Raw genomic sequence first — 56838 nt, forward strand, 5'->3', positions numbered from 1 at the left:
CCCCGCCGGACCGGCTTGCGTCAAGTCGAAGGCCCCGCCCAGGCGGGGCCTTCGCTGTTTGAAGCGAACGACTCGACACCGCTCCGGGTTCGGTGTGCGATGTTCGGTGTTCGGCAAGCGGGGCGCGATCTGCTCCCTATCTCTCGCCGAGACCTGATTGGCGTCGTCTCTCAGCCGGGCTGTCCAGGGCGCGGGTACGACAAAAATCAGGGTCTCGAGCAAGGATGCGAAGCCGATCACGATCCGGTGCGCGGTCTGCGTGCCGCCCACGCCGATGTCGCACTGCATCAACGCTGCGGGTTTTGCCCTCCGCTGTCCTCGGGTAGGCTGCCCCTTCATCCACAGTGGGAGGTCGTCCGCCATGACCATCCGAACATTCGCGGCATTGCTGGCACTGCTGCTCAGTGCAGCCGTACATGCGAACCCGCTCAGCTGGCAGCAGGACGCCTTGCGCGCAATAGACCAGGTGCCGACACGGCAGCTGGCGGCCCTGGACATCACGCAGCTTGCCGAGGAAGACGCCTTCAACGAGGCCATGGGGCAGCCTCCCCGCTTCGCCATCGCGCATCCGGAACTGCTGAACGTGGCGCACAGCGCCGACTGGGAGCAGTCCGGCGATGCAAGCATCTGGCGGTTGCGCGTCAAGGCTGCCAATGCGGTCTCGGTGAACTTCGGGTTCACCCGGTTCCGGTTGCCGGAAGGCGCGGCGCTGTACCTGTACAGCGCCGATCGCAGTCAGCTCGCCGGGCCGTACACCGCCGCGCACAACAACGTCCACGACGAGCTGTGGACGCCGATCATCGCCGGCGACGAGGTGATCGTGGAACTGAACGTGCCGACCGAGCGGCGCCCCGCGGTCCAGCTGGAGCTGGGCAGCATCAACCAGGGCTACCGCGGCTTCGGCGATGCGGTGAAGGAATACCTGCAGCCCGACCTCGATCTGGATGCCGGCGGCAAGCAGTGCAAGGACGGCGGTGGCCGCTCCGGGGCGTGCAACCAGGACGTCGCCTGCCTGTCCGATGGCGATCCCTGGAACGAGCCGCGTCGTTCGGTGGGCGCCTATTCGCGCAGCGGTACGTTCGCCTGCAGTGGCTCGCTGGTCAACAACACGGCCAACGACCGTCGTCCGCTGTTCATGACCGCCACGCACTGCATCAACGCCGCCCAGGCGCCCAGCATCGTCGTGTACTGGAACTACGAGTGGCCGAGCTGTCGTCGCCCGGGCGCCGCCGGGGGCACATCGACCAATCCGCCGAACCCGGCGACCAGCAGCAGCGGCGGCACCTGGCTGGCGGCGACGGTCAACCCCTTCAGTGGTGGCGGCTGCACGGTCGGAAGCCAGTGCTCGGACATGACCCTGATCGAGCTCAACAACGCGCCCAATCCGGACTGGAACCTGTTCTGGTCGGGTTGGGACCGCCGGCCGCCGCCCACCGCCTGCGCGCAGGGTGCGCCCAACACGACCGATGGCCTGTGCGCCAGCATCCATCACCCGGGCGTCCATGAAAAGCGCATCACCTTCGTCGCCCAGGACATCCAGGTCGGCAACATCGCCGCCGCCACGGGCGTGCACTGGCACCCGTTCTGGCATCCCAACCCGCCCGAGCTGCCGAACATGCCCGGCGGCGCGCCGGCGGTCATCCCACCCGCGGTCACCGAGGGCGGCTCCTCGGGATCGCCGCTGTACACGGCCGCCCAGCGGTTCATCGGCGTGCTCAGCGGCGGACCGGCCGCATGCGGTGCCACCGGCGCCAATCTCTCGGACTTCTACGGGCAGCTGGCCCACGCCTGGGAGGGGTTGGGCACGCCGTCCACGCGCATGCGCGACTACCTGGACCCGATCGGCGGCGCACCCCTGTTCATCGATGGCATCGGCGTCTCGCCGTTCGCGCTGGCCGTCGATCCGGCCACTGTCGCGGCCTGCGCCAGTGCCGGCTCCGTCGCGCTCGACATCGACGTGCTGCAGTCCGAACCGGGCTTCACCGGGACCGTGGCGCTGTCCGCGGCGGGCCAACCGACCGGCAGCACGGTCGCGTTCGCGCCCCCCTCGGTCGTGACGCCGGGCAGTTCGGTGCTTACGGTCGGTGCCCTGGGCGCCGCCACCCCCGGCAACTATGCGCTGGTGGTCACCGGTACCAGCGGCGGCGACGAGGTCAACCGTACCGTGCCCTTCGTGCTCAACGACGTTGCGCCCGGTGCGGTCGGCCTGAGCTCGCCCGCCAACAATGCCGTGGGCGTGTCGTTCCAGCCGACCCTTACCTGGTCGGCCGCCAGCTCCGGCGGCGCCACCAGCTACCTGGTCGAGGTGGCCAGCGATGCCGGCTTCGGGACCCTCGTGTTCAGCCAGACGGTCGACGACCTGACCTCGGTCCAGGTGAGTCCGGCCCTGGCGTCCAACACCTCCTACTGGTGGCGTGTCACTGCCGCCAATGCCTGCGGCACCGCGACGCCCTCGGCCGTGTTCACGTTCAAGACCCAGCCGGCTCCCGGCGACTGCGACGACAGCACCACGCCAGTGGTCATCTTCACCGAGGACTTCACGGGCGGTCTGGGCGGCTTCTCGACGGCGGGCAGCGTGGGCGCGCAGACCTGGGCGGTGTCGAACGTGCGGCCGAGTCCGCTGTCGGGCGGCAATGCGGCGCTGGCGGTCGACATTCCCACCGTGTCGGACCAGCGGCTGACCTCGCCGACCATCGCGTTGCCGGCGGCGGATCTGCCGCTGACGCTGAAGTTCCAGAACTGGCGCAACATCGAGAACAACGGCGCCACGGCGTGCTATGACGGCGGCATCCTCGAGGTGTCGGTGAATGGCGGTGCCTTCACGCAGATCACCGGGGCGGGCCTGCTGAACGACCCGTACCGTGGTCCGATCAGCGCCAGTTTCGCCAATCCGCTGGCGGGCCTGAACGCCTGGTGCGAGCCGGCGCCGGGCCGTCCGTACGACGATACGCTGGTGGACCTGAGCCCGTATGCGGGCAGCAACGTGCAGCTGCGCTGGCGGCTGGGCACGGACAACTCGGTGGCGCGCGAGGGCTGGTACGTGGACGACATCCGCGTGCAGGCCTGTCAGGCCGACAACGACCTGATCTTCGCGGACGGCTTCGAGGCGCCCTGAGTGGGCCAGGCCCTCCGTCGGCGCCGGACACCGGGTCCGGCCAGGCGGCGGAGGGCCCTGCGGCCGGGGCGGTGGACGCTCCGGCCGGCTGCGCCACGGTTGGCAGCGGCAGGCAGGACGGTCACTGCCGCGTCCCGGCCGGACCGGCGCCGCTGTGGCGGCGCCCACAGGACAGGCGGGCGCGGTGCCCGGGGCCGCGCCCCGGCTTGGCATACGGGCTAGACTTCCCGCCCCGTTTCCGCACACGCCATAGCACCTGCAGATGAGTCGACAGCGCGTCCTCACCGGCATCACCACGACCGGCACCCCGCACCTGGGCAACTACGTCGGCGCCATCCGCCCTGCGATCGCCGCAAGCGGCCGGGCGGGCGTCGAGTCCTTCTTCTTCCTGGCCGATTACCACGCCCTGGTGAAGTGCGGCGACGCCGACCGCGTGCGCCGCTCCACCCTGGAGATCGCGGCCAGCTGGCTGGCCTGCGGCCTGGATCCGGAGCGGGTCTGCTTCTACCGGCAGTCGGACATCCCCGAGATCCCGGAGCTGGCCTGGATACTGGCGTGCAGTGCCGGAAAGGGGCTGCTCAACCGCGCCCATGCCTACAAGGCCGCCGTCGACGCCAACCTGCAGGCCGGCGAGGACGCCGATGCTGGCATCACCATGGGCCTTTTCCTCTACCCCGTGCTGATGGCGGCCGATATCCTGGCGTTCAATGCCGATCGGGTCCCGGTCGGTCGCGACCAGATCCAGCACATCGAGATGGCGCGCGACATGGCCGCGCGCTTCAACCACCATTACGGCGAGCACTTCGTGCTGCCCGAGGCGCAGGTCGACGACCAGGTCGCGACCTTGCCGGGTCTCGACGGCCGCAAGATGTCCAAGAGCTACGACAACACCATCCCGCTGTGGCTGCCCGAGCGCGAGCTGAAATCTGCGATCGCCCGCATCGTCACGGACTCCCGGGCGCCCGGTGAGGCGAAGGAGGTGGCGGGGTCGGCCCTGTTCGAGCTGTACCAGGCGTTCGCCAGCGCCGAAGAGAGCGCAGCCATGCGCCAGGCCTATGCCGACGGCATCGCCTGGGGAGAGGCCAAGCAGCGCCTGTTCGAGCGCATCGACTCCGAACTGCGGCCGCTGCGGGAGCGCTACTACCAGCTGGTCGGCCGGCCCGGGGAGATCGAGGAGATCCTGCGCCTGGGCGGCCGTCGCGCGCGCGCGGTCGCGACTTCCCTGGTCGCCGAGGTCCGCATCGCCGCCGGCCTGCAGCCGCTGTTCGGGCTGCGCTGGGAGAAGGAGCGCGGCGCCGACGACGGACGCCAGGAGCAGCCGCGCTTCGTCACCTTCCGCGAGGACCAGTCGTTCCGCTTCAAGCTGCTCGACGGCCACGGCACGGTGGTGATGGAGAGCGTGCCGTTCGCCGATCCCAAGGCCTGCGGTCAGGCCATCGGCGCAATCAAGAAGGCGGCGGTGGCCGGTCGGCCGCTCGACAGCCGGGCTGTGCCTGAGGGATTCGAGGTGCTGGGCGAGGACGGCGCGGTGGTCGCCCGCGGCGCCGACCCGGCGCACCTGGCGCCGGTCATGGAATCGCTCGCCCTGCTGGCGGCCTGACCGCCGCAGGCTGTCCGCCCCGCCTGCGCGCACTGCGGGCGCCGCGGCGCCGCTCCACCATGCCGGCTTCCCTGCGCCCAGCCCGGCGATGATCACCGGTGAGGCAAGCGCCTCCCTCTCCCCCGGCCCCTCCGCCGCAGGCGGGGGAGGGGAGAAGTGGTGAGCGGTCGCACGGGCGGAATACGCCGGGGATGAGGTCGGAGGCAAGCACTTCCCCCCCCGGCCCGTCCCCCGCCGGCCGGTCGCCGCCGGCCGGCCGCTACGACGCCGACTGCAGGTCGTCGAGCAGTGCCTTGAGGAAACGCGAGGCCTCGCCGCCGGTGCAGGCGCGGTGATCGAAGGTGAGCGAGATCGGCATCATCCTGTGCGCCTCGAAGCCGCCAACCACCGGGCGCATCTCGAAGCGCGCCTTGCCCGCGGCGACGATGGCCACGCACGGCGGCACCACGATGGGGGTCGCGTAGCGGCCGGCGAACACGCCGAAATTGCTCAGGCTGATCGTGTAGCCCTTGAGGTCCTCGGGCGGCAGCGAGCGGTCCTCGACCTGGCCGCGCAGGCGGTTGACCGCCTCGCGCACCTGGCCGGCGTCCAGCAGGTCGGCGTTGCGCAGGGCAGGCACGAACAGGCCCTCCGGCGTGTCGACGGCGATGCCGACGTCGACGTGCGGATGCAGGGTGCGGGTCCCGGCGGCGCCGTCGAACCAGGCGTTCAGCGCCGGCTCGGTGCGGCAGGCGACGACGATGGCGCGGATCAGCCGGGCGGTGACATCGGTCCTGGCCGGCCAGGCATGCAGGTCGGCGTCGTCGCACAGGGTCGTGGCCACCACCTCGGCATGCGCCTGCGCCATGATCCGTGCCATGTTGCGGCGGACGCCGCGCAGCGGCTCCGGCTGGCCGGTGCGCGGCGTGTCGCCAGGCGGCGAGGTGCGCACCGGCCGGCCGGCGGCCGACATCGTGGTGCGCTCGCGAGCGCCACCACCGCTGTCGGGCGCAGTGGTTGGTGCGGCAGGCCGCGCGGCGGCGGGCGCAGCGGCCGGGACCGGCGCGCCGGCGCGCGCGCTGCCGTCCGCCGCCGCCTGCTTGACGTCGGCCAGGGTGACCACGCCGCCGCTGCCGGTGGCGCGCACGCGCGCCAGGTCGACGCCCAGCTTCTTCGCCAGCGCCCTGACCGCCGGCATCGCCTTGACGCCGCCGACCGTGGCCACCCGCTCGCTCTGCACGCGGTCGGAACTCTCCATCGCGCCGACCACGGTGCCGGCATCGCCGCCGGCCTTGCCGGCAGGTGCGGGCAGGTCGTCCTCGAGGATCTCGCCACCGACGTCGGAAGCGACCACCGTGGTCGCATCGCCGTCGTCGCGGCTGGCCTCGTTCGGCACCGGACGGCCGGCGCCCTTGTGGCCGGCGGGCCCGGCGTGGTGGTGGCCGGTGTCCTCGGCCTCGGCGCGCTGTGCGGCACCCTCGGCCAGTTCGAAGCCGGCCAGCGGGCTGCCGGTGGCGATCACGTCGCCGGGACCGCCGAACAGCTTGACCACGGTGCCGGTATAGGGCGAGGGCACCTCGACCACCGCCTTGGCGGTCTCCATCGAGACCAGCGGCGCGTCGAGCTTGACGAGGTCGCCCTCTTTGACGTGCCACTCGACGATTTCCGCATCGGGCAGGCCTTCGCCAAGGTCGGGGAGGATGAAGGTCTTCATGGTCACCTGCGAACACGGTTGAGGGAATGCCGCTGCCTGGGCCGGCGCAGGGCTGCGATGGCGACAGTGAGCAGGACGAGCAGTGCAAGCGACCAGGAGGCGACGGCTGGCACCGGCGTGGCGGGGACGCCCCCACCCACGGTCAACTGGAACTGCGCGACGTCGGCGCTGGAGGTGCCGAAAATCACGGTATGGGTGCCGGCGGGCAGGGCCGGCATCGTGAATGGCCAGGCGCGGTAGACGCTGGCGGGCGGACACAGGAAGCCGCAGCCGGGGTCGAAGTGGATCCTCACCACGGTTCCGTCGATGACGATGGTCGGTGCGTTGCCACCGAAGCCCCCGGTGGGGACCGAACTCCATCGCCAGAACGTGGCCTGGAATGGCAGCCCCGCAGGCGGCGGACTGGGCTCGGTAGTCAGGGCCGGGGCCGGGATGCCGCCGGTCTGCGCGGACGCGCCAGCGGGGATCGCCAGCGCCATCAGCGTGCTCAGCAGGGGGGCTGTCCAGGATCTGCCCATCGTGTCGTGCTCCGGTCTGTCGGGCGGTCAGGCCGCCAGGGTCCGCTTGGCCGCCTCGACGATGCGGCCGACCGGCGGCAGGTACTTCATCTCCAGCCGGAACAGCGGAATGTGGGTGTCGTAGCCGGTCACGCGCTCGACCGGCGCCAGCAGGTCGTACATGGCCTGCTCGGCCAGGCGGGCGGCGATCTCGGCACCGACGCCGACGTTCTTCGGCGCCTCGTGGACGATCACGCAGCGGCCGGTCTTGGCCACCGATTCGTGGATGGTGTCGAAGTCCAGCGGCTTGATGGTGGCGACGTCGATGACCTCGGCGCTGATGCCCTCGGCCTCCAGGGCGTCGGCGGCCTCCAGGGTCTCCTTGATGGTCGCGCCCCAGCTCACCAGGGTCACGTCGCGGCCGTCGCGCAGCACGAAGCAGACGTCCAGCGGCAGGGCTTCGCCGTCGTCGGAAACCTCTTCCTTGTACTGCCGGTAGATGCGCTTGGGCTCGAAGAAGATCACCGGGTCGGGATCGCGGATCGCCGCCAGCAGCAGGCCGTAGGCGCGCGCCGGCGAGGACGGGATGACGATGCGCAGGCCGGGCACGTTGGCGAACAGCGCCTCGTTGGCCTCGGAGTGGTGCTCGGGCGCGCGGATGCCGCCGCCCCAGGGCGCGCGCACCACGAGCGGGCAGGTCAGCCGCCCGCGGGTGCGGTTGCGCATGCGCACGGCGTGGCACATCAGGTGTTCGAGCATCGGGTAGATGAAGCCCTCGAACTGCGCCTCGGCGACCGGCTTCAGGCCCTGGCAGGCCATGCCGACGGTCAGGCCGGCGATCGAGGTCTCGCACAGCGGCGTGTCGATCACCCGCCACGGGCCGAACTGTTCCTGCAGACCGACCGTGGCGCGGAACACGCCGCCGTTGACGCCGACATCCTCGCCAAGCACGACCACCGAGGGGTCGTTTCGCATCTCCCAGGCGAGCGCCTGGGTGACGCCTTCGATCAAGGTGATCTCAGCCATGCTTCACCTCGCGGGCCACGGCAAGGGCGCGTTGCTGGGCGATCTCGAGCGGCGTGTCGCCGTACAGATGGTCGAACATCGCCTCGACCGGCTGGGCACGGGTCGACAGGTAGGCGTCGACCTCCTCGTTGACGCGTTCCTCGCACTGCGCCTTCCAGGTGTCCTCGCGGGCGTCGCTCCAGGCGCCCAGCCGGGTCAGGTAGGCGCGCAGGCGGCCGATCGGCTCGCGCTGCCAGGCCGCCTTGACCTCGGCATCGTCGCGGTAGCGGCGGGCGTCGTCGGCGGTGGTGTGATCGTGCAGACGGTAGGTGACCATCTCGATGACGCTGGCGCCGCCGCCGGAGCGGGCGCGGTCCAGGGCCTGGTCCATGGCCTCCCGGCAGGCGATCAGGTCGTTGCCGTCGACCTGCAGGCAGTGCAGGCCGCCGGCGATGCCCTTCTGGGCCAGGGTCTTGGCGCCGGTCTGCTTGCTGCGCGGAACCGAGATCGCCCACTGGTTGTTGACCACCACCAGCACCAGCGGCAGTTCGAAGGCGCCGCCGCAGTTGAGCGCCGCGTAGAAGTCGGCCTTCGAGGAACCGCCGTCGCCGCAGACGCTGACCGCGACCCGCTGCTCGCCGCGGATGCGGAAGGCCAGCGCGCTGCCGGCGGCGTGCAGGCACTGGGTGGCGATCGGCACCGACCAGGCGAAATCGTGGCGCGGGCCGGAAAAATCGTTGCCGCGCTCGTCGCCGCCCCAGTACATGAGCACGTCGCGCGGCTTGACGCCGCGGTAGAACTGCGCCGCGTACTCGCGGTAGGCCGGGGCCAGCACATCTTCCGGCCGCATCGCCGAGCCGATCGCGGCGTGCGCGGCCTCGTGGCCCAGGCAGGAGGCGTAGGTGCCGAGCTTGCCGGTGCGCTGCAGGGCGATCGACTTGGTGTCGAACACGCGGGTGAAGCTCATCAACTGGTACAGCTCGACCAGGTGGTCGAGGTCCCTGGCGATCGCCGGCAGTTGCTTGCCGATCGGATGGCCGTCGGGGTCGAGGTACTGTCGGTACTCGATCTCGAAGGTCGCTGCGGTGGTCACGATGGGTCCTCGTCCCGGTAAGACGCCCTGAATAGCAAGGCCGGCCGGGCAAGGCAAGCCGCGATGCGACAGCCCGGGGCCGCCACGGGGGCGGCACCGGCCAGCGGCTATACTGGCGGGCTTCCACGCCACGGAGAGGGCCATGGCCGGCACCGAGAACCTGCGCGACCTGGAAGCCGGGATCGAGCGCGACCTGCGCGAGAAGCTGGATTACGGCGGCTACCTGCGGCTCGACCAGGTGCTGTCGGCGCAGGCGCCGGTGTCCGATCCGCCGCACCACGACGAACTGCTGTTCATCGTCCAGCACCAGGTCGCCGAGCTGTGGATGAAGCTGGCCATCCACGAGCTCAAGGCGGCGCTCGGCTTCATCCGCGCCGACCGCCTGGACCAGTGCCTGAAGGTGCTGGCGCGGGTCAAGCAGATCCAGCGCCAGCTGTTCGAGCAGTGGGCGGTGCTGGAGACCCTGACGCCCAGCGAGTACCTGCAGTTCCGGCACCTGCTGGGTCCGGCCTCGGGCTTCCAGTCCTTCCAGTACCGGACCATCGAGTTCCTGCTCGGCAACAAGAACGCCGGCATGCTGGCGGTGTTCGACCACGACCCGTCGCGCCAGGCCGCGCTTCGAGAGGTGCTGGAAAGCCCGGGCCTGTACGACGAGTTCCTGCGCTGGCTGGCCCGTCATGGCCATGACGTCCCGGCCTCGTGCGTGGAGCGGGACTGGTCGTTGCCCTATGCCCGCTGCGCCGGCCTGCTGCCGGTGTTCAAGCGCATCTACGAGGATCCGGCCGGCCACTGGGACGCCTACAACGTCGCCGAGAAGCTGGTCGACATCGAGGAGAGCTTCCAGCTCTGGCGCTTCCGGCATATGAAGACGGTCGAGCGCATCATCGGCTTCCGGCGCGGCACCGGCGGTTCCAGCGGCGTCGCCTTCCTGAAGCGGGCCCTGGACCTGACTTTCTTCCCCGAGCTGTTCGAGGTCCGCACCGAGCTGGGCACCGCCGCGGGGTACTGAGCGCGCGCCAGGCAAAAAAAACCGTCCGGGGAGGCCGGACGGTGTGCCCAAGGGGGCGGGAGCGCCCCGATGAAAGGGAGTGTCTGTACCTTCCGACCGGGCCGGCCCGGATCGGTTCATCCCGGTGGCGGTCGTCTTCAGCCGCCAGTCATCGCCGTGTTAACCGGCGCTAACGGACGGGTCGTGGGCCCGGGTTCCGGCGGTCGACGGGTGCGATGCCCGGCCTCGCAGCGCGCGGGCAGCCCGGTCCCGGGTCCGGGCGCCCCGTTTCGGCAGGCGCGCGGGCAGGGCAGCTCGCCACCGCAGGTAGATCGACACCGGGTCGCTGCGGGCATCGCGGCCGGCCGGGTCGCAGCGGCGCGGTAGAATGCCGGGCTGCGCCGTGACGCCTCTGGAACCGCCCATGCTGGACAAGAGCTTCGACCCCGCCGCCATCGAATCGACCTGGTACGAGCGCTGGGAGCGTCTGGGCGTGTTCCGGCCCTCGGGGCAGGGCGAGCCCTACAGCATCCTGCTGCCGCCGCCGAACGTCACCGGCACCTTGCACATGGGCCACGCCTTCCAGCACACGCTGATGGACGCCCTGGTGCGCTGGCAGCGCATGCGCGGCCGCGACGTGCTCTGGCAGGTGGGGACCGACCATGCCGGCATCGCCACGGAGATGGTGGTCAGCCGCCAGCTCGCCGGCGAGAACCTCAGCCGCGACGGGCTCGGCCGCGAGGCTTTCATCGACCGCGTCTGGCAGTGGAAGCAGCAGTCCGGCGACACCATCACCCGGCAGATGCGCCGCCTGGGCGCCTCCGGCGACTGGTCGCGCCAGGTGTTCACCATGGACCCGATGCCCTCGGCGGCGGTGGTCGAGGCCTTCGTGCGCCTGTACGACGAGGGCCTGATCTACCGCGGCCAGAAGCTGGTCAACTGGGATCCGGTGCTGAAGACCGCGATCTCCGACCTCGAGGTGGTCAGCGAGACCGAGCAGGGCTCGTTGTGGTCGATCCGCTATCCGCTGGCCGACGGCAACGGTTTCCTGACGGTCGCCACCACCCGGCCGGAGACGATGCTCGGCGACGTTGCGGTCGCCGTGCACCCGGAGGACGAACGCTACGCCCACCTGGTCGGCAAGATGCTGCGCCTGCCGCTCACCGGCCGCGAGATCCCGGTCATCGCCGACGCCTACGTCGAGCGCGAGTTCGGCACCGGCTGCGTCAAGATCACCCCGGCGCACGACTTCAACGACTACGCGATCGGCCAGCGCCACGGCCTGCCGATGATCAACCTGTTCACCGACGAGGCCCGCCTCAACGACAACGCGCCTCGCGCATACCGTGGCCTGGACCGTTTCGAGGCGCGCCGCGCGGTGCTCGACGACCTCGACGCGCAGGGCCTGCTGGTGGAGGAGAAGCCGCACACCCTGCAGGTGCCGCGCGGCGACCGGACCGGCCAGGTGATCGAGCCCTGGCTGACCTGGCAGTGGTTCGTGCGCATGGACGCGCTGGGCCGGCGCGGGCTCGAACTGGTCGAATCCGGGCAGGTGCGCTTCGTGCCGGGCAACTGGATCAGCACCTACCGGCACTGGCTGGGGAACATCCAGGACTGGTGCATCAGCCGGCAGCTCTGGTGGGGCCACCGGATCCCGGCCTGGTACGGCGACGACGGCAGCATCCACGTCGGCCGCGACCAGGACGAGGCCACGGCGCGCGCGCGCGCCGCCGGGTACGACGGCCCGCTGCGCCGCGAGGACGATGTCCTGGAGACCTGGTTCTCCTCGGCGCTGTGGCCGTTCTCGACGCTGGGCTGGCCGGACCCGGAGCAGATGGCCGGCCGCGGCTACGACCGCTTCCTGCCGTCCTCGGTGCTGGTCACCGGCTTCGACATCATCTTCTTCTGGGTGGCCCGGATGGTGATGATGACCGATCGGCTGACCGGCAAGGTGCCGTTCCACGACGTCTACATCACCGGCCTGGTGCGCGACAAGGACGGCCAGAAGATGTCGAAGTCGAAGGGCAACATCCTGGACCCGATCGACCTGATCGACGGCATCGGCCTGGACGCGCTGGTCGCCAAGCGCACCGCCGGCCTGATGCAGCCGAAGATGGCGAAGGCCATCGAGCAGGCGACCCGCAAGGACTACCCGGACGGCATCCCGGCGTTCGGCGCCGACGCGCTGCGCTTCACCTTCGCCTCGCTGGCCAGCCACGGCCGCGACATCAAGTTCGACCTCGATCGCTGCCAGGGTTACAAGGCTTTCTGCAACAAGCTCTGGAACGCCGCGCGCTTCGTGCTGATGAACACCGAGGACTTCCGCGCCGACGGCGCCGCCGCGCCGGCCGGCGCCGGCGATGCCGAGCGCTGGATCCTGGCGCGGCTGGCGGCGACCGTCGCCGAGGTCGACGCGCAGTTCCAGGCCTACCGTTTCGACCTGGCCGCGCAGGCGCTGTACGGCTTCGTCTGGGACGAGTTCTGCGACTGGTTCGTGGAGCTGGCCAAGCCGGCCCTGCAGGGCAACGACGACGTCGCCCGGCGCAGCGTCCAGCACACCGCCCTGCACGTGCTGGAGGCGGCGCTGCGTGCCCTGCACCCGATCATCCCGTTCGTCACCGAGGCGATCTGGCAGCAGGTGGCGCCGCGCCTGGGCCTGGCCGAGGCCACTGTGTGCCTGCGGCCGTGGCCGCAGACGGCCGCCGGCGATGCCGAGGCGGTGCGCCGGATCGAGTGGCTGAAGTCCGTGGTCTCCGGCGTGCGCGCCTTCAAGAGCCAGATGGGCCTGTCGCCGGGGCGCGAGGTCGAGCTGCTGTTCGCCGGAGGCGATGCCGGCCAGCAGGCGCTGATCGGCCGCTTCGAGGCGCAGCTGCGCTTCCTGACGCGCGCCGGTTCGCTGCGCGCCCTGGCGGCGGGCGAGGCGGAGCCGGCCGGCGCCACCCTGGTCGCCCAGGCCGGCGAGCAGCGGGTCCTGGTTCCGGTCGCCGGGCTGATCGACATCGACGCCGAACTGGGCCGCCTGGACCGCGAGGTCGCGCGGATCGACGCCGAGATCGGCAAGTGCCGGGGCAAGCTCGGCAACGAGCGGTTCGTCGCCAACGCCCCGGCCGAGGTGGTCGACCAGGAGCGCGCCCGCCTGGCCGACTGGCAGGGCCAGCGCGAGGCGCTGCTGGCCCAGCGCGGGCGGCTGGCCGGCGGCTGAGCGGCGCCGCGCGCTTCAGTCCGGCGCCGCGGCCGCTTTCGCCGGCCGCGGCCCGAACAGGGCCGAGCCGATCCGCACCAGGGTGGCGCCTTCGGCGACCGCCAGCGGCCAGTCCTCGCTCATCCCCATCGACAGGGTGTCGGCCTCCGGGTGCCGGGCGCGCAGGTCGGCGAACAGCGCCGCCATCGCCGCGAATGCCGCGCGCCGCCGGGCCGGGTCGGGGTCCGGCCGCGGAATGGCCATCAGGCCCCGCAGGCGCAGGTTCGGGCGCGCCGCCACCGCGTCGGCCAGGGCCGGCACATCCTGCGGCGCGCAGCCGGACTTGCCGGCCTCGCCGTCGATGTTGACCTGCACCAGCACCTGCAGCGGGTCCGAAGCCGCCGGCCGGTGCCGGTCCAGGGGATCGAGCAGGCTGTCGCGGTCCAGGCTGTGCAGCCAGTCGAAGTGGCGGGCCACCTCGCGGGCCTTGTTCGACTGCAGCGGCCCGATGAAGTGCCAGACCAGGTCCAGGTCGGCGCAGCCGGCGATCTTGGCCAGCGCCTCCTGCACGTAGTTCTCACCGAAGTCCCGTTGCCCCGCCGCGGCCAGGACCCGCACCCGGGCCAGCGGCTGCGCCTTGCTGGCGGCGACCAGCAGCACGTGCCGGCCAGGGCCGGCGGCGGCGTCGATGGCCTCGCGGCAGCGTCGCCAGGCGTCGTGAAGCGGGTCGCTCATCGGGGAAAAATGCGGCGCTATACTCGGTCGGGCCGGCCCGGCGGGCCGGCATAGAGCGCCGCGACCGGCCCGCTCGGCCGATCCGGCTCCGGAAAGGATTCTACGCGCGGGGGAGTCAATGGATATCGCCGAGCTTCTGGCGTTCTCGGTCAAGAACAAGGCCTCGGACCTTCACCTGTCTGCGGGCCTGCCGCCGATGATCCGCGTCGATGGCGACGTGCGCAAGATCAACCTGCCGGAGCTGGACCACAAGCAGGTGCATGGCCTGGTCTACGACATCATGTCGGACAAGCAGCGCCGCGATTTCGAGGAGTTCCTCGAGGTCGACTTCTCGTTCGAGATCCCGGGCCTGGCGCGTTTCCGCGTCAACGCCTTCAACCAGAACCGCGGCGCCGGCGCGGTGTTCCGCACGATTCCCTCGCAGGTGCTGTCGCTGGAGGACCTCGGCTGCCCGCCGGTGTTCAAGGAACTGCTCGACCAGCCCCAGGGCCTGATCCTGGTCACCGGGCCGACCGGTTCGGGCAAGTCGACCACCCTGGCGGCGATGATCGACCACATCAACCGCAAGGAATACGCGCACCTGCTGACGATCGAGGACCCCATCGAGTTCGTGCACACCCCGCAGCGCTGCCTGATCAACCAGCGCGAGGTCCACCGCGACACCCATGGCTTCGCCGAGGCGCTGCGCTCGGCGCTGCGCGAGGACCCCGACTACGTGCTGGTCGGCGAGATGCGCGACCTGGAGACCATCCGTCTGGCGCTCACCGCCGCCGAGACCGGCCACCTCGTGTTCGCCACCCTGCACACCTCGAGCGCCGCCAAGACCATCGACCGCGTCATCGACGTGTTCCCGGCCGGCGAGAAGCCGATGGTGCGTTCGATGCTGTCGGAGTCCCTGCGCGCGGTGATCGCCCAGGCCCTGCTCAAGAAGGTCGGTGGTGGGCGCATTGCAGCGCACGAGATCATGGTCGGCATCCCGGCGATCCGCAACCTGATCCGCGAGGACAAGGTCGCGCAGATGTACTCGGCGATCCAGACCGGCCAGCAGCACGGCATGCAGACCCTCGACCAGTGCCTGCAGGACCTGGTGCGGCGTGGCCTGGTCACCAAGCAGACCGCGATCAGCTACGCCAAGCAGAAGGAGATCTTCCGATGAGCGAGGAAGGCATCGAGCTGGTCGGCTTCCTGCGGACCATGGTCGACAAGAAGGCGTCGGACCTGTTCATCACCGCCGGGCGGCAGCCCTGCATCAAGGTGCACGGCAAGCTGCATTCGCTGACCGAGCAGCCGCTGACCCCGCACCAGAGCAAGGAGCTGGTGCTGAACTCGATGAACCCCAGCCAGCGCGAGGCGTTCGAGAAGACCTACGAATGCAACTACGCGATCAGTGTGTCCGGGCTGGGCCGTTTCCGCGTCAGCTGCTTCTACCAGCGCAACGCGGTCGGCATGGTGATCCGCCGCATCGAGATGAAGATCCCGACCATCGAGGAGCTCCAGCTTCCCGCGGTGATCAAGGAACTGGCCATGGTCAAGCGCGGCCTGGTGCTGTTCGTCGGTGCCACCGGCACCGGCAAGAGCACCTCGCTGGCGGCGATGCTGGGCTACCGCAACCGCAACTCGTCAGGCCACATCATCACCATCGAGGACCCGATCGAGTTCGTGCACCGCCACGAGGGCTGCATCATCACCCAGCGCGAGGTCGGCATCGACACCGAGAGCTACGAGGCGGCGCTGAAGAACACTTTGCGACAGGCGCCCGACGTGATCCTGATCGGCGAGATTCGCGCCCGCGAGACCATGGACCACGCGATCGCCTTCGCCGAGACAGGCCACCTGTGCCTTGCGACGCTGCACGCCAACAACGCCAATCAGGCGATCGACCGCATCCTGCACTTCTTCCCGGAGGACCGCCGGCCGCAGACCCTGATGGACCTGTCGCTGAACCTCAAGGGCGTGGTCGCCCAGCAGCTGCTGCCCACCGTCGACGGCAAGGCCCGCCGCGTCGCCATGGAGGTGCTGCTGGGCACACCGCTGGTGCAGGACTACATCCGCAACGGCGACGTGCACAAGCTCAAGGAAGTGATGAAGGAATCCACCAACCTGGGCATGCGCACCTTCGACCAGAGCCTGGTCGAGCTGTACCACGCCGGCGAGATCTCCTACGAGAACGCCCTGCGCTACGCCGACTCCAGCAACGAGGTGCGGCTGTCGATCAAGCTCGCCAAGGGCGGCGACGCCCATTCGCTGTCGAAGGGCCTGGGCGAGGTCGACCTGCTGGAGTGATCGGCCCGTTCGTCGCCGGGGCGCGCGCGTGATCGCGTGCTACTGCCATCACTTCGTGCTGCCGCTGCCGGACGGGCATCCTTTCCCGATGACCAAGTACGCGCGCCTGCACGCACGCATCGCCGACCGCGCGGCCGCCCTGGGCATCGAACTGGTCGAGCCCGCGCCTGCCGCCGTCGACGACCTTCGCCGGGTCCATGACCAAGGCTACGTGCAGCGGGTCCTGGAGGGATCGCTGGCGCCGGGCGAGCTTCGCCGGATCGGCTTTCCCTGGTCGCCGGCCATGGCCGAGCGTGCCCGGCGCTCGGTTGGCGGCACCATCGCCGCCCTGCGCGCGGCACTGGCGGGCGACGGCGTGGGCGTCAATCTGGCCGGCGGCACCCACCATGCCGGCATCGACCGTGGCGGCGGCTACTGCGTGTTCAACGATGCCGCGGTCGCGGCCCGCCACGTGCAGTCGCACGGGCTGGCGCGGCGGCTGCTGGTCATCGACCTCGACGTCCACCATGGCGACGGAACCGCGGCGATCTTTCGCGACGACGCAAGCGTCTACACGTTCTCGATGCACGGGGCACGCAACTACCCGGCCGTGAAGCCGCCCGGCGACCTGGACCTGGCCCTGCCCGACGGCATGGACGACGCCGCCTACCTGGACCTGCTGGCCGAGGCCTTGCCCCGGGCGATCGCGCAATCCAGGGCCGATGCCGCGATCTATCTGGCGGGCGCCGATCCGTTCGCCGGCGACCGCCTGGGCCATCTGGCGCTCAGCAAGCCAGGCCTGCGCGAGCGCGACCGCCTGGTCCTGCGCCGTTGCCGGGAGGCGGGAATGCCGCTGGCGGTGGCGATGGCCGGCGGCTATGCCGAGGAGGTCGAGGACATCGTCGACATCCACGAGGCAACCGTGATCGAGGCCGCGGCCGCCGCGCGGGCATGGCAGACGGTGCCGGCGGCGCGCAGGGCCTGAAGCGCGCGCTGGCCGGGGCGGCCCTCTTCCCCGCCCTCCCCCGGAGGCGGGGGAGGGGAGAAGTGCGGTGCCGTGGCCCGTTCCTGACCCGGGCACCGCGGCGCGGAGCACAATCTGCTCCCCCTCTCCGCAAGCGCTGATCTGTGGGCAAGTGAGGTGCGGCGGCGGCTTCGCAGGAGGGCAGCGACCCTGGAAGCACCGCACCCGGGGCCTGGTCTGCTCCCCAGCAGGCGCGTCGCGCAGTGCAAACCTTCCGGCCACTGCTAGCATCGAACCGGACATGGACGGCAGCGGGGCCCCCGATTTGGCGATGGCGGCGTTCCTCGATGAGGACAGCAGCGACGTGCGGGCGGCGGCGGCGGGCGACGCCGGCGCCTTCGAGCGCCTGTACCGGCGCCATGCCAGCCGCCTGAACGCCGTGCTGTGGCGTCTGGCGGGCGGCGTCGAGGCGCGTGCCGAGGACTGGTTGCAGGAGGCCTTCGTGCGCGCCTGGCAGCAGCTGCCCGGCTTCCGTTTCGAGAGCCGCTTCGGCACCTGGCTGCACCGGCTGGCGGTGAACACTGCCCTGATGCAGCTGCGGTCGCTGGCGGCCCGGCCGGAGGGGTGGATCGATGCCGACGCCGACGACGCGAGCTTGCACGGCGGCGGGGCGGATCGGCCCGATCTTCGCCACGACCTCGAGCGGGCGATCGGGGCGCTCCCGGAGCGTGCCCGCGCGGTCCTGGTCCTGCACGACATCGAAGGCTGGCAGCACCAGGAGATCGCCGAGGCCATGGGTACCGCCGTCGGCACCTCCAAGGCCCAGTTGCATCGCGCCCGCGGCCTGTTGCGGGCCCAGTTGGAGGATCCCTCGTGAGTACCACCTCGAACGAACCACGCGACCCCCTTCTGCAAAGGGCGCTCGAATCCCTGCCGAGGCGGCGCGAACCTGGACGGGACCTCTGGCCGGACATCGCCGGGCGCCTGCCGCCACGCGACCTGCCGGCGTCGCCGGCGGCGACCAGGCGCCGGGGCGTCTGGAAACTGGCGCTGGCCGCCGGCCTGGCAGCCGCGCTGCTGGTCCGGGTCCTGCTCCAGACCCACCCGTTCACGCCAACGCCGGACCCCCAGGCCTTTCTTGCCAACGATCCCGCACAGGCCCTGATCGAGGCCTATGCCGACGTGCTGGCTGCCGAGACCGAGGCGGGATCCGTGGGTGTCGCCCTGTGGGAGGGCGGCGACGCCACCCGTCGCGCTGCGGTCCGCGAACTGGACACGGTCACGGCAGCGCTGGCGGCGGCGTTGCGCAGCGAACCCGATTCCCAACTCCTGCGCCGTCTCCTGCATCAGACACTGCAGCAACGTGCCGCGCTTGCACGGCAGTTCCACCACGTCTGATCCGCAATCCCGACCCCGACCCTGGAACACGACCCGACCATGAACATCCTTTCGATTGCCGCTGCCAGCCTCGTGCTGCTCGCGACCCTGCCCCTGCCGCTGGCCGCCGACACCCCGATCGACGAGCGCCGCCCGGCCAGTGCGACCGTGCAACTGCGCGTCGAGAACGTCGCCGGCCGGGTCGAGGTGGTGGTCGGTGCCGACGATCAGCTGGTCGTCACCGGCGATCTCGGCGAGGGCAGCAAGCCGCTGCGCATCGAGGGTGGCCCCGAACGCATGAGCGTGCGTGTCGAGCCCGAGGAGGGCGGGGGCTGGCGGCAGCGCATGGCGCCGTCCCGCCTGCGCCTGGAGGTGCCGGCACGGACCCGGCTGGAGGTCAGCACGGTGAGCGCCGACATCAGCGTCGATGGCGTATCCGGTGAGCGCCTCGAGCTCGAATCGGTGAGCGGCAGGATCATCTTCGCCGGCGCCCCCGGCCGGGCCACCCTGAAGACCGTCAGCGGCGCCATCGACGGCCGGGGCGACGCGCCGCAATGGACGGTGGGCACGGTCAGCGGTGCGATCGCCCTGGACGGCGTAGGTGGCGAGTTGCGCGTCGATTCGGTGTCGGGCGCGATCAGTCTGTCCGCCGGTGCCGTCAGCCGTGTGCGCGCCGAGACCGTCTCCGGGCGCATCCGCGCCCGGGTGCCGCTGACCGGGGCGGCCACGGTCGCCATGCAGTCGGTCAGCGGCGCCATCGAGTTGCGCCTGCCCGTTCCGGTGGATGCGAGGATCCAGGCCAGCACCTTTTCCGGGCCGGTCGCCAGCGACTTCGGCACCCCGGAGCGCGGCGGCGTCGGCGGTGGGCGGCGACTGGACGTCCGTGAAGGCACCGGGCGTGCCGAGGTCCGCCTGGAGTCCTTCAGCGGCAGCGTGACCATCCTGCGCGACCAGTGAGGCGCACGCCCGGCGCGGGGGCGGCGAAGGCTCGCGTCGGGGGCGCGGCCTGGCGCGCGGAAGGCGCCCAGCCGATCGCCACCAGAGCAGGGGCCGAGGCCCGCTGCGCGCTCAGGCGCAGCAGCGCGCCGGATAGGCCGGCGCGCCGACGAACGGCGTGCGCACGACGATCTCCCAGCCCAGCGTGGTCAGCTCGCGCAGGGCGCGGTCCGACACATCCCCGGCGACCAGCACGGTTCGCGCTCCCTCCGACAGCCGCGGCTGCCGGAAGAAGTCGCGAGCCTCGGTGGTCCAGGACAGATGGTCGACCGGCAGCGGGACCACCTTGACGCCGTCGGCCAGGTCCAGCACCAAAGCGGCCGTGACCGTGTCCAGCCTGGCCCCGGTCGCGGCCGGCCCCAGGAACTCGGCGGCCATATGCAGCGCGTTGGCCAGGAAGCGGGCCTCGACCTCGTGCTCGGCCGACAGCGCCAGGTCGAGCACGTGCTCGCAGCCGGAGGCCGGCTGCAGGCGGTCGATGGCGTCGGCCAGCCGGGTCTGCACGCTGGCCAGGAACGGCCGGTGCCGGGAAAGGCGGCGCAGCTGGAACTCGTCGCCGCACCAGCGCGACAGCAGCTCGCGGTTGCGCGCGCGCAGGTCTTCGGGCGGCAGCTCCCAGACCACCTCGTTGAGCCGCCCGGCCTGCGACAACACCTCGCGACCGGCGGCCGGCAATCCGCCGAGCAGCTGGCCGGCGCCGAACGACCCGGCAGCGGCGGCCCAGGCAAGCCGGTCCAGGCGGGCGTTCAGGGCCGGGTTGCTGGTCGCGGCGTAGGGGTCGATACCGAGTTCCCGGGCCAGCGTCCGCCGTGCCGCGCCGTACTTGGCGTAATCCTTGACCAGGCGGGTGCCCTCGCGCCCGGCGCGCTGCCACCAGCGGCGCTTGCCGCGCGGTTCGGCGCGCTCCTCGCGACCGGCATTCATCGGGCCGACCATGTCGTAGGGATCGCCCTCGTTGCCGGCGCGCTGGCCGATGCGGTCGCGGTGACGGTCGTAGCGGTCGCCCCAGCGGTCGGCCTGGCGCTGGAAATAGCGCAGCACGCCGGCCGGCAGGTCGACCAGGGTCTGCACCGGCCGCCCGACCACGGCCAGCAGCGCCTCGCCGGAATCCTCCAGCGACTCCCATCCAGCCAGCGCGAAGGCCTCGCCGGCACTGACCTGGTCGAGCACGTCGATGGCGGCCATCTCCGCGGCGCGCACCTCGAGCAGCTCGACGCTGTCGGCGACGATCGCGCCGTGCGGGGTCTCCAGGGTGAAGCGGGCCATGAAGCCCAGCACCGGGACCTGCGGCTGCAACTGCCATCCCGGTCCGGACAGCAGGGCCGGCTGCGCGAGATCGATCGCCGACAGCACCGGTTCGGATTCCGTGGACAGGCGCGCCTGCACCGGCGTGGCGACGGCGGCCAGCAGCGACAGCAGCAGGGTCGGGGCGCGGGCGAGGGCGGACATGGACGAATCCAGGACAGGACCGCGGATGATGCCGCAAGCGGCTGAACCGGCGCCTACCGTGGCCGGCTTCGGCGGCGCCGGTTGATCGGCGCCACCACGGCCGCCAGGGGCCGGGCCCGGCCGGGCGAGGGCCGGCGGGGTCGGTTCCGGGAAGCCGCGATCCGACCTTGCGTAGACTTGCGCCCATGCATCCCTTGCCGACCCCCGTCCGCCTGCCCCTGTGGCCGTTGCCGCTGCTGTGCGCGCTGCTGCCCCTGGTCGCCACCTGGATCGCCTTCGCGCTGTCGGTGCAGGGCGGCCATATCGAGGCCTGCAATCCGTTCTGGGACGGTTGCACCTCGATCAGCCGTGCGGCCCGGCATGGTCTGGGCAACGCCGTGTTCCGGGCCATGGTGCTGCCGGCGGCGATGCTGCAGGTGCTGCTTTGGTGGCTGTTGCGGCACTGGCTGCGCGGCCTGGGTCGCGACCCGGGCGCCGCGCTGTCGGCGCTCGGACTGGTCGCCGGGGCGTTCCTGGTCCTGTACGCGACCTTCCTGGGCACCGAGGGCGCGATCTACCAGCTGCTGCGCCGCTACGGCGTCACCGTCTACTTCGCGGCCACCTACCTGGCCCTGCTCCTGGTGCTCCGACACCTGCACCGGCCGGCCGCGGACCGCCTGTACCGGCCGCTGCTGGTCGTCGCCCTGGCGATGCTGGCACTGGGCATCGCCAGCACCGTGGCGTCGGCCACGGTGGTCGGCGAGGCGGCCCGGGACCGCATCGAGAACGTCCTGGAATGGCAGCTCGGCCTGTGGCTGACCGCGATGTTCGCCCTGCTCGCCTGGCGCTTGCGGTCCAGCGCCTTCGTGCTGTCGCCCTGAGCCGAGGCCGCCGTCCGGCTGGCCCCGGCGGTCAGGGACTCAGTCGGGCGACGGCGTCCGCGTCGGCTTGATCGCCTCCGAGGACAGGTCGATGCGCAGCGAGGGCTGGAAATCCTCGGCGTCGACGTCGAGCAGGAACCAGATCTCGAAGGGGCCGATGCCGATCCGGTCGCCGTGTTCCAGACGCCGGGATTGCACCGCCAGGCCGTTCACGCGGGTACCGTTGCTGCTGCCGAGGTCGCGCACGCACCAGCCGCCGGGCATCGCCTCGACCTCCGCGTGCCGGCGCGAAACCTCCGGGTCGGGCAACTGGAACTGGCAGCCCGGGTCGCGGCCGATGTCGATGCGGCCCTGCGGCAGCGCGAACACCAGGTCCGGCCGGTCGGCCTCGTAGGTGGCCAGGATCGCCTTCATCGCCGCTCTCCGTCCCGCCGACTCAGTTCCATGAGCAGACCACCTTGCCGCACTGCCCGGCGGCCATCAGCTCGAAGCCGCGCTCGAAGTCCTCGATCTGGATCTGGTGGGTGAGCACCTTGCCGAGCGGGAAGCCGGTCAGCACCATCTGGGTCATCTTGTACCAGGTCTCGTACATGCGCCGGCCGTAGATGCCGTGCAGGACCAGGCCCTTGAAGATCACCTTGTCCCAGTCGATGCCGGAGCCCTTGGGCAGGATGCCGAGCAGGGCGACCTTGCCGCCGTGGTACATGCAGTCGAGCATGTCGTTGAAGGCGTGCGGGTTGCCGCTCATCTCCATGCCGACGTCGAAGCCCTCCATATGCAGGTCGGCCATCACCTCGCGCAGCGACTGCTTGGAGACGTTGACGACCCGGGTCGCGCCCATGTCGGCGGCCAGCTTGAGCCGGTAGTCGTTGACGTCGGTGACCACCACGTTGCGGGCGCCGACGTGCTTGGCGATGCCGGCGGCGATGATGCCGATCGGACCGGCGCCGGTGATCAGCACGTCCTCGCCGACCAGGTCGAACTCCAGCGCGCAGTGCGCGGCGTTGCCGTAGGGATCGAAGAACGCGGCCAGCTCGGAGGGGATCTGGTCGGGGATCGGCCACAGGTTGCTGGCCGGCACCGCGATGTACTCGGCGAAGGCGCCGGCGCGGTTGACGCCGATGCCGACCGTGTTCGGGCACAGGTGCTGGCGGCCGGCGCGGCAGTTGCGGCAGTGGCCGCAGACGATGTGGCCCTCGGCGGAGACGCGCTGGCCGACCTCGTAACCGCGCACCGCCGAGCCGACCTCGACGATCCGGCCGACGAACTCGTGGCCGATCACCAGGCCCGGCTTGATGGTGCGCTGCGACCACTCGTCCCACTTCCAGATGTGCAGGTCGGTGCCGCAGATCGCGGTCTTGACGACCTTGACCAGGACATCGTTGGGGCCGATCGCCGGCACCGGCACGCGCTCCATCCAGATTCCCGGCGCGGCCTCGCGCTTGACCAGGGCGTTCATCATCTCGGACATGGCGGCACCGGGTTCGCTGCGGGGGCGCAATTATACGGCCAGGCCCGGACCTCGCCGCCGGCGCCGCCTTGGACAGCGCGCGCCGACGGGCCGGCAACGATGCGGATCATGGCCAGCCCCGACCCTCTCCCCCGCCCCTCCCCCGCAGGCGGGGGAGGGGAGAAGTGCGGTGCCGTCGTATCGGCGGTAAGCGCTTGCCGGGAACGGGCGGGCCTGGCTGCGGCCGTCGCTGAGACACGACGCTGATCAGGTCGCCTGGAGGGATAAGGAAAGCTGGTCGCGCTTCGCGCTCCGCACTCCGCTTACTGCTCACCGATCCGCAGCCCCCAGCCCCCGGTCCCCGGTCCCCGGTCCCCAGTCCCCAGTCCCCAGTCCCCAGTCCCCAGTCCCCAGTCCCGAGCCCAGCGAGGACACCACCCTGGTCAATCGAACCCGGTGGCCAGCAACGGGCCGCCCGCCGGCAGCTCGAAGTCGTGGGCGAAGATGATGTCGGGCGGCACGCATTGGGCATGCCAGGGGCTCTGGCCGGTGGCGACGTCCCAGGCCGGGCTGGGCGAGGGCGCCAGGGTGTTCGGACACAGCCTCGACACGCCCGGGGTCAGCATGTGGCCGGTTGGTGGCTCTGGCATCGCGCCGGTCAGTGCGTTGCCGTCGATGCGTAGCACCCGAAGCTGGGTCGAGGCCGAAAGGTCCGGCACGGTGCCGGTCAGGAGGTTGCCGGATACGCGGTACTGGGTGAGTTGCGGCGCCGCGGACAGCGCCGGCAGCGGCCCGCTCAGCTGGTTGCCGACCGCCGAGAAGCTGCGCAGCAGCGTGGCGCCGGCGAGGGCCGGGAGCGGTCCGGTGAACTGGTTGTTGTCCAGGGTCAGGATCTCCAGACGCGATCCGGCCAGCGCCGGAATGGCGCCGGTCAGGGCGTTGCCGGCCACGGCGAGGTTCTGCAGCCGGGGTGCCTGGGCGAGATCGGCCGGCAGGTTGCCGCTGAGCTGGTTGCCCGAGACCAGCAGGAGGGCCAGGTTGGGTGGGCCCGCCAGCGAGGGCAGCGGGCCGCTGAGCTGGTTGCCTGTGGCGTCGAAGCGGATCAGGGCATTGAGGCCGGTCAGCGCCGGCAGGGGTCCGCTGAACTGGTTGCCGTCGACCGCGAACTGGGCCAGGGCGCCCAGGCCGGCGAGGGCGGGCAGGGTGCCGGACAGCTGGTTGTTGCTGACCTCGAAGGTGTTCAGCGCGGCCAGTCCGGTCAGCGCCGGCAAGGCCCCGCTGAACTGGTTGCCGCCGGCCGTGAAGAAGGCCAGTCGCGACATGCCCGTCAGCGCCGGCAACGTTCCGGTCAGCTGGTTTTTGCGGACGTTGAACTGGACCAGTTCGGTGAGCGCGGCGATCGCCGGCACGGTCCCGGCCAGGCCGTTCGCCTGCAGGTTGATCACCACCACCCGGCCGCCATTGCAGGCGACCCCGAACCAGGTGCATTCGCCGCCGGGCGGGCCGTTCCAGCCGCTGGCGTTGCTCCAGCCCGGGCCGTTGCTGGCGTTGTAGAGCGCGAGCAGGACCTGGCGCTCGGTGTCGGGCACCTGGCCGTGGGCCGGCACAGCCGACAGGCAGGTGAGCAGGAGGGCGATCGCGGGACGCATGGACGTCGTTCCAGGCAGGAGTCGTCTGCCTGGCGCAGGAAGGCGCCCGCGTGTGTCAGCAAAGCGCCACGGCTGCCGGCAGCCGGCAAGGCGTTCCGGGGCCGGGCGCGTCGGCGCCGGCCGAAGCGCCGTGCACCGGTGGTCGGCGCACGGCGCGCCCGGTTCGTGTGCTCAGCCGCCCTGGGCGGCAATCCAGCGGTCGATCTTGGCTTCCAGCGTGTCCAGCGGCAGGGCGCCGTCCTCCAGCACCTGGGTGTGGAAGGCACGCACGTCGAAGCGCTCGCCCAGGGCCTGTTCGGCGCGCGTGCGCAGCTCGCGGATCTTCAGTTCGCCGATCTTGTAGGCCAGCGCCTGGCCGGGGATCGCCATGAAGCGCTCGGCCTCGGCGACCATGCGCTCCTCCGGCTCGGGAGAATGCGCCCGCATGTACGCCAGCGTCTGCTCGCGGGTCCAGCCCAGGTGGTGCAGGCCGGTGTCGGCGACCAGGCGGATCGAGCGCCACAGCTCGGCGGCTAGGCGTCCGTACCAGGCGTATGGGTCCTCGTAGGCGTCCAGCTCCTCGCCCAGCGACTCGGCGTACAGACCCCAGCCCTCGCTGTAGGCGGTGTAGCCGCCGAACCGGCGGAACCGCGGCAGCTCGGGCAGCTCCTGCTGCAGGGCGAGCTGGTAATGGTGACCTGGCTCGGCCTCGTGCAGGTACAGGGCCATCATCGCCCAGCTCGGCCGGGCATGCAGGTTGGCGGTGTTGACGTAGAACACGCCCGGCCGGGTGCCGTCCTCGCTGGGCCGCTGGTAGGAGGCGGCGGAGGCCGAGGCGGCCCGGAACGGCTCCACGGCCCGGATCTCGAAGTCGGCCTTGGGCTTGGTGTCGAACAGCCGGTCCAGGCGCGGTCCGATCACCTCGCGCATCGCCTCGTAGCCGGCCAGCAGCTCCGCCTCGGTGTCGAAGAAGAAGCGCGCATCGCTGCCGGTGAACGCGAAGAACTCCTCGCGGCTGCCCGTGAAACCGACCCGCTCGCGGACCTCGTCCATGCGCTCGAGGATCCGCGCGACCTCGTCCAGGCCGATCTGGTGGATCTGCTCGGGGCTCAGGTCGGTGGTGGTGATGTTGCGCACCTGGAAGGCGTACCACGCGCGACCGTCCGGCAGGTCCCACATGCCGACGGTGTCGCGGGCCGCGGGCATGTACTCGTCCTCGATGAAGGCGGCCAGGCGCGCATAGGTGGGGATCACCGCGCCGGCCAGGGTCTCGCGCATCGCCGCGGTCAGCCGCTCGCGCTCGGCGCCTTCGATGGTGGCGGGCATGTTGGCGACCGGCCGCCAGAACACGCTGTCCTCGACGGCGTCGACGACGTGGGCGCGGATCTGCGGCACCGCCTTTTCCATCAGCACGCGCGGCTGCACGACGCCGCTGGCCATGCCTTCGCGCATGTTGGCGATCGCCTGGTCGATCAGCACCGGAAAGCGCTGCAGCCGGGCCAGCCAGTTGTCGTAGTCCTCGACGCTCTGGAACGGCTGCGCGTTGGTGCCCGAGCCCAGCATCGCGAACATCGAGGCCAGGTTGTAGAACTGGTTGACCGGCTGCAGGTGGGAGGGGAAGCGGTGCGACTCGATGTCGCGCTCGCGGGCGCGGACGAACATGTCCAGGCTGAGCCGGTCCTGGCTGGCCAGGGCGTCGGCGTCGATCGCGCGCATGCGCTCAAGCCAGCGCTCGGCGAACGCCTTCTGGGCCTGTCGGTGCTCGGCGCCGAGCACGTTGGGCAGGCGGTCGTTGTAGCGACGGTCGCCAAGCTGGGTCGCCATCAGCGGGTTCAGTTCCAGCGACTCCTCGAAGTACTGTTCGAAAAGGGCGCCGAGTTCGGCCGGGCTGGTTGCCGACGCGGCGGTCGTCGTACCGTTCGCACCGGTGGTCGCGCCGGGGCTGGCGGCGTCGCCGGCGGGGCGGGCGCAGCCCGTGGCGATCGCCAGGACGAGGCAGGCGAGCGGCAGCAGGGAACGAAGGGGCATGGCGTGCTCCGGGGAGAAGGCGGGAGAACCGTCGATCTTGATGCCTTCCACGGCGATCCGGCGCCGTGCCCTGCTCGCCCCGCCGCAGTCCGGCGCCGGCCTGGCGACGATCGGGGCGTCGCGCCGCAGGTCGCGGCGGCCGCCGTGACAGCGCGGCCTGTCTGCAAGCAAACTAGGGCCGACCCGATCGGCCCGGCCGGATGCCGACCGTTGCCGACGGGCGGTTCCCGCGCCGACGGAGGCTGTCATGACCGAACCCGCCACCAGCAGCGTCGACGACCTCCGCCGTGAGGGCCTGCTGGTGCTGCGCGGTCCGGACGGTGCCGCCGAGGTCGACATTCTGCTCGCCCACGTGCTGGGCCACAGCCGCGCCTGGTTGCGCGCGCACGGCGGCGACGCTGTCGACCGCGGGTTGCGCTCGCGCTTCCGCGACTGCCTTGCGCGGCGCCGGGTGGGGATGCCGGTCGCCTACCTGACCGGCAGTCGCGAGTTCTGGTCGCTGCCCCTGCGGGTGACGCCGGATGTCCTGATCCCGCGGGCCGACACCGAGCGCCTGGTCGAGATGGCGCTGGAGCGGCTGCCGGTCGATCGCGCCGGCCGGGTGCTCGACCTGGGCACCGGTTCGGGGGCGATCGCCCTGGCCCTGGCCCGCGAGCGCCCCCGCTGCGCGGTGCTGGCCACCGACTACAGTCCCGAAGCGCTGACGGTGGCCGAGGACAATGCCCGCCGCCTGGGCATGGAGGATCGCATCCGCTTCCTGCGCAGCGACTGGTTCGCGGCACTCAGGCACGAGCGGCCATTCGACCTGGTGGTGAGCAACCCGCCCTACCTGGCCGCCGGCGACCGCCACCTCCGGGAGGGGGATCTCCGCCACGAGCCGGTGCGGGCGCTGATCGCCGGCCGCGACGGCCTCGATGCGATCCGCGACATCGTCGCCGCGGCGCCAAGGCACCTGGAGCCGGACGGCTGGCTGCTGCTCGAGCACGGTATGGAGCAGGGTGCGGCGGTCCGCGCGCTCATGCTGGGCGCCGGCCTGTGCGAGGTGGCCACCGGCCACGACCTGGAAGGCCGCGAGCGGGTCACACACGGCCGCCGCCCGGCGTCCTGGGGACATTGAGCGTCGGTCGCAGGCGCACCGGCCCGGCCGCTTTCCGGGAAAACCAGAGGGTCGTCGCCTGCAGGCCATGCTGCGGCGCCCCCGCACCATCCCCGCCCGGGTTCGTGCCGCTGCTACGACGGCACCGCATTTCTCCCCTCTCGCGCCTGCCTGATTTGCGTCGTGTCTCAGCCCGTTGCCAGGCGGCTTTTCGCCAGTGCGACGACACCGCACTTCGCCCCTCCCCCGCCTGCGGGGGAGGGCGGGGTAGAGGGGAGCACAGCGCGCTGCGCTCACCGGACACCGGGTCCTGGCCGTTGGTCCCCGATCCAGGGCTGAGACACGACGCCAATCAGGTCGCGCCTGATGGGAAGGGGTCCGGAAAGTGGGCCGCCCAGGACAGGGTGCGCCGCTGCACAGGCAACGTCGCACGACATGGCAAGCGCCGGCCCGTTCTGCCGGCCCCTGTCCCGGAGGCAGGGGGAGCGGATCGCGCTCCGCTATTCGACTCCCGAGCCCAGAGCCTGGGGCCCCGAACCGCTCAGCCGGTCGCCGCGCGGCCGACTGCGAGGGACGGCAGCTGCGGCCAGCGCTTGAGCACGGCGGCCTTGATGCCGGCGGCATCAAGACCGCACTCGGACAGCAGTTCCTCGCGTGCCGCGTGCTCAAGGAAAGCATCGGGCAGGCCCAGCACGAGCACCGGCGTGGCGAGGCCTTCGCGTGCCAGCAGCTCGAGTACCGATGCCCCAGCGCCGCCGGCGACGGCGTTGTCCTCGAGCGTGACCAGGGCGGAATGGCTGCGCGCCAGTTCCAGCACCAGGGCCTCGTCCAGCGGCTTGACGAAACGCATGTTGACGACGGTGGCGTCCAGCTCGGCGCCGACCACCAGGGCGGCATCGAGCAGCGCGCCGAAAGCGAACAGGGCGATGCCGTTGCCGTGCCGGCGAAGTTCGGCCTTGCCGATCGGGATCGGCTCCAGGCCGGCGTCGAGGGCGACGCCCGGCCCGGTGCCGCGCGGATAGCGCACCGCCGCCGGTCCGTCGTGCAGGAAGCCGGTGCTCAGCATGCGCCGGCACTCGGCCTCGTCGGCCGGCGCCATCACCACCATCTCGGGGATGCAGCGCAGGTAGCTCAGGTCGAAGCTGCCGGCGTGGGTCGCGCCATCGGGGCCGACCACGCCGGCGCGGTCGATCGCGAACAGCACGTCCAGGCGCTGCAGGGCGACATCGTGGATCAGCTGGTCGTAGGCGCGCTGCAGGAAGGTCGAGTAGATCGCCACCACCGGCTTCATGCCTTCGATCGCCATGCCTGCGGCCAGCGTCACGCTGTGCTGCTCGGCGATGCCGACGTCGAAGTAGCGGTCGGCATGTTCCTGGGAGAAGCGCACCAGGCCGGAGCCCTCCCGCATCGCCGGGGTGATGGCGAGCAGGCGGGGGTCGGCGGCGGCCATGTCGCACAGCCAGTCCCCGAACACCTGGGTGTAGGTCGGTCGCGACGGGCCGGGCTTCTTGACGATGCCGCGGCGCGGATCGAACGGCGACACCGCGTGGTACTCGATCTGGTCGGCCTCGGCCTGGTCGTAGCCCTTGCCCTTGCGGGTGATCACGTGGACCAGCTGCGGACCGCGCAGCTCCTTGACCGTGCGCAGCGTGTTCAACAGTCCGGGCAGGTCGTGACCGTCGACCGGGCCGGTGTAGTGGAAGCCGAACTCCTCGAACAGCGTCGAGGGCACGAACATGCCCTTCCAGTGCTCTTCCCAGCGCCGCAGGAAGCGCCACAACCAGGAGCCGCGGCGCAGCGAGCGCTTGGTGCGCTCGCGCATCTGCACCAGGGTGCGGTTGCTCATCAGCCGCGCCAGGATCTTGGTCAGCGCGCCGACGTTCTCGGAGATCGACATCTGGTTGTCGTTGAGGATCACCAGGACGTCCGGTTCCGGCTCCAGGTCGCCACCGTGGTTGAGCGCCTCGAAGGCCATGCCGGCGGTCATCGCGCCGTCGCCGATCACCGCCACCGTGCGCCGCTGCTCGCCCTTGCGGGCGCTGGCGATCGCCATGCCCAGGGCGGCCGAGATCGAGGTCGAGGAGTGGCCGACGCCGAGGGTGTCGTACTCGCTCTCCTCGCGGTGCGGGAAGGGCGCCAGGCCATCCTTGCGCTTGATGGTGCCGATCCGGTCGCGGCGGCCGGTCAGGATCTTGTGCGGGTAGCACTGGTGGCCGACGTCCCAGACCAGCCGATCCTCGGGGGTGCTGTACAGGTAGTGCAGGGCGACGGTCAGCTCGACCACGCCGAGCCCGGCGCCGAAGTGCCCGCCCGACTGCGACACCGACTCGATCAGGTATGCGCGGAGCTCCCCGGCCAGGGCGACCAGGTCGGTTTCGGGCAGCCGCCGCAGGTCGGCGGGACCGTCGATCCGCGACAGCAGGGGATAGCGGGAGGGGTCGATCATGAGCCGGCCATTGTCGGGCAGCCCACTGGCCGCGGCAAGCGGACCCGGGCCGGGCGGTCGGCCGCGGCTCAGGCGCAGCGCCGGTCGCGCGGCAGGTGGGAGACCAGGAACTCCATCTGGTCGGCCAGGATGTTGCGGTTCGACAGGATCAGGTGCTCGACCCAGCTTGGCCGGTAGGGCACGGCCAGCAGGGGCATGCTGGCCTGGCCGGGCGTTCGTGAGCCCTTCCGGGCGTTGCAGGGCACGCAGGCGCTGACCACGTTCTCCCACAGATCGCGGCCGCCCCGGGACAGCGGCACCACGTGGTCGCGGGTCAGGCCGACGCGCTGGAAGTGGCCGCCGCAGTACAGGCACAGGTGGCGGTCGCGGGCGAACAGCGCGGCGTTGGTGAGGGCCGGCGCGAGCTTGCCGCCGCCGGAACGGGCCTGTCCGCGCCCGGCGACGATGGCGTGCATTTCGATGAGGCTGCGCTGGCCGGTGCGCCGGCTGTGGCCGCCCCGGACCACCAGGCAGGGATCGCCGACGGTCCAGGCCACGGCATCGCGGACGTACAGGCAGACAGCGTCCTGCCAGCTGATCCAGTCGAGTATCCGCCCGCTGGCATCGAGCGAGAGCACCCGTGTCGCGTTGAGGTCGTAAACCGGCATCCCGGCACTCCGATCCGGCGATGCCCGGAGCATAGCCCGTAATTGTGTCGCTTCCCACAGGGGGGGGGCGCCATCGCACGGCCTGCACACGCGGATGCCGACAATCCGCGCATGTCCCAGGTCCGGCACAGCGCGATCTACGAAGGGTGGGTCCGCCATCGGCGCCACGAGGGTCGCGCCCACGCCTTCCGTTACCGGCTGGCGATGCTCTACCTGGACCTGGCCGAGCTGCCGGACCTGTTCTCCGGCACCCGGCTGTGGTCGCTCGGGCGCGGGCGTCCGGCGCAGTTCCGGCGGTCCGATTACCTGTCGCCCGGCGAGCTGCCGCTGGCGGAGGCGGTACGCAACCGGGTCGCGGCGGAACTCGGCGAGCGGCCTGCCGGACCGGTCCGGATGCTCGCCCACGCCCGCTACTTCGGCCTGTGCTTCAACCCGGTGACCTTCTACTACTGCTTCACGGACGACGGCGCAGGCTTGGTCGCCATCGTGGCCGAGATCACCAACACCCCCTGGAACGAGCGCCACGTCGAGGTCCTGGACTGCCGGGGCGCCGCCGGCCAGGGACGAGCCCTGCATTTCCGCTTTCCCAAACGCTTCCATGTCTCGCCCTTCCTGCCGATGGACCGCCGCTACCACTGGTCGTTCGAACCCCCGGGCGACGAATTGCGGGTTCACATGGATGTCCTCCGCGACGACGGCAGGAGCTTCGACGCCACCCTGGTGCTGGAGCGTCGCGAGGCCTCGCCCGGCGCCCTCGACCGCCTGGTCTGGCGGTTTCCGCTGATGACCGCCCGGGTGCTGCTGGCCATCTACTGGCAAGCATTGCGGCTGTGGCTGAAAGGCAACCGCTTCCACCCCCATCCCCGCCACAGCACCCAGGACGGCAATCGATGAGCGCACAGTCGCAGGCGGCGCCTGCCCACGGTCAGCCGCGTCCCCACGTCCTGCGCAGTCGGGTGCTGGCAACCCTCGCCGCGCTCCGCGAGGGCTGCCTGACGCTGGTCGAGGACGGCCATGAGCAGCGCCTGGGCGCCGTCGAGGGCAGCGATCCCCTGCACGTCCGGGTCAGCATCCGCCGGCCGGCCGCGTGGCGCGCCCTCGCGCTGGGCGGCAGCATCGGCGCGGCGGAAAGCTATGCCGACGGCGACTGGGAGTGCGACGACCTGGTCGCACTGGTCCGGCTGCTGGTGCGCAACCGGGACCTGCTCGACCGCATGGACGGCGGCCTGGTCCGGCTGGCCGGATGGCTCTGGGAACGACTGAGTCCCGGCCGACGCAATACCCGGGCCGGCAGCCGCCGCAACATCGCCGCCCACTACGACCTGGGCAACCGTCTGTTCTCGTTGTTCCTGGACGACAGCCTGATGTACTCGTCGGCGGTGTATGCGCGGCCCGACGAAACCCTGGCCGAGGCATCGACTCGCAAGCTGGAGCGAATCTGCGCCAAGCTGGAGCTGGGACCGGACGACCACGTGGTCGAGATCGGCTCCGGCTGGGGCGGATTCGCGATCCATGCCGCCAGTCGACATGGCTGCCGGGTGACCACCACCACAATCTCCCGGGAGCAGTTCGCCCTGGCCAGCGGACGCGTCCGCGAGGCCGGCCTCGCCGACCGCGTCGAGGTCCTGCTCAGCGACTACCGGGACCTGCGGGGGCGCTACGACAAGCTGGTCTCGATCGAGATGATCGAAGCGGTCGGCGCCGATTTCCTCGACACCTACATGGCCAAGGTGTCCTCGCTGCTCGCGCCCGATGGCATGGCCCTGATCCAGGCCATCACCATCGAGGAGCACCGATACCGGAGGGCGTTGCGCACCCTGGACTTCATCAAGAAGCACATCTTCCCCGGCAGCTTCATCCCTGCCCTGACTCCCATCATGCAGGCGGTGACCCGCAGCACCGACCTGAAGCTGTTCAACCTGGAGGACATCGGCCCGAGCTATGCGCTCACCCTGCGCGCCTGGCGCGAGCGCTTCAATGGCAATCTGGCGCAGGCCAGGGCCTTGGGCTACGACGAGCGCTTCTGCCGCATGTGGACCTTCTATCTGGCCTATTGCGAGGGCGGCTTCCTGGAGCGCGCCCTGGGCGATGTGCAACTGTTGCTGACCAAGCCGGGCTGCCGCCGCCTGCAGTTCCTGCCCGACCTGGCGGTCGAGGTCTGACGCCATGCGCCTGTGGCTCAACGCGATCGGCTACCAGGCCACCTGGGTAGCAGCGGTGGCCGGCGCCGGATGGGGCTGGTGGTGGCTGGGGCCCGCCATCTGCCTGCTGTTCATCGCCTGGCACTTCCGCGCCACGCCCTGGCCGATGGCCGATCTGCGGCTGCTCGCCCTGGCGGTGCTGCTGGGCCTGGTGGTGGATACGCTCTGGTTGCAGGGCGGCCTGCTGCGCTTCGCCAGCGCCGTACCGTCGCCGGACTGGGCCCCGGTGTGGATCCTGGCCCTGTGGGCGGCCTTCGCGCTCACGCTCAACCATTGCCTGCGGTCGCTGCAGGGGCGTCCCTGGCTGGCTGCCGCGCTGGGCCTGTTCGGGGCGCCCCTGGCGTACTGGCTGGCAGCCAGGACCTGGGCGGCCGCGGAACTGCTGGCGCCGACCTGGACCGTGCTGGTCAGCATCGGCGTCGCCTGGGCGGTGCTCACGCCGCTGCTGCTGGGCATCGCCGCGCGCTGGCGTGCCGGGCAGACGGCATGAGTCCCTGGCAGGCGGTTGCCTGGGTCTGGCTCGCCTCGGCGCTGGCCATGGTGCTGGCCTGGCTGGTGCAAAGGCGCACCCGCAACGCCACCAGCGTGGACGCGGTATGGGCGGGCAGCCTGGCTCTGGCGGCGCTGTTCTATGGCGCGGTGGCGCCCGGCGACGGTCGGGTCCGGTTGCTGGTTGCGGTGCTTGGCGCGCTTTGGGGCTTCCGGCTGTGCCTGCACGTGCTGGCGCGTGCGCTCCACGAGGCCGAGGACGGCCGGTATGCCTATCTGCGCCGGCACTGGCGCGGCGACCAGCGCCTGTTCTTCGTCTTCTACCAGGGCCAGGCCCTGCTGGTCGCGCTGTTTTCCCTGGCGTTTCTCGCGCCGGCCTGGAATCCGGGGCCGGCGAACTGGCCCTGGCTGGCGGCGGCCGTGGCGATGTGGCTGCTGGCCCTGGTCGGTGAGACGATCGCCGATCGCCAGCTCGTGCGCTGGCGCAGCCGTTCCGAGCATCGCGGCCGGACCCTGCGTACCGGGCTGTGGCGCTATTCCCGGCACCCCAACTACTTCTTCGAATGGCTGCACTGGTTCGCCTATCTGCCGCTGGCGATCGGCTCCCCGCTGTTCTCCCTGGCGCTGCTGGCCCCCGCGCTGATGTTCGTCTCGCTGAACTGGGTCACCGGAATACCGTTCACCGAGGCGCAGGCGGTGCGCAGCCGCGGCGACGACTACCGGCGTTACCAGCAGCAGACCTCGCGGTTCTTTCCTTGGTTTCCCGCCCGCGTGTCGCAGGAGGATCGATGACCGCCATCCGGCTTGCCGAACGCGGGCTGCTGCCCGATTGGCTGATCCGCGCCGGCATCCGGCAACTGAACCGGCAGCGCCTGCGCAGCCTGATGGCCGGCGGCGCCGCCGCTGCGGCGCGCCGCCAGGAGATGCTGCTGGCCGAACTGGCCGACAGTCCGCTGGCGATCGAGACGGCAGCGGCCAACGAGCAGCACTATGAGCTGCCGCCTGAATTCTTCGCGCTCTGCCTGGGACCGCGATTCAAGTATTCGGCCTGTCTGTTCGAGGACGCCGGCCGCACCCTGGCGCAGGCCGAGGAAGCGATGTTGTCCCTGTATGCCGAACGTGCCGGGCTGGCCGACGGCCAGGACATCCTCGAGCTGGGTTGCGGTTGGGGATCGCTGTCGCTCTGGCTTGCGCAACGCTACCCGGATGCGCGCATCACCGGGGTGTCCAATTCGGCGCCCCAGCGGCGCTTCATCGAGTCCCGGGCGGAAGCCCTCGGGCTGGACAACCTGCGCATCCTTACCTGCGACGTCAATGTCCTGCAGCTGCCGGCGTCCAGCTTCGACCGCGTTGTTTCGATCGAGATGTTCGAGCACCTGCGCAACTACAGGACCATGCTGGCGCGCATCGCCGGCTGGCTGCGCCCGGGCGGCGCCCTGTTCGTGCACATCTTCTGCCACGAGCGCTTGGCCTACCCGTTCGAGACGCAGGGCGGTCACAACTGGATGGGGCGGTACTTCTTCACCGGCGGCCTCATGCCGGCCTTCGACACCCTGGCGCACTTCCAGGACGACCTTCGCCTCGAGCAGCGCTGGCGGGTCGACGGGCACCACTACCAGCGCACCGCCGATGCCTGGCTGGCCAACCACGACGCCAACGCCGAGGCGGTGATGGCGGTGATGCGGCAGACCTACGGCGAGGCCGATGCGGCGCTGTGGAACCAGCGCTGGCGGATCTTCTGGATGGCCTGCGCCGAGACCTTCGGGTTCGCCGGCGGCGGGGAATGGCTGGTCGGCCATTACCTGTTCCGCAAGCCTTCCGCGTCGGCGCAGGCCCCTGCCGAAACGGCCTGAGCGCCGTTCGAAGCGGTGTCCCGGCACATCCGCCGGGCCGGTCGCGCCCATGGCGGGCGTGCGCTGCGGCTGAGGTAGCGCGGCGTTTCGAAGGACCGCTGTCGGCATCCGCGGCGGACGGCCGCGCGACGGCGCGGCGCGCCGGTGATTGGCCTTGCGCCAGGGCGCGTGCGCAACCGATCCGGTCGCGCATACGAAAAAACCCCGGCTTGCGCCGGGGTTTTTTCTTGACCGGAGGGTGTTCCGATCAGTTCTGCACGACCAGCTCGACGCGACGGTTGCGCTGACGGCCCTCGCGGGTCGCATTGTCGGCGATCGGGCTGTTCTCGCCGTAGCCGCGCGCGTTCAGGCGGCTGGCGTTGATGCCGTTGCCGACCAGGTAGTCATAGACCGCCTGGGCGCGACGCTCGGACAGGCCCTGGTTGTACTGGTCCGAACCGATGCTGTCGGTGTGGCCGGCAACCTCGACGCGGATGTCGGGGTACTGGCGCAGGACCTCGGTGGCCTCGTCCAGGGTCTGGCGCGATTCCGGACGCAGGGTCGACTTGTCGAAGTCGAACTCGACGCCACGCAGGTCGATCGCCACCGGCAGCGGGCAGCCGTCCGGACCGACCACGGTGCCGGCCGGGGTGTTCGGGCAGCGGTCATCGCAGTCGTTGACGCCATCGCCGTCGCTGTCCAGCTCGGAGCAGTGCGGCTCCGGCGGCGGCGGCGGCGGGATGTACGGCTCGGGCTCGACCGGCATCTCGACGGAGCCGAGGGCGATCTGCAGGCCCAGGGCAAACACCCAGTCGCCGTAGCTCGAGTTGTTGGGCAGCGACTCGCCGTCCATGTCGTGGCGGTAGAAGGCCTCGGCCCGGCCGCGCACGCGCGGGTTGAAGTCATAGGACAGACCGCCACCGGCCTGCGCCATGAAGTCCCAGCCGTTCTCGCTGCCGGTGCGGCGATGATTGTTGGCGCCGCCACCGACCAGGATGTAGGGCTTGAAGTCGCCCGAGCCGAAGAACTGGCGGTAGGTCAGGCTCATGCCCATGTTGGCCCAGTGGCCATTGGGCGCCGACTTGGGCAGGTTGTTGCGGGTGGTGCGGTCGACCGAGAACTCGATCGAGGCGTTGTTGCCGAAATACTTGCCGATACCCAGCGCGCCGAACACCGAGCCTTCCTCGGTATTGCGGTCGGAATCGCTGTGGTAGTAGCCAACGCTGGGCGCCACGTACCAGCCGTCGGCGGCCTGAGCCACGCCGGCCGAAGCGAACAGGCCCATGGCGATGGAGGCCATCAAGCGGTTACGTCTCATCGGAGTCTCCTTTTTTGATTGTTGCCGGTACCCGGTGTAGGGCAAAACAGCGCGGCCAGTGTAGCCCAAAGGTCACGGGTCAACACCCCCGAGCGCCCGGAGCTTAACTTCCGGTTAACCTTCTACCACCGGTCGGCACCCCGCGCAAGCCTTTGTCGTCCCTGCGGAAACCGTGCAGGCCGCGTGAACATGTGGGCCACCGCCGGTCCATTGGGTGGCACGGATGGCGCCCTGCCGACCGTCCGTCGGTCATTCACCGGGGATTGGCGCGCCACGCCGCTACAATGCCGCCTTTGCCCGGGACCCGCGATGCGACGAATGCGCGCAATGACCGCCCTGCTTGCGCTGCTGGCCCCGATCGTGGCCGGTGCGCAGCCGCTGGCGGCCGATCCGGCCGATCCCTACGAACGGTTCAACCGCCGGGTCTTCGCCTTCAACGACCGGGTCGACCGCGCCCTGGTCCGGCCGCTGGCCAAGGGCTACGAGCGCGTCACGCCGCGCGGCTTCCGGACCCTGGTCGGCAATTTTCTGGCCAATGCCCGGCTGCCGCTTTCGGCTACCCACGCCCTGCTCCAGGGCAAGCCCCGGGTGGCCGGCCGCAACCTGCGCCGGTTCGGCATCAACAGCACCGTGGGGCTGCTCGGACTGTTCGACCCGGCCAGCGGTTTCGGGGTGCATCCCCAGCTCGAGGATCTCGGCCAGACCCTGGCGGTGTGGGGCATGGCGGAAGGTCCGTACCTGGTGCTGCCCCTGCTCGGCCCCAGCGGCGGGCGCGATGCCCTGGGCGGCACCGCCGATGCCTTCGCCGACCCCGTCGCGTGGTACGTGCGCAAGGAGCCGGCCTACTGGCTGGGTGGCCTGGACCTGCTGAACCTCAGGGTCTCGCTGTTCGTCTCCGAGCCTTACGTGGCGGATGCCTACGACGCCTACAGTTTCGTGCGCGACGCCTACCGCCAGCGTCGCCTCTACGCCATCTGGGATGGGGAGCCGCCGCCCGAACTGCTGGAGCGCATGCTGATGCCCGAGGACGATCCGGCCGACCTGCTCGACGACGACCTGCCCTGATCGCGGCCCCGCGGTCCGGCGTGCGGCAGCCGGCTGGCGTGCCCCGCGTCGGGTGACGGCGGCCCGGCGGCCCGGCGGCCCGGGCCTCCCGGCCGGTGTTCAGTCGAACAGATCGGCGTCGATGTCGGACAGCCGGGCCAGGGCCCGGAGGCCCTCCGGTGCGCCGGCCAGCCGCAGGTGCAGGCCGCGGCGCAGCGCCTGGGCGCGCCACTCGACCAGGGTGGCGAGCCCGGCGCTGTCGCTCTCGCTGATGCCCGACAGGTCGACCGCGACGCTGCCGGCCGGGGGCAGGGCGGCAACCAGCCGCCGCAGCGAATCGCCGGCGCTGGAGAACACCAGGGAGCCGCCCAGCGCAAGCATCCCGGCGGCGGCGTCGCCGGCCAGGCTCAGGGTCCGGTCGGGCTCAGCCGGCCGCATCGGGGTCGATCGCTTCCAGGCCCTGCCGCTCCAGACGGTCGATCACCGCATCGATGCCCGCCCTGTCGATCTCGGCGACCACCTGGTTGCGGTAGTTGGTCACGTAGGAGATGCCCTCGATGACCACGTCGAAGGCCTTCCAGTCGCCGGCGCGCGTCTTCCTGAATGCGTAGTCGACCGGCACCCGGGTGCCGTCGTTCAGCACCACCTCGGTCCGGATCGTGGTGCGGCGCTCGTTGAGCTCGCCCCGGAACGGCAGCACCCTGACCGAGCCGCGCGTGTACTGGAGCAGGGCCTCGCCGTAGCGCGACACCAGGGAGTCGTAGAACGCGCGCGAGAAGCGCTGGCGCTGCTCGGGCGTCGCCGGGCGGGCGTGCCGGCCGAGCACCAGCAGGGCCGCGTACTCGGTATCGAAGTTGCGCAGCACGACGTCGTCGATGACCGCGTTCAGCGCGTTCCGGTCGCGCTGCAGCTCCTCCCGGCGCGCCTCCATGGTCTCGCCCAGGCGTTCGGCGATCTCGGCGACGATGGCGGCGGGTTCGCGTTCGCTGGCGGCGGCTGGCCAGGGCGCAAGCAGGGCGAGCAGGGTCGTGGCGAGAACGATCAGGCGCATGGTGGAGTCTCCGTAAGGGGCGTCGTGCGCGCGGGTCAGGGCGGGTCGCCGGCGCCGGGCCGGTTGCCGCCCTCGCCGCCGATCAGGTACTTGCCGATCAGCTCTTCGAGCTGCACCGACGACTCGGTGAGCAGGAACTCGTCGCCGTCGCGGAGGAATTCCATGCTGCCGCCGGGCCGAACCGCAACGAACTGGTCGCCGAGCAGCCCGCTGGTGAAGATGCTCAGGCTGGAGTCGTCGGGCAGTTCGGCATACCGGCGATCGATGGCGACGGTCACCACGGCATCGAGCGCCACAGGATCGAGGGTAATGGCCTGCACTGAACCGATCGTGACGCCGGCCAGCTTGACCGGCGCGCGCTCGCGCAGTTGCCCGATGTTGCCGAAGCGGGCGCTCAGCTGGTAGGTCTCGCCGGCCCGGTAGCCTGCCAGGCTGGTGGTCTGGGTGGCCAGGAAGGCCAGCGCGGCGAAGCCGAGCAGGATGAACAGCCCGGTGCCGATCTCGAAGGAGCGGTTGGACGCCATGTCGACTCCTTACATGAGGAAGGCGGTTAGGACGAAGTCGAACGCCAGCACGGCGATCGCCGAATGGATCACGGTGCGGGTGGTGGCCTGCGCCACGCCCTCGCCGGTGGGATGGGCGTTGAAGCCCTGGAAGGCTGCGATCAGCCCGATCAGCAGGCCGAACACGAAGGCCTTGAACACGCCGCCGAGCAGGTCGTCGACGAAATCCACGCTGCCGACCATGCCCGACCAGTAGACGCCGTTCTCCAGGCCCAGCCAGAGCACCGCCGACCAGTGCGCGCCCATGATCGCCATGGCGCTGAACACCACGCACAGCAAGGGCAGGGCGAGCGCGGCGGCCAGGAACCGGGGGGCCACCACGTGGCGGACCGGGTCGACCGCCATCATCTCCATGGCCTCGATCTGCTGGGTCGAACGCATCAGGCCCAGCTCGGCCGTGATGGCGGTTCCCGCGCGCCCCGAGAACAGCAGGGCGGCGACCACCGGCGACAGTTCGCGGTAGAGGGACAGCGCGGTGAGCGTGCCCAGCGCCCCACTGGCGCCGAACTGGTTGAGCGCCTGGAAGTATTGCAGTCCCAGCACCAGGCCGACGAACAGCCCGGAAACCATGATGATGGTCAGGCTCATCGCGCCGATGAACCACAGTTGCTGGACGTGCATGCGCCAGCGCCGCAGGCTGGCCGGCAGGACCGCCAGCACGTGGCCCAGAAACAGGCCGGTGCGGCCCATGTCGCGCAGGCCGCCGGCCAGGGTGGCGGCCAGATCGGCGCCCGCGCGCCTCACCGGTGTGTCTCCAGGCCGAAGTCGGCGCCCAGCGATGGCGCGGGGTAGTGGAACGGCACCGGGCCATCGCTCAGACCCTGCAGGAACTGCCTGACCATCGGCGACTCGCTGGCCAGCACGTCCTCGAACCGCCCCTGGGCGACCACCCGGCCACCGCTCAGCACCACCAGGCGATCGGCCACCTTGCGCAGGTGCTCGATCTCGTGGGCGACGACGATGCTGGTCAGGCCGAGGGTCTGGTTGAGCGTGCGCATCAGCTCGACCACGGCCGCCACGGCGATCGGGTCCAGGCCGACGAACGGCTCGTCGTAGAGCACCAGTTCCGGATCGAGGGCGATCGCCCGCGCCAGTGCGACACGCCGGGCCATGCCGCCGGACAGCTGCGCCGGCATCAGGCCGGCGGCGCCGCGAAGTCCGACCGCCTGCAGCTTGAGCAGCACCACGACCCGGATCAGCGATTCCGGCAGATCGGTGTTCTCGCGCAGCGGGAACGCGACATTGTCGAAGACGTCGAGGTCGGTCAGCAAGGCGCCGTGCTGGAACAGCATGCCCATGCGCCGGCGCAGCGCATACAGGGCCTGCGGGCGCAGCCTGGCGAGATCCTGGCCGAACACCTGGACCTCGCCATGGTCGTGGCGGAGCTGTCCGGTCAGGTGCCGCAGCAGGGTGGTCTTGCCGGTGCCGCTGGGTCCCATGATCGCGACCACGCCGCCCCGCGGCACGTCGAGGTCGACGCCATCGAAGACCTGCGTGCTGCCCAGCCGGGTACGCAGGCCGCGCACCCGCACCAGCGGCGCGTCGGCCGGGCGCAGGGCATCTGTGCGGGCGCTGTCTGCGGTCACGGAAGGGTGTCGGGGTCCGGGCAAAGGGCGCCAAGTGTGCCACACGCACCGATGCCTACCGGGCGGGGCATTCAGCGCGGGTTTCGCGCCAGCCCGGCACGTCGCGTCCACGACGGCGGGGGTATCCTGCGCTTCCCCTCGTTGCCGTCGTGAACTCGCATGCGCTTCCGCCGCCTGGGCCGGACCGGCCTGCCGATCTCCGCGCTGTCCCTTGGCGCCTGGGTCAACTTCGGCCGCTCCGTCGGGCGCGGCGAAGCGCGCGAACTGATCGCCCTGGCCCACGACCAGGGCGTCAGCTTCTTCGACAATGCCGAGTCCTACGGCCAGGGCGAGGGCGAGCGCATCATGGGCGACGCGCTCGCCGACCTGCGGCTGGCCCGAGATTCCTTTTGCGTCTCCAGCAAGGTGTTCTTCGGCGCCGGTGCCGATCCCCGACCCACGCAGCGCGGCCTGTCGCGCAAGCACGTGATCGAGGCCTGTCACCAGGCATTGCGCAGGCTTCGCGTCGAGTACCTGGACTTCTTCCTCTGCCACCGGCCCGATCCGGAGGTGCCGATCGAGGAGACCGTGCTGGCCATGGACCTGCTGGTCCGCCAGGGCAAGATCCTGTACTGGGGCACCTCGGAGTGGCCGGCGGAGGTGATCGTCCGGGCTTGCGGGTTCGCAGCCGATCACAGCCTGGTGGCGCCATCCCTCGAGCAGGCCCAGTACAACCTGTTCGCCAGGGCGCGGGTCGAGCGCGAGTACGCGCCGCTGTGCCGCGACCTCGGTCTGGGCCTGACCACCTGGTCGCCGCTCGCCTCCGGTCTGCTCAGCGGCAAGTATCGCGACGCGGGGGCTGGCGGCCGCCTGCGCGAGGCCGACTACGCCTGGCTGGACAACCACCTGGAGGGTGCCACCGGACGTGCCCGATCCGGCCGAGTCGGTCACCTGGTGGCGATGGCCGCCGACCTGGGCTGCACGCCCGCGCAGCTGGCGATCGCCTGGTGCCTGGGCAATCCCGATGTCTCCACGGTGATCCTCGGTGCCAGCTCCACGGACCAGCTCCGGGACAATCTTGGCGCGCTGGCGGTGCTGGATGCCCTGATGCCCGCGGAGCGCGACGGCCTGGCCGACTCCATGGCTGATTGAGGTCGCACAGGGAGCCGGGACTCGGGACTCGGGACTCGGGATTCGGGATTCGGGATTCGGGATTCGGGATTCGGGACTGGGGACTGGGGACTGGGGACTGGGGACTGGGGACTGGGGACCGGGGACCGGGGACCGGGGACCAGGGACCAGGGACCAGGGACCAGGGACCGGGGAGCGGGGAGCGGGGAGCGGAGAGCGGAGAGCGGAGAGCGGAGAGCGGAGAGCGGAGAGCGGAGAGCGGAGAGCGGAGAGCGGGGAGCGGGGAGCGGGGAGCGGGGAGCGGGGAGCGGGGAGGCTCAGCCGGGCGTGGGCGAAGCTTGCGGTCATGAATGGGAATGACTATCATTCGCGCCGTTGCGGTCCGCCAGGGCCGCCCGGCCCAGCCAGCCCGCCCGTGCGAGCCAGCCAGTCGTCCAAGGGTCCGCGAGGACCGGCCTTTCGGAGATTGGTTCGTGCGCATGCCGCCTGCAGTACTCGTGTTCTCACTCGCCGTCCACGGCGCCGCCTTCACCGCGTCGGCCAGGGCCGGGGCGACCCCGGGTGCCGCGGTCGAACTCGACCGGGTCACCATCACCGCCACACGCAGCCAGCGGCCGGTGCAGGACACCCCGGGCACCGTCACCGTGCGCGACGAGGCCGACATCGATCGCGAGCTGGCTGCCGACATCCGCGACCTGGTGCGCTACGAGCCGGGCGTCTCGGTCGCCAATGCGCCGGGTCGGTTCGGCCTGTCCGGCTTCACCATCCGCGGCCTGGACGGCAACCGGGTGCTGGTCGAGGTCGACGGCGTGCGCATCCCGGACGCCTTCGCGATCGGCAGCTTCGCCAGCGCCGGCCGCGACCTGGTCGACATCGACCTGCTCAAGTCGGTCGAGATCATTCGCGGCGCCGCCTCCTCGCTCTACGGCAGCAACGCCCTGGCCGGGGTGGTCTCGTTCGCGACCCGCGATCCGGAGGACTACCTCGGCGACCAGGATGGTGGCCATCTTGGCGCCAAGCTGGGCTGGCACGGCGTCGACCACGGCCGCCAGGCCGGCTTCACCGCCGCGCTCGGCGACGACCGCCTCGGCTTTCTGCTGGGCTTCGCGCACCGGCAGGGCTCGGAGAACCGCAACCAGGGGCAGGCCGGCGGCGAGGGTCCGGCCCGTACCCGCCCCAACCCGCAGGCCTGGGAGACCGACAGCGCCCTGGCCAAGGTGGTCTGGCGACCGGCCCCTGCCCACCGGCTGGCCTGGGCCTTCGAGGCCGGCCAGGGCCGGACCCTCACCGAAGTGCTCAGCGCCCGCACGCGCACCGCCAGTCCGGCCGCGCTCACCGAGGTGCTGGCGCTGGCCGGCGACGACCGCCGCGCCCGCACCCGCAACAGCCTGGCCTGGTTGTACCAGCCCGAGGACGGATGGTTCGATAGCGTCGAGGCGTCCGTGCACGCCCAGCGCGGCCGGACCTCGCAGGAAACCCTCGAGCAGCGCCGCAGCACCGTGCTGGCCACCGGCGTGAGCACGCCACAGCAACGTTGGCGCCGCTTCGAATTCGACCAGGAAGTGGCAGGCGCCGAGCTGCTGGCCCGCCGCCGCTTCGATTGGGCCGGCGGCAACCACCTCGTCGTGCTCGGCCTGGAGTCGCTGCAGACCGACACCGCCCAGTTGCGCGACGGCCTGGCCGTCAATCCCCTGACCGGCGCGCAAACCCCGGTCATCCCGCCCGACGTCTTTCCGGTGCGCGACTTTCCGCGCAGCCGTACCCGCGAGCAGGCGCTGTTCGTCCAGGACGAGATCAGCCTCGCCGGCGGCCGCCTCGACCTGATCCCCGGCTTCCGACTCGATCGCTACCGCCTCGACCCGCGCCCCGACGCGATCTTCGAGGAGGACAACCCCGGCATCGAACCAGTCGCGCTGCGGGCGACCCAGGGTTCCCCGAAGCTGGGGCTGCTCTGGCGGTTGGGTTCGACCTGGTCACTGGCGGCCCAATTTGCGGAAGGGTTCCGGGCGCCGCCCTACGACGACGCCAACATCGGCTTCACCAACCTGCAGTTCGGCTATGCCGCGATCCCGAACCCCGACCTGCGGCCGGAAACCAGCCGCGGCCTGGAACTCGGCCTGCGCGGCAGCTGGCGCCATGCGCGCGCCGGCCTGGCCGTGTACGGCAACCGCTACGAAGACTTCATCGAATCATTGCTGGCGTTGCACCCCGACGACCCGCAGGCGGTGCCGGGCCTGATCACCTTCCAGTCGCGCAACCTCGAGCGGGTCGCCATCGAGGGCGCGGAGTTGTCCGCGCAAGCCGGCCTGGAAGCGCTGTCGCCGCGGCTGGCGGGCCTGTCCGTACGCGGTGCGGCCGCGTGGTCGCGCGGCAAGGATCGCGACAGCGGCGAACCGCTCGCCTCGGTGGATCCTCCCCGCCTGGTGCTCGGTGTGGCCTGGACCCGCGCCGATGACGGTCTGGGCGCGGAACTGGTCGGCACTGCCGTGCGCGGCCAGTCACGGGTGCCGCAGATCGCCCATCATGGCTACGGGCTGCTCGACCTGCTCGCCTGGTGGCGGCCGGTGCCGGCCGTCACGGTCAATGCCGGCGTGTTCAACCTTGCCGACCGCAGCTACCTGGAATGGGCCGATGCGCGCATCGCCGCGCTCGCCCCCGATAGCCCGTCCCGCGACCGTTTCACGGCGCCCGGCCGCAATGCCGCGGTGACCGTGCGACTGGCCTGGTGACCCGGCATGCCCGGCGATCCCGCCCGTTCCTGCGCCCGTGAGCCTGGCGCTCGACGCATGCCCGGCGGCGACCGACCCGCGCCCCTGCCTGCCGACCCTCCGCCCGACCTTCCTGCCCAGGAGCTGCTGATGTCCCTTTCCCAAGCAAAGCCCCAGGTGCCTGCCGCGCAGGCGGCGCTGCAGACGGATCGCCCGGCGCAGGCGCCGCGCCTCGACAGCGCCAGCCTGTTCGCCGGACGCCGGGAGATCGTCATCGAGCATGGAGGATGCGAGTACCGGTTGCGCCGCACGCGGACCGACAAGTTGATCCTCACCAAGTAGCGAAGCCGCCACCCGGTCGCCTTGCGCGCGCACCTGTCTGCAGTCCCATCGACCTGTCCATGGAGTAGTGCCATGTCGCCCCTGCACCTGTTGTTGCCAAGTTTCGCCCTTCTGTCCGGGTGCGCCATCGGCGCCGCCCGCGAAGCGGCCGCCCCGCCGGCGGACACCGCACCTCCCGAGGCGGATCGCGCCGCCATCCTGGCGATGGCCGGCGACTACCGGGTGCGCTTCCACTTCGACGAGACCGTGGTGATCGAGTCCGGCTACGCCCGCCGCGAGCCAAAGCGCAGCGGCGCCCTGGAAACGGTCCTGGTGATCGAGGACGAGCCCGGGCGCATCGTCCTGCAGCACCTGCTGATGTCGCCCGCTGGCAACCATGTCACCAAGCACTGGCGCCAGGACTGGCATTGGCAGGCCAGCGAGCGGCTGGAGTTCAGCGCGGACCAGACCTGGGTGCTGCGTCCGCTCGATCCGGGCCTGAGCCGTGGCGCCTGGACGCAATGCGTGTACGAGGTCAGCGACGCGCCGCGCTACTGCGGCACCGGCCCGTGGAACCACCGCTATGGCGTCGCCACCTGGACCTCGGACCGCACCTGGCGGCCGTTGCCGCGGCGCGAGTACACGACGCGCGAGGACTACAACGCCCTCAACGTCGAGAACCGCCACACCATCGTGCCTGGCGGCTGGAGCCACGAGCAGGACAACAGCAAGGTGGTGCGCGAGGTCGACGGCGCCAGCCGGACCCTGGTCCGCGAATTCGGTTTCAACGACTACCAGCGGGTCGACGACGTGGACTTCGGGCCCGCACGAGACTGGTGGCGGAGAACGGCGGGCTACTGGTCGCAGGTACGCGCCGGCTGGGAGCGACGCATCCGTGCCGGCGGCGGGATCCGCCTGGACACTGCTGTCGATGGCATGCCGATCATCGAGGCCACTTTTGCGCAGGCCTCGAGGGCAGCCGCTGGCGAAGCGGTCGCGCAGGCGGATCTAGATGCCATCTTCGCGCGCTGGACCAGCGCGCCGGATGCGCCGCCGCGTGACGGCGACGCCCTGGCCGGGCGCTGATCCCGCCTGGAATCGTTGCCGCGGCGGAAGGCCTACACCGCCACGCCGGTCACCGGAGGCGGTGGCGGTGGCGGTGCCGGCGCACGCGGCGGCGCAGGCGGTGCCGGCGGCGCCGGTGGCGCCGGTGGCGCGATGGCATCGTCCAGCCAGCGCATCGGCGCGGGCCGGTCGGGTGCGGTCAGCTGCAGGCGCTGCGGCCTGCGGTCGCGCAGCAGGTCGAGCTGTACGACCTGGCCGGGTTCGGCCCGAGCCAACGCCCGCATCGCCTCGCGCGGTTCGGCGACCTCGGCGCCGTCGACGCGCTGGATGACGTCGCCGGACTGCAGGCCGGCCAGCGGCTCGCCCTCGGCGCGCAGCACCAGCACGCCGCGATCGGTGCCGAAGTAGCGGCCCAGTCCGGCGTCGAGGCTGGCCAGGCGCAGCCCCTGCCAGCGCCAGGCGTCGAAGCGCAGGGACTCCTCCAGCATCGGTCCGATCACCCGGATCCGCCGTTCGACGTCGGCCACGCCCTCCGAGAGACCCTCCCGGATCGCCTCGACATCCACGCGCAGGTCGATCAGGTCGCCGTCCACGCCGCCGAGCAGGGCGGTCGGCGCAAGCGGCTCCGCGGCCACGGTTGCCGTGCCTGCCGCCCCGTTCCGATCGTAGGCCAGTACCACCGTCTGGCCTTCGCTCAGTCCGGACAGGGCCTGTCGTGCGGAGACCAGGCGCGTCGCGCCGTCGGCGCCGGCGATCTCCCGGCCATCGATCGCGGTCAGCACATCACCACTGCGCAGTCCGGCACGGGCCGCCGGCCCGTCCGGGGTGACCGCCGCCAGGCGCACGCCGGCCGCGGGGTCGGGCGACATCACCAGGCCCAGCATCGGCCGCCGCCGTTCGATGCGCTGGATGTCGACCGTCCGGCGTTCGCCGAGCTGGCCGGACAGTTCGGCGACCTGCCGGGCGGCCTGCGCCAGTTGTTCGCGGGCCTGCTCGAGCTGCGCACGAAGCTGCGCACGTTCGGTCTCGTCCGCGGCCGGCGCGGCCGGGGTCTGCGCGGCGGCGGCCGCGCTCCAGATCGCCGCCAGCACCAGAAGCGCCGTCCTGCGTGCCATCGATGTCATGGTCGTCTCCTCATGTCGGGTAGGGGTGGTGCCGGCGCGCTGCCGTCCACGTCCGTTCAATTCGCCCAGAGCAGGGCAGGGCGTGTCGTGGCGTGTCCGTTGCCGATGTCCGGCCCAGGCCCGCCACGCTCACCCAGGCGCACGGCCGCCAGCTGAGCCAGCGCGTCGACCCGTGCCTGCCACAGGGCGGGCACCGGCGCCGGCCCGGAGTCGGCCAGCGCCGCGTCGATGTCGCCCAGGCGCGCCTGCAGGCCCAGCTCGAGCAAGGCCAGGTCGCCGTCCCGCGCCTGTGGCGACAGGGCCGGCGTCGTCAGCAGGCGCTCCAGCCATTGCGACTGTGCGATCAGTCCCGCCTCCACGGGATCGACCGCATTGTCCGGACCGGCATCGGGTCCCAGCGGTCGCAGCGGCAGCACCGCCAGGGCCAGCAGCGCGGCTGCGGCCAGCGGCCACCAGCGTCGCAGTGCGGTTCGGGGTCGCGGATCGGAACCGGCGCGCAGCCGGGCGGACAGTCGTCGCCAGGCATCCTCGCCCGGTTCGGCCAGGGGCAGTGCGCGCAGGGCGGCGACCAGGTCGGCGTCGCGGCGATCCCGGGCGATCGGGTCAGACATGGCAAGTCTCCTTTTCCACTGCCAGCAGGCTGCGCAGCTTGGCCAGTCCACGGGCGAGTTGCGATTTCGAGAAGCTCACGCTCTGCTGCATCGAGGCGGCGATCTCCGGATGGCTGTAGCCCTCGACGCAGGCCAGCCAGACCACGCTGCGGGTGGTGGCCGGCAGCCGCGCGAGGGCACGCTCCAGCAGCGCCGCCTCGGCGGCCAGGCTGGGCGGCGGCGCGCTGTCGTCGGGCGCTTCCTCACCGTCGGCGACGATCGCCTCCCGGGCATCCAGGCGGCGGCGCCGGCGCAGCCGCATCAGCGCGGTGTTCACCACCACCTGGCGCAACCACGCCCAGAACGGGCACTCGCCACGGAACTGATGCAGACGTTCGAACACGCCGAGCAGGGCGTCGTGCAGGACATCGCGGGCTTCGTCCGGGTCGGACAGCAGGCGAAGCGCCAGGGTGTAGGCCGGCCGCTCGAACAGCCGGTAGAGACGTTCCTGCGCAGCGGCCTCGCCGCGCCGGGCGGCAGCCAGCAGGACGTCGGGAACCTCGATGGCGAATGCGCTGCTCACCTGGGATGGGATGCCCGATCGGGCCGAACGGTCGCACGGGGTGGGGCGGCGCGCGCCGTCTCCCGCCGGCAAGGGGGACCACTGCCCCCACCGGCGCGGGCGCTCAGTCGCCGATCGCCAGTCGCCCGTCGTCCTGCCAGCGGACCGGCACGGGGGACAGGGAACTGCCGCGACAGGGCCCGTCGACGCAGACGCCGGATTCGACCTCGAAGACGGCGCCATGGGCGGCGCAGACCAGGCGGCCCTGGTCGAACAGGAAACGGCCCGGCGCCCAGTTGAGGAAGCGGCCGGCATGCGGACACAGGTTCCGGTAGGCGAACACCTGGTCGCCTCGGCGCATCACCACCACGCTGCTGCCGGCATCGCCGGCCTCCAGGCGCAGCTCCGTGGCGCCGCCGTCGGCGAGGCTGCTGGGTTCGACATCGACGACGGCCATGACGGTCCGGGGTGGCATGCAGGAGAGGTGCAGTGTAGCCGGCGGCGGCGAGCGCCTCGCGCCCGGCATCGTCATGGTGGCGTCGGATGGACAATGGGCCCGGCGCTTCATGAGGAGGCGTGGCGAGGCTGTCGAGATCGCGTGGCGGTGCGGGCAGCGGTCCATCGAGGAGCATGGCGCATCGCATGCCGCGTCGGCCCGGCCAACGGCAGACCCCGCCACGGCGCGAACATCCGCAGCCGCAACAGTGGTCCGCGATGCCGGCGATGTCGGGGCTTCGACCGGCCCGGCGCGGCGTGCCGGGTTGCCCGTGCGCGGCGTATCGGCACGCCCCCACGCGCCTCCTCGACCGCAACCTTCCTCGCGGCACTGCGTGGCGCCGCACGCGCGCAACTGGTCCGTTCGGCCGAGGTTGGCACCGGTCCGGGTATGCTCGGGCTTCCCACCAGAACAGCCCGAGGGGCCGACCGCCGCATGCGCGTGATCTACAGCACCCCGCGCCTCGAGAACGCCGAGCGCATCGCCGAGCTGCTGCGCGAGGGCGAGGTCGAGGTCCGCGTCCTGTTCGGGCCGCACTTCAAGCGCAACACCTGGCGGGGCGCCAACTACCGGCAGGCCGAGGACCCCGGCAACTGGCCGAAGGTGATGGTGGTGCACAACACCGACCTGGCCAAGGCCCGTGCCCTGCTGCGCGAGGCCGGCGTTCTCGGGCTGTCGAACCTGGACCAGGACCGGCGCGTGCGCGATCCCGACAGCGACGACGCGCTGGCCGCACCTTCGCCGCGCGACTTCCAGGCCGGCCGCGCCGCCAACCCGACGCGCCCGCGGGGTTCGTACCTGGAGAAGCCGCCGCGCCGCCCGGGCCCCAGCAGACTGCGTATCGTCCTGGTCGCCCTGGTCGTGCTGGTCGCCCTGATCCAGGGCGCGCGCATGCTGCTGCGCTGAGCGCCTGCCACCCCAGGTTCGCGCCGTCGTACCGGCGGCACCCGCCTGGCTGGACGGGGCGGGCCTGGCTGCGGCGGTGGCCGGGACACGACGCTGATCGGGTCTCCCGGAAGGCGCGGTGAGCAGATCACGCTCCGCTTCCCGAGCCCCCAAGCCCACAACGCCGCCCCCTTGTTCCCAGCCCCGATCCCCAATCCCCGGTCCCTGGTCCCCAGTCCCCAGTCCCCAGTCCCCAGTCCCCAGTCCCCAGTCCCCAGTCCCCAGTCCCCGGTCCCGAGTCCCGAGTCCCGAGTCCCGTGCCCCCCGTCACAATTCCGACCCGCGGTGCTTGGAAGGGTGCGAAAGACGGCGTAAACTGTTGATCCCATGACCACCGGTTCCGTGGGGGAACCGGGCTGGTCGACGGGCTGTCCCAGAGTCGACATGGCCGCCATGACCCGCTTCGCCCGATTGCTGATCGCCCTGGTCGCCGCCGCTCCGGCCGGCCTCGTGTCCGCGGCCGGCAGCGACGACACCGTCAGGCTGCGCCTCGCCCTGGACCCCGATGGTCGCGTCCGGCTGAGCACCGAGTCGCCCAACTACGCGCCGCCGCCGCTGCGGCAGTCGCCGCTGCCGATGATCGCGCCGGCCGGGCTGCAGCGCCCGGGGCTGGCGATCGACCTTCGCGCCGGAGGCACCACACCGGCGGGCATCGGTCCCTGCCTCACCGGCCGCCCCGCGGCGCTCGGCCAGGTCGGCGCGTGCGATGCCGTGGGCTGGGCCGGGCTGCCCGGTGCCATCCACAGCAGCGACCTGGTCCTCGAACTGGGCGGCGATCGCGCCGCCGGCGTGAACCTGAGCTTCGGACTCGACTGGCTGGAGCGTGCCGAGCGACCTGCCTTGGCTTTCGGGCCGGCGGGCCTGCCGCAGCTCCTGCCGGGCCAGGTCGGGCCGTACGGCCCGCTGGAGCCGCTGCGCAGCGAGCGCGTCGGGCTGGGCGGCTTCCTCTGGCTGGCGCCCGACCTCCGGCTCACCCTGGGACTCGAGCACGCCGAGGGTTCCCTGGCGCTCTACCAGGACAGCGCGGCGCCCTGGGCCCTGGGCCAGCGCGACAGCCTCAGCCTGGGCGTCGTCTGGGGGCGCTTCCAGGGTGGCCTGATCGGTCGCCGGGTGCGTCCCGACAGCGCCCTGGAAGGGGTTGGCCAGCAGGCGCTGGACCTGGGCTTTTCCTGGCGCATGCCCTGGAACGCCGCCTTCGAGTTCGGCGCCCGCAACCTGATCACCCGGCCGGCCAAGCCCGATCCGGCGGAGGCCCTGCCCGAGCAGGGCGATCTGCGCACGCCCTACCTGCGTTACCACCAGGACCTCTGAGCCGGGGTCCTTCCGGTTCCTGGCGCTCGCTCCTGTCCTTCGGGGGGGCAGGCCGACCCCAACGATGCGCACCACTTAGGCCCGCCTGCCGCGAGGGGCACGTTCGCCCCGGCGCCACGATCCGCATGAACACCCCAGGCGTGTTTTCCTCGCGCCCTCGAAGCGGGGTTTGTCGCGTCCTTGCCCACCGCGCCGCACCGCGCCGCCGGCGATACGGGTGACCTGCGGAAACGGGTAGCGGTCGGCAGCGCGATGCCCCCGCCGGCAGGCCGGGACGGACGCCCGGCCGGGTGTCAGCAAGCGCCCGAAATCCACGGCGAACTTCGTACGAGGATGGCCGCTGTTGCCATCAAGGCGCGGCCGGGAGGGCGGCGCAGGGCGGGGCGCTGCGCTAAGTGCCTGATCCCGCGTTGCTCCGGACCGAGCCTGAACGCCGACCAAGGGATTGCCGGGCTTGTAAAAATGTTGTTAGACTCCGGTTCGCCATGGTTTAAGTGGCCCCTGGGGCTCGCCCATGGACGGGCTTCCATGTCCCGAAGTCAACTCACGACGTTGGAGAGTGTCTAATGAGACCTAGCAATAACGAGCTGTACAAGGCGATCCGTGCCGGCCTCGCGGTCGGTGTGGTCGGCCTCGTCGGCGTCACCGGCGCCGCAGTCGCGCAGGACGCCCGCACCCTGGACCGTGTCGAGGTCGTCGGTTCGCGCATCAAGCGCGTCGAGGCGGAGACCAGCCAGCCGATCTTCCAGGTCAGCCAGGAAGAGATCCGGGCCACCGGCCTGACCTCGATCGGTGACGTGATCCAGAACCTCACCGCCAACGGCGCGGCCCTGGGCACCACCTTCAACAACGGCGGCGACGGCTCCTCGCGCGTCTCGCTGCGCAACCTCGGCACCGCCCGCACCCTGGTGCTGGTGAACGGCCGTCGCTGGGTCGGCACCGGTACCGGCGGCAACGTCGACCTGAACTCGATCCCGACCGCAGCGGTCGAGTCGGTCCAGATCCTGAAGGACGGCGCCTCGGCGATCTACGGCTCCGACGCCATCGCCGGCGTGGTCGACATCCGCCTGAAGTCCAACTACGTCGGTGCCGAGATGTCGGCGCAGATCGGCGAGTTCACCGACGGTGACGGCCGTCGCTCCAAGTACGACTTCATCATCGGCTTCGACGGCGATCGCGGCAACGTGATGATGGGTGCCGGCTACGTCAAGGAAGAGGCGGTCATGGCCGGCGATCGTGCGATCTCGCGCGTGCCCGCCTTCGGCCTGCCGGCCGAGGACACCAGCTTCGCCGGCGCCTCGGGCATCCGCCCGGCCCCGCGTCTGTTCATTCCGGGCGTCGGTCAGCTCAGCCTGATCCCGGGCCGTCCGGGCAGCTCGCCGGATGACTACCGTCCGTTCAACGCCGCCACCGACGGTTACAACTTCGCCCCGGAGAACTACCTGCAGACCCCGCAGGAGCGCGTCTCGTTCTTCATGGACGGTCGCTACCAGGTCATCGACGGCGTCGAGTTCTACACCCAGGCCACCTTCAACGAGCGCAAGTCCGAGCAGCTGCTCGCCGCGTTCCCGCTGTCGGGCGGCGTGTTCAACTCGAACCCGAACTTCGGCCGCATCGTCATCCCGGCCACCAACGTCTACAACCCGTTCGGCGTGGCCATCACCGGCTTCGGCCGGCGCGTCACCGACGTGGGCGGTCGCTCGTTCAACCAGGACGTCGACACCTACAACTTCATCGGTGGCTTCCAGGGCGACTTCATGGTCGGCGACCGTTTCTTCGGTTGGGACGTCGGCTACCAGTACGCCAAGTCCGAGCGTCGTGACCAGACCTTCGGCCTGCAGACCTCGCTGAACGTCGAGCGCGCGCTGGGCCCGTCGTTCATCGACGCCCAGGGCGTGGCGCGCTGCGGCACCCCGACCGCCGTCATCGCCGGTTGCGTGCCGCTGAACATCTTCGGGCCGCTGGGCACCATCACCCCGGAGATGGGCCGCTACATCAACTACATCGAGCAGGCCAACCGCGACAACACGCTGACCAACTACTGGGCCAACATCTCGGGCGACCTGTTCGAGATCGTCGACGCCCGGCCGGTCGCGTTCGCCGCCGGTTACGAGTATCGCCGCGACTTCGCGAACGACATCCCCGACTCGTTCACCAACGCCGGCCTGGGCTCGGGCAACGCCCGCACCCCGACCAGCGGTGGCTTCAGCGTCGACGAGTTCTACGTCGAGCTGAACGCGCCGCTGCTGGCCGACCTGCCGTTCGCGTACCTGCTGGAGGCCCGTGCCGCAGCCCGTTACTCGGACTACAGCAACTTCGGCGACACGCTGAACACCTCGTTCGGCCTGAAGTGGCAGCCGATCGAGGACTTGGCCATCCGCGGCAACTACGCCGAGGGCTTCCGGGCGCCGAGCGTCAACAACCTGTTCCAGGGTCTGTCCGACAGCTTCCCGACCGTGCTCGACCCGTGCTCGGAGCCGCGCTTCAGCCAGCAGCCGGCGGAAGTCCAGGCCCGCTGTATCGCTGACGGCGTGACCCCGGGTTACACCCAGCTCAGCTCGCAGATCCGCATCACCGTGGGCGGCAACCCGTTCCTGCAGCCGGAAGTGGCCAAGACCAAGACCCTGGGTCTGGTGTACAGCCCGGGCTTCCTGAACGGCTTCGACATCACCCTCGACTGGTACAACATCGAGATCGAGGACGGCATCGCCACGCAGGGCGGCAACTTCATCATCCAGTCCTGCTACACCGGCGCCACCCAGGCCGTCCGTGACTTCTACTGCCCGCGCGTCCAGCGCGCTCCGGGCGGCGTGGTCACCGACATCCTGGCGACCCCGCTGAACTTCGCGGGCTTCGAGGTCGAGGGCTGGGATCTGACTCTGCGCTACAACATCGACACCGACTGGGGCCGCTTCGGCATCGTCTCGGATACCACTTACACCACCAAGTGGTTCCAGAAGATCCTGAACGTCAACACCGGCAACGTCGACGTCACCCAGCGCGCCGGTCGCGAGCTGGGCAACGACGCCTACCACCGCGTGCGTTCCAACCTCAACGTCAACTGGGCGCTGGGCGACTGGGGCATCAACTGGGGTGCGCGTTACTTCCACCACGCCGATGAGCCGTGCTTCTTCGACGGCATCGAGGCGGCGCTGGGCGTGCCGAATCCCTGCACCAACCCGGCCGACCGCAGCCCGCTGTTCCCGCAGGGCCGCAACCGCCAGGCGAGCACCACCTACCACGACGTCCGGTTCACCTGGAACACGCCGTGGGACGGTCAGATCGGCCTGGGCATCAACAACGTGTTCGAGAAGGATCCGCCGGTTTCGTACGAGGCGTTCGCCAACTCGTTCAACGCTGCCCAGCACGAGGTTCCGGGTCGCTTCTGGTACGTGCAGTACAACCAGCGCTTCTGATCCGGGCTAGTGCCCATTGCGTCACCTGCCGCGGCCCCGAAAGGGGCCGCGGTTTTTTGTGGGCCTTCTGCCCGGCGGCAGGCCGCCGGGCGGCCCTATAATCCACGGGCCCAGGAGCCACGATGTCCGCCGATCAGGTCTACGCCCATTTCTACCGCTGCCCGCGCCTGGCTGCCGAGGAGCTGAGCGACGGCGGCGGCCCGTTCGGGTTCGACATCACCGCGGCGCTTGAGATCGACCTGCTGATCGAGCACTACCGCTGCGACGCGGTCTTCGAAACCGGGTGCAACCTGGGCGACACCGCCTACTACCTGGCCCGACGCTACCCGGACATCCCGCTGTTCTCCTGCGACATCTCGCAGCGCCATGCCGAGTTCACCCGCCAGCGGCTGGCCTTCGCGCCGCAGGCAACCGTCGAACACCTGGACTCGCCGCTGCTGATCGAGCGCCATGCCGGTCGGTTCCAGCGGCCATTGTTCTACCTGGACGCCCACTGGTACGAGGACTGGCCATTGCAGCGCGAACTCGACCTGATCGAGCGCGGCGTCATCGTCGTCGACGATTTCGACATCGGCCACCCGCGCTTCGGCTACGACGCCTACGGCGGCCAGTCCTGCGGCCCGGAGCTGCTGGCGCGCGCCCTGGCCGGCCGGGTCGGGCACTTCCATACCAACAACCCCGAGGCCAGCTTTCCCTTCCCCTGCCTGCAGACCGGTCGGCGCGCCGGGCGCGCCTACGTGGTGCTGCCGCCGCTCGAGGACCGCCTGCACATGAGCCGCTGGTTTCTGCGCAGATCGTTGCCGGTGGCGGCATGAGCGCCGCGCTTCCCCAGCCGCGCCGCCACCTGCGCATCGACGGGCGCGACCTGTGGGTGTTCGACGGCCTGCTCGACAACCCGGGCGTGATGGTGGATGCGCTTGATCGTGCGCCGTTCACGCGCACCGAGGTCGCGACCCCGGAGACGGCCCGGCACAGGCATTGGGTCAACGAAATGGACCTGCGCGTCTACGCCGGACTGCCGATCAGCCGCGCCACCCAGGCCGCCCTTGCCAGCGTGATGCCCGACCGCCCCCTGCGCGCCTATCGCGCCTATACCAACTTCGCGCAGTTCGGCGACGTGCTGTCCATTCACACCGACTGCGCGCCCGAGCAGGTCGAGTACACGGCCTTGTGGTTCCTGGCCCGCGACTGGCAGCCCGACTGGGGAGGCGAGACCGTGTTCTACGACGGATCCATGGATGCCCAGGTCGTGGTCAGCCCGCGGCCGGGCCGCCTGGTGGTCTTCCATGGCGCCATTCCGCATGCTGGTCGGCCGCCGGCCCGCACCTGCTTCGAGCCCCGCTACAGCTTCGCGATCAAGCTCGAACCGGTGCCGCAGCAGGGACCCTGAGTCCGGCCGACCAAGGGCGGGTGCGGTGGGGGCAAGACCCGATCGCAGGCCGGCTCAGCCTCGCTGTTGCGGATGTCCGTTGGCAGCATCGCCGACCAGCGGGCGCTCGCGCAGCGTGCATCGCCACAACCACTTCTCGCCGCGCTCGATGGCCGCACCGGCATGCAGCGAGGCCGGGTCCGCGATGCCCTCCGGCGTGGTGTTGTGGTGCAGCACCGCCATGCCGCTCTCGCCGCGCAGCTTCAGGCCGGCCTGAACGTAGTCGGTTTCACCTCCGGCGTCGGGCACCCGCAGGTACAGAAGGAACGTCGCCAGGCGCTGGCCGCCGAAGTCCTGGCGCAGCCGCGCGTTGTCCTCGATCTGGCGCGCCGAGAAGAAGTCCACGTGCGCGCGGTAGGCCTGTCCGGGCAGGTAGCGGATGATCGAACACGGTTCCATGGCGTCGGCCCGCCAGCCGGTCAGCCGCTGCAGGCGCTGCTCCAGCGTGTGGACGACGGCGTCGGCGTGCAGGGCCCGGATCGGCGTGCCCTCGCCGGTGAAGAAACTGAGCTCGGCCTCGTCGTTGGCGCTGCCCGAACCGGTGTAGCTGCGTGCCGCGGCCAGCTG

The 56838-nt window shown here is 71.1% G+C and carries 51 protein-coding genes (1 of these 51 only partly in view); 27 read left to right on the plus strand and 24 right to left on the minus strand.

The genetic code is table 11. The annotated features are described in order from the left end of the window. The coding region (locus tag KF823_07955) for a hypothetical protein (protein MBX3725835.1) at positions 1-363 on the minus strand (363 nt) is incomplete at its 3' end. Between KF823_07955 and KF823_07960 the strand changes: the two genes are divergently transcribed. Both KF823_07960 and KF823_07965 read left to right on the plus strand, forming a co-directional pair. After that, positions 362-3115 (plus strand): hypothetical protein, encoded by a 2754-nt coding sequence (locus KF823_07960; GenBank protein ID MBX3725836.1) that lies wholly within the window; start codon positions 362-364, stop codon positions 3113-3115. The two genes, KF823_07955 and KF823_07960, sit on opposite strands and share 2 nt — an antisense overlap. A 262-nt stretch (positions 3116-3377) precedes the next feature. Beyond that, positions 3378-4715 (plus strand): tryptophan--tRNA ligase, encoded by a 1338-nt coding sequence (locus KF823_07965; protein MBX3725837.1) that lies wholly within the window; start codon positions 3378-3380, stop codon positions 4713-4715. Positions 4716-4974: 259 nt separating this feature from the next. Here KF823_07965 and KF823_07970 read toward each other — a convergent pair whose 3' ends face one another. Genes KF823_07970 through pdhA form a run of 4 tightly spaced genes read right to left on the minus strand, consistent with a single transcriptional unit; the run spans position 4975 to position 9003 of the window. Next, positions 4975-6408, minus strand: a complete 1434-nt coding sequence (locus tag KF823_07970) for a 2-oxo acid dehydrogenase subunit E2 (protein ID MBX3725838.1) — start codon at positions 6406-6408, stop codon at positions 4975-4977. Positions 6409-6410: 2 nt separating this feature from the next. After that, the gene (locus KF823_07975; protein MBX3725839.1) at positions 6411-6926 is read right to left on the minus strand and encodes a hypothetical protein; all 516 of its coding nucleotides are present in this window, start codon (positions 6924-6926) and stop codon (positions 6411-6413) included. Positions 6927-6953: 27 nt separating this feature from the next. Beyond that, positions 6954-7931, minus strand: a complete 978-nt coding sequence (locus KF823_07980; protein MBX3725840.1) for an alpha-ketoacid dehydrogenase subunit beta — start codon at positions 7929-7931, stop codon at positions 6954-6956. Further along, positions 7924-9003, minus strand: coding sequence for a pyruvate dehydrogenase (acetyl-transferring) E1 component subunit alpha (pdhA, locus tag KF823_07985; GenBank protein ID MBX3725841.1), 1080 nt, complete (start codon positions 9001-9003; stop codon positions 7924-7926). The genes KF823_07980 and pdhA overlap by 8 nt, the downstream gene beginning before the upstream one ends. A gap of 142 nt (positions 9004-9145) precedes the next feature. Here pdhA and KF823_07990 point away from each other — a divergent pair, with 142 nt between their 5' ends. Together KF823_07990 and KF823_07995 are read left to right on the plus strand one after the other, a co-directional pair. Then, positions 9146-10012, plus strand: a complete 867-nt coding sequence (locus KF823_07990) for a tryptophan 2,3-dioxygenase (GenBank protein ID MBX3725842.1) — start codon at positions 9146-9148, stop codon at positions 10010-10012. A gap of 403 nt (positions 10013-10415) precedes the next feature. Then, complete coding sequence (locus tag KF823_07995; protein ID MBX3725843.1) at positions 10416-13193, plus strand: valine--tRNA ligase; 2778 nt, start codon at positions 10416-10418, stop codon at positions 13191-13193. 15 nt (positions 13194-13208) lie between these two features. Here KF823_07995 and KF823_08000 read toward each other — a convergent pair whose 3' ends face one another. Then, on the minus strand, positions 13209-13907 hold the full coding sequence (locus KF823_08000; protein ID MBX3725844.1) for a YggS family pyridoxal phosphate-dependent enzyme: 699 nt from the start codon (positions 13905-13907) through the stop codon (positions 13209-13211). A 118-nt stretch (positions 13908-14025) separates the two neighbouring features. On the opposite strand from KF823_08000, the gene KF823_08005 reads away from it, so the two are divergent. The 6 genes from KF823_08005 (at position 14026) to KF823_08030 (ending at position 19467) form a co-directional block, all read left to right on the plus strand. After that, positions 14026-15063 carry a type IV pilus twitching motility protein PilT gene (locus KF823_08005; GenBank protein ID MBX3725845.1) on the plus strand — a complete coding sequence of 346 codons (1038 nt, stop codon included), beginning with the start codon at positions 14026-14028 and terminating at the stop codon, positions 15061-15063. Continuing rightward, positions 15060-16190 carry a PilT/PilU family type 4a pilus ATPase gene (locus KF823_08010; protein MBX3725846.1) on the plus strand — a complete coding sequence of 377 codons (1131 nt, stop codon included), beginning with the start codon at positions 15060-15062 and terminating at the stop codon, positions 16188-16190. Before KF823_08005 ends, KF823_08010 begins: the two co-directional genes overlap by 4 nt. Before the next feature lie 88 nt (positions 16191-16278). Next, positions 16279-17154, plus strand: a complete 876-nt coding sequence (locus KF823_08015) for a histone deacetylase (protein MBX3725847.1) — start codon at positions 16279-16281, stop codon at positions 17152-17154. A gap of 280 nt (positions 17155-17434) precedes the next feature. Further along, entirely contained in the window at positions 17435-18010 is a 576-nt protein-coding gene (locus tag KF823_08020; protein ID MBX3725848.1) for a sigma-70 family RNA polymerase sigma factor, read from the plus strand. Further along, a complete protein-coding gene (locus KF823_08025; protein MBX3725849.1) occupies positions 18007-18531 on the plus strand; it encodes a hypothetical protein in 525 nt (174 codons plus the stop codon). The genes KF823_08020 and KF823_08025 overlap by 4 nt, the downstream gene beginning before the upstream one ends. A gap of 39 nt (positions 18532-18570) precedes the next feature. Then, a complete protein-coding gene (locus KF823_08030; GenBank protein MBX3725850.1) occupies positions 18571-19467 on the plus strand; it encodes a DUF4097 family beta strand repeat protein in 897 nt (298 codons plus the stop codon). Between the two features lie 111 nt (positions 19468-19578). On the opposite strand, the gene KF823_08035 is transcribed toward KF823_08030, so the two are convergent. After that, the gene (locus KF823_08035; GenBank protein MBX3725851.1) at positions 19579-20955 is read right to left on the minus strand and encodes a hypothetical protein; all 1377 of its coding nucleotides are present in this window, start codon (positions 20953-20955) and stop codon (positions 19579-19581) included. A 185-nt stretch (positions 20956-21140) separates the two neighbouring features. Here KF823_08035 and KF823_08040 point away from each other — a divergent pair, with 185 nt between their 5' ends. Then, positions 21141-21815 (plus strand): hypothetical protein, encoded by a 675-nt coding sequence (locus KF823_08040; protein MBX3725852.1) that lies wholly within the window; start codon positions 21141-21143, stop codon positions 21813-21815. 39 nt (positions 21816-21854) lie between these two features. On the opposite strand, the gene KF823_08045 is transcribed toward KF823_08040, so the two are convergent. The 4 genes from KF823_08045 to KF823_08060 form a co-directional block, all read right to left on the minus strand. Next, positions 21855-22229, minus strand: a complete 375-nt coding sequence (locus tag KF823_08045) for an FHA domain-containing protein (GenBank protein MBX3725853.1) — start codon at positions 22227-22229, stop codon at positions 21855-21857. A gap of 22 nt (positions 22230-22251) precedes the next feature. Beyond that, complete coding sequence (gene tdh, locus KF823_08050; protein MBX3725854.1) at positions 22252-23274, minus strand: L-threonine 3-dehydrogenase; 1023 nt, start codon at positions 23272-23274, stop codon at positions 22252-22254. A 434-nt stretch (positions 23275-23708) separates the two neighbouring features. Beyond that, positions 23709-24914 carry a hypothetical protein gene (locus tag KF823_08055; GenBank protein MBX3725855.1) on the minus strand — a complete coding sequence of 402 codons (1206 nt, stop codon included), beginning with the start codon at positions 24912-24914 and terminating at the stop codon, positions 23709-23711. Positions 24915-25085: 171 nt separating this feature from the next. Next, positions 25086-26921, minus strand: coding sequence for a DUF885 domain-containing protein (locus KF823_08060; GenBank protein ID MBX3725856.1), 1836 nt, complete (start codon positions 26919-26921; stop codon positions 25086-25088). Positions 26922-27168: 247 nt separating this feature from the next. Here KF823_08060 and prmC point away from each other — a divergent pair, with 247 nt between their 5' ends. Next, the gene (gene prmC / locus KF823_08065) at positions 27169-28038 is read left to right on the plus strand and encodes a peptide chain release factor N(5)-glutamine methyltransferase (protein MBX3725857.1); all 870 of its coding nucleotides are present in this window, start codon (positions 27169-27171) and stop codon (positions 28036-28038) included. A 520-nt stretch (positions 28039-28558) separates the two neighbouring features. Here prmC and dxs read toward each other — a convergent pair. Together dxs and KF823_08075 are read right to left on the minus strand one after the other, a co-directional pair. After that, positions 28559-30463: a 1-deoxy-D-xylulose-5-phosphate synthase gene (dxs, locus tag KF823_08070; GenBank protein ID MBX3725858.1), complete on the minus strand. Its 1905-nt coding sequence runs from the start codon at positions 30461-30463 to the stop codon at positions 28559-28561. Positions 30464-30531: 68 nt separating this feature from the next. Then, positions 30532-31110, minus strand: a complete 579-nt coding sequence (locus KF823_08075; GenBank protein MBX3725859.1) for an HNH endonuclease — start codon at positions 31108-31110, stop codon at positions 30532-30534. 111 nt (positions 31111-31221) lie between these two features. On the opposite strand from KF823_08075, the gene KF823_08080 reads away from it, so the two are divergent. Genes KF823_08080 through KF823_08100 form a run of 5 tightly spaced genes read left to right on the plus strand, consistent with a single transcriptional unit; the run spans position 31222 to position 35653 of the window. Beyond that, positions 31222-32004 carry a DUF1365 domain-containing protein gene (locus tag KF823_08080; GenBank protein ID MBX3725860.1) on the plus strand — a complete coding sequence of 261 codons (783 nt, stop codon included), beginning with the start codon at positions 31222-31224 and terminating at the stop codon, positions 32002-32004. Continuing rightward, the gene (locus KF823_08085; protein ID MBX3725861.1) at positions 32001-33272 is read left to right on the plus strand and encodes a class I SAM-dependent methyltransferase; all 1272 of its coding nucleotides are present in this window, start codon (positions 32001-32003) and stop codon (positions 33270-33272) included. The genes KF823_08080 and KF823_08085 overlap by 4 nt, the downstream gene beginning before the upstream one ends. 4 nt (positions 33273-33276) lie before the next feature. Beyond that, entirely contained in the window at positions 33277-33801 is a 525-nt protein-coding gene (locus KF823_08090) for a DUF2878 domain-containing protein (GenBank protein ID MBX3725862.1), read from the plus strand. Continuing rightward, positions 33798-34592, plus strand: a complete 795-nt coding sequence (locus tag KF823_08095) for a DUF1295 domain-containing protein (GenBank protein MBX3725863.1) — start codon at positions 33798-33800, stop codon at positions 34590-34592. Before KF823_08090 ends, KF823_08095 begins: the two co-directional genes overlap by 4 nt. Further along, entirely contained in the window at positions 34589-35653 is a 1065-nt protein-coding gene (locus KF823_08100; GenBank protein MBX3725864.1) for a class I SAM-dependent methyltransferase, read from the plus strand. The genes KF823_08095 and KF823_08100 overlap by 4 nt, the downstream gene beginning before the upstream one ends. Before the next feature lie 247 nt (positions 35654-35900). On the opposite strand, the gene KF823_08105 is transcribed toward KF823_08100, so the two are convergent. After that, the gene (locus KF823_08105) at positions 35901-36950 is read right to left on the minus strand and encodes an OmpA family protein (GenBank protein ID MBX3725865.1); all 1050 of its coding nucleotides are present in this window, start codon (positions 36948-36950) and stop codon (positions 35901-35903) included. Between the two features lie 327 nt (positions 36951-37277). Here KF823_08105 and KF823_08110 point away from each other — a divergent pair, with 327 nt between their 5' ends. Beyond that, positions 37278-38015: a VacJ family lipoprotein gene (locus tag KF823_08110; GenBank protein MBX3725866.1), complete on the plus strand. Its 738-nt coding sequence runs from the start codon at positions 37278-37280 to the stop codon at positions 38013-38015. Positions 38016-38114: 99 nt separating this feature from the next. Here the strand turns inward: KF823_08110 and KF823_08115 are convergent, their stop codons facing one another. From KF823_08115 to KF823_08135, 5 genes are read right to left on the minus strand one after another with little or no spacing between them, the layout of a single operon-like run. Continuing rightward, a complete protein-coding gene (locus KF823_08115) occupies positions 38115-38432 on the minus strand; it encodes an STAS domain-containing protein (GenBank protein ID MBX3725867.1) in 318 nt (105 codons plus the stop codon). Beyond that, entirely contained in the window at positions 38419-39045 is a 627-nt protein-coding gene (locus KF823_08120; protein MBX3725868.1) for an ABC transporter substrate-binding protein, read from the minus strand. Before KF823_08120 ends, KF823_08115 begins: the two co-directional genes overlap by 14 nt. A 35-nt stretch (positions 39046-39080) precedes the next feature. After that, a complete protein-coding gene (gene mlaD / locus KF823_08125; protein ID MBX3725869.1) occupies positions 39081-39569 on the minus strand; it encodes an outer membrane lipid asymmetry maintenance protein MlaD in 489 nt (162 codons plus the stop codon). 9 nt (positions 39570-39578) lie between these two features. Then, positions 39579-40298: a lipid asymmetry maintenance ABC transporter permease subunit MlaE gene (mlaE, locus tag KF823_08130; protein ID MBX3725870.1), complete on the minus strand. Its 720-nt coding sequence runs from the start codon at positions 40296-40298 to the stop codon at positions 39579-39581. Positions 40299-40348: 50 nt separating this feature from the next. After that, on the minus strand, positions 40349-41194 hold the full coding sequence (locus KF823_08135; protein MBX3725871.1) for an ABC transporter ATP-binding protein: 846 nt from the start codon (positions 41192-41194) through the stop codon (positions 40349-40351). Between the two features lie 159 nt (positions 41195-41353). Here KF823_08135 and KF823_08140 point away from each other — a divergent pair, with 159 nt between their 5' ends. The 4 genes from KF823_08140 (at position 41354) to KF823_08155 (ending at position 46419) form a co-directional block, all read left to right on the plus strand. Continuing rightward, positions 41354-42325 (plus strand): aldo/keto reductase, encoded by a 972-nt coding sequence (locus tag KF823_08140; protein ID MBX3725872.1) that lies wholly within the window; start codon positions 41354-41356, stop codon positions 42323-42325. A gap of 452 nt (positions 42326-42777) precedes the next feature. Beyond that, positions 42778-45033, plus strand: coding sequence for a TonB-dependent hemoglobin/transferrin/lactoferrin family receptor (locus tag KF823_08145; protein ID MBX3725873.1), 2256 nt, complete (start codon positions 42778-42780; stop codon positions 45031-45033). A 129-nt stretch (positions 45034-45162) separates the two neighbouring features. Continuing rightward, positions 45163-45354: a hemin uptake protein HemP gene (locus KF823_08150; GenBank protein ID MBX3725874.1), complete on the plus strand. Its 192-nt coding sequence runs from the start codon at positions 45163-45165 to the stop codon at positions 45352-45354. Positions 45355-45480: 126 nt separating this feature from the next. Further along, complete coding sequence (locus KF823_08155; GenBank protein MBX3725875.1) at positions 45481-46419, plus strand: hypothetical protein; 939 nt, start codon at positions 45481-45483, stop codon at positions 46417-46419. Positions 46420-46451: 32 nt separating this feature from the next. Here the strand turns inward: KF823_08155 and KF823_08160 are convergent, their stop codons facing one another. The 4 genes from KF823_08160 to KF823_08175 are packed head-to-tail and all read right to left on the minus strand — an operon-like array spanning position 46452 to position 49131. Beyond that, positions 46452-47522 (minus strand): PDZ domain-containing protein, encoded by a 1071-nt coding sequence (locus KF823_08160; protein ID MBX3725876.1) that lies wholly within the window; start codon positions 47520-47522, stop codon positions 46452-46454. Positions 47523-47578: 56 nt separating this feature from the next. Further along, positions 47579-48133 carry a hypothetical protein gene (locus KF823_08165; GenBank protein ID MBX3725877.1) on the minus strand — a complete coding sequence of 185 codons (555 nt, stop codon included), beginning with the start codon at positions 48131-48133 and terminating at the stop codon, positions 47579-47581. Continuing rightward, positions 48126-48917, minus strand: a complete 792-nt coding sequence (locus tag KF823_08170) for a sigma-70 family RNA polymerase sigma factor (protein ID MBX3725878.1) — start codon at positions 48915-48917, stop codon at positions 48126-48128. Before KF823_08170 ends, KF823_08165 begins: the two co-directional genes overlap by 8 nt. Beyond that, positions 48799-49131 carry a Rieske 2Fe-2S domain-containing protein gene (locus KF823_08175; protein ID MBX3725879.1) on the minus strand — a complete coding sequence of 111 codons (333 nt, stop codon included), beginning with the start codon at positions 49129-49131 and terminating at the stop codon, positions 48799-48801. The genes KF823_08170 and KF823_08175 overlap by 119 nt, the downstream gene beginning before the upstream one ends. A 474-nt stretch (positions 49132-49605) precedes the next feature. Here KF823_08175 and KF823_08180 point away from each other — a divergent pair, with 474 nt between their 5' ends. From KF823_08180 to KF823_08200, 5 genes are all read left to right on the plus strand, one after another. After that, the gene (locus KF823_08180) at positions 49606-50076 is read left to right on the plus strand and encodes a hypothetical protein (protein ID MBX3725880.1); all 471 of its coding nucleotides are present in this window, start codon (positions 49606-49608) and stop codon (positions 50074-50076) included. 423 nt (positions 50077-50499) lie between these two features. Then, complete coding sequence (locus KF823_08185) at positions 50500-51426, plus strand: hypothetical protein (protein MBX3725881.1); 927 nt, start codon at positions 50500-50502, stop codon at positions 51424-51426. 566 nt (positions 51427-51992) lie between these two features. After that, positions 51993-54842 (plus strand): TonB-dependent receptor, encoded by a 2850-nt coding sequence (locus KF823_08190; GenBank protein ID MBX3725882.1) that lies wholly within the window; start codon positions 51993-51995, stop codon positions 54840-54842. Positions 54843-54964: 122 nt separating this feature from the next. Further along, a complete protein-coding gene (locus KF823_08195; protein MBX3725883.1) occupies positions 54965-55657 on the plus strand; it encodes a hypothetical protein in 693 nt (230 codons plus the stop codon). Beyond that, complete coding sequence (locus KF823_08200) at positions 55654-56232, plus strand: 2OG-Fe(II) oxygenase (GenBank protein ID MBX3725884.1); 579 nt, start codon at positions 55654-55656, stop codon at positions 56230-56232. Before KF823_08195 ends, KF823_08200 begins: the two co-directional genes overlap by 4 nt. A gap of 54 nt (positions 56233-56286) precedes the next feature. Here the strand turns inward: KF823_08200 and KF823_08205 are convergent, their stop codons facing one another. Next, on the minus strand, positions 56287-56838 hold the end of the coding sequence (locus tag KF823_08205) for a 2OG-Fe(II) oxygenase (GenBank protein MBX3725885.1). It continues 978 nt past the right edge of the window; the window shows 552 of its 1530 coding nt (coding positions 979-1530); the start codon falls outside the window, past its right edge — the gene reads right to left on this strand; the stop codon is at positions 56287-56289.

The sequence above is a fragment of the Lysobacterales bacterium genome, from assembly GCA_019634735.1.
In the GTDB taxonomy this organism is placed as follows: domain Bacteria; phylum Pseudomonadota; class Gammaproteobacteria; order Xanthomonadales; family UBA2363; genus Pseudofulvimonas.

Excerpts from the sequence above, each read along its gene's own strand:
- KF823_07970 (MBX3725838.1), bottom strand. The coding sequence starts at position 6,408 with ATGAAGACCTTCATCCTCCCCGACCTTGGCGAAGGCCTGCCCGATGCG.
- KF823_07960 (MBX3725836.1), top strand. The coding sequence starts at position 362 with ATGACCATCCGAACATTCGCGGCATTGCTGGCACTGCTGCTCAGTGCA.
- mlaE (MBX3725870.1), bottom strand. The coding sequence starts at position 40,298 with ATGGGCCGCACCGGCCTGTTTCTGGGCCACGTGCTGGCGGTCCTGCCG.
- KF823_07995 (MBX3725843.1), top strand. The coding sequence starts at position 10,416 with ATGCTGGACAAGAGCTTCGACCCCGCCGCCATCGAATCGACCTGGTAC.
- KF823_08200 (MBX3725884.1), top strand. The coding sequence starts at position 55,654 with ATGAGCGCCGCGCTTCCCCAGCCGCGCCGCCACCTGCGCATCGACGGG.
- KF823_08060 (MBX3725856.1), bottom strand. The coding sequence starts at position 26,921 with ATGCCCCTTCGTTCCCTGCTGCCGCTCGCCTGCCTCGTCCTGGCGATC.
- mlaD (MBX3725869.1), bottom strand. The coding sequence starts at position 39,569 with ATGGCGTCCAACCGCTCCTTCGAGATCGGCACCGGGCTGTTCATCCTG.
- KF823_08055 (MBX3725855.1), bottom strand. The coding sequence starts at position 24,914 with ATGCGTCCCGCGATCGCCCTCCTGCTCACCTGCCTGTCGGCTGTGCCG.
- KF823_08110 (MBX3725866.1), top strand. The coding sequence starts at position 37,278 with ATGACCGCCCTGCTTGCGCTGCTGGCCCCGATCGTGGCCGGTGCGCAG.
- KF823_08095 (MBX3725863.1), top strand. The coding sequence starts at position 33,798 with ATGAGTCCCTGGCAGGCGGTTGCCTGGGTCTGGCTCGCCTCGGCGCTG.
- KF823_08030 (MBX3725850.1), top strand. The coding sequence starts at position 18,571 with ATGAACATCCTTTCGATTGCCGCTGCCAGCCTCGTGCTGCTCGCGACC.
- KF823_08075 (MBX3725859.1), bottom strand. The coding sequence starts at position 31,110 with ATGCCGGTTTACGACCTCAACGCGACACGGGTGCTCTCGCTCGATGCC.
- KF823_08000 (MBX3725844.1), bottom strand. The coding sequence starts at position 13,907 with ATGAGCGACCCGCTTCACGACGCCTGGCGACGCTGCCGCGAGGCCATC.
- prmC (MBX3725857.1), top strand. The coding sequence starts at position 27,169 with ATGACCGAACCCGCCACCAGCAGCGTCGACGACCTCCGCCGTGAGGGC.
- KF823_08175 (MBX3725879.1), bottom strand. The coding sequence starts at position 49,131 with ATGGCCGTCGTCGATGTCGAACCCAGCAGCCTCGCCGACGGCGGCGCC.
- KF823_08195 (MBX3725883.1), top strand. The coding sequence starts at position 54,965 with ATGTCCGCCGATCAGGTCTACGCCCATTTCTACCGCTGCCCGCGCCTG.
- KF823_07965 (MBX3725837.1), top strand. The coding sequence starts at position 3,378 with ATGAGTCGACAGCGCGTCCTCACCGGCATCACCACGACCGGCACCCCG.
- KF823_08115 (MBX3725867.1), bottom strand. The coding sequence starts at position 38,432 with ATGCGGCCGGCTGAGCCCGACCGGACCCTGAGCCTGGCCGGCGACGCC.
- KF823_08120 (MBX3725868.1), bottom strand. The coding sequence starts at position 39,045 with ATGCGCCTGATCGTTCTCGCCACGACCCTGCTCGCCCTGCTTGCGCCC.
- KF823_08160 (MBX3725876.1), bottom strand. The coding sequence starts at position 47,522 with ATGACATCGATGGCACGCAGGACGGCGCTTCTGGTGCTGGCGGCGATC.
- KF823_08085 (MBX3725861.1), top strand. The coding sequence starts at position 32,001 with ATGAGCGCACAGTCGCAGGCGGCGCCTGCCCACGGTCAGCCGCGTCCC.
- KF823_08035 (MBX3725851.1), bottom strand. The coding sequence starts at position 20,955 with ATGTCCGCCCTCGCCCGCGCCCCGACCCTGCTGCTGTCGCTGCTGGCC.
- KF823_08010 (MBX3725846.1), top strand. The coding sequence starts at position 15,060 with ATGAGCGAGGAAGGCATCGAGCTGGTCGGCTTCCTGCGGACCATGGTC.
- KF823_08045 (MBX3725853.1), bottom strand. The coding sequence starts at position 22,229 with ATGAAGGCGATCCTGGCCACCTACGAGGCCGACCGGCCGGACCTGGTG.
- dxs (MBX3725858.1), bottom strand. The coding sequence starts at position 30,463 with ATGATCGACCCCTCCCGCTATCCCCTGCTGTCGCGGATCGACGGTCCC.
- KF823_08165 (MBX3725877.1), bottom strand. The coding sequence starts at position 48,133 with ATGTCTGACCCGATCGCCCGGGATCGCCGCGACGCCGACCTGGTCGCC.
- KF823_08170 (MBX3725878.1), bottom strand. The coding sequence starts at position 48,917 with ATGGCGCCGTCTTCGAGGTCGAATCCGGCGTCTGCGTCGACGGGCCCT.
- KF823_08020 (MBX3725848.1), top strand. The coding sequence starts at position 17,435 with ATGGACGGCAGCGGGGCCCCCGATTTGGCGATGGCGGCGTTCCTCGAT.
- KF823_08015 (MBX3725847.1), top strand. The coding sequence starts at position 16,279 with ATGACCAAGTACGCGCGCCTGCACGCACGCATCGCCGACCGCGCGGCC.
- KF823_08150 (MBX3725874.1), top strand. The coding sequence starts at position 45,163 with ATGTCCCTTTCCCAAGCAAAGCCCCAGGTGCCTGCCGCGCAGGCGGCG.
- KF823_08180 (MBX3725880.1), top strand. The coding sequence starts at position 49,606 with ATGCGCGTGATCTACAGCACCCCGCGCCTCGAGAACGCCGAGCGCATC.
- KF823_08100 (MBX3725864.1), top strand. The coding sequence starts at position 34,589 with ATGACCGCCATCCGGCTTGCCGAACGCGGGCTGCTGCCCGATTGGCTG.
- KF823_07980 (MBX3725840.1), bottom strand. The coding sequence starts at position 7,931 with ATGGCTGAGATCACCTTGATCGAAGGCGTCACCCAGGCGCTCGCCTGG.
- KF823_08090 (MBX3725862.1), top strand. The coding sequence starts at position 33,277 with ATGCGCCTGTGGCTCAACGCGATCGGCTACCAGGCCACCTGGGTAGCA.
- KF823_08190 (MBX3725882.1), top strand. The coding sequence starts at position 51,993 with ATGAGACCTAGCAATAACGAGCTGTACAAGGCGATCCGTGCCGGCCTC.
- KF823_08040 (MBX3725852.1), top strand. The coding sequence starts at position 21,141 with ATGCATCCCTTGCCGACCCCCGTCCGCCTGCCCCTGTGGCCGTTGCCG.
- KF823_07990 (MBX3725842.1), top strand. The coding sequence starts at position 9,146 with ATGGCCGGCACCGAGAACCTGCGCGACCTGGAAGCCGGGATCGAGCGC.
- KF823_08005 (MBX3725845.1), top strand. The coding sequence starts at position 14,026 with ATGGATATCGCCGAGCTTCTGGCGTTCTCGGTCAAGAACAAGGCCTCG.
- tdh (MBX3725854.1), bottom strand. The coding sequence starts at position 23,274 with ATGAACGCCCTGGTCAAGCGCGAGGCCGCGCCGGGAATCTGGATGGAG.
- KF823_08105 (MBX3725865.1), bottom strand. The coding sequence starts at position 36,950 with ATGAGACGTAACCGCTTGATGGCCTCCATCGCCATGGGCCTGTTCGCT.
- KF823_08080 (MBX3725860.1), top strand. The coding sequence starts at position 31,222 with ATGTCCCAGGTCCGGCACAGCGCGATCTACGAAGGGTGGGTCCGCCAT.
- KF823_08185 (MBX3725881.1), top strand. The coding sequence starts at position 50,500 with ATGGCCGCCATGACCCGCTTCGCCCGATTGCTGATCGCCCTGGTCGCC.
- KF823_07975 (MBX3725839.1), bottom strand. The coding sequence starts at position 6,926 with ATGGGCAGATCCTGGACAGCCCCCCTGCTGAGCACGCTGATGGCGCTG.
- KF823_08140 (MBX3725872.1), top strand. The coding sequence starts at position 41,354 with ATGCGCTTCCGCCGCCTGGGCCGGACCGGCCTGCCGATCTCCGCGCTG.